The sequence below is a fragment of the Massilia sp. ST3 genome, assembly GCF_018119405.1.
Lineage (GTDB): Bacteria > Pseudomonadota > Gammaproteobacteria > Burkholderiales > Burkholderiaceae_D > Telluria.
Window position 1 is genome coordinate 54,626 of record NZ_JAGPWC010000006.1, and the last position, 57,671, is coordinate 112,296.

Sequence of the window (57,671 nt, forward strand, 5' to 3'; positions counted from 1 at the left end):
CTGCAGCGCGAATTCGTCGAGGAACTCGGCGTGCGGGTGCTGGGCGGCGAGCCCTGGTGCTGCGTCGAACACGTCTACGAGCACGCCCACGTGCGCCTGTATTTCTACATCTGCCGGGAGTGGCAGGGCGAGCCGCAAAGCCTGGAAGGACAGGCCTTTGCCTGGCAGGGCGCCTACAGCGTCAGCCCGCTGCTGCCGGCCACCATCCCGCTGCTCGAGTGGCTCGACCGGGTTCGCTATCCCCAGAACACCTAAGGACCTCGCGTGAAAGTCATCATCCTCGGCAGTGGCGTCATCGGAACCGCATCGGCGTATTTCCTGGCCAGGGCCGGGCATGAGGTGACGGTGGTCGACCGCCAGCCCGGCGCCGGGATGGAGACCAGTTTCGGCAACGCCGGCGAGATCTCGCCCGGCTACGCCACGCCCTGGGCCGGGCCGGGCGTGCCGATGAAGGCCGTCAAATGGCTGGCGATGCAGCACAGCCCCCTGGTGATCCGCCCGCGCATGGACCCGGCCCAGTGGCGCTGGATCCTGCAAATGCTGGGCAACTGCAACCAGCGCAGCTACCAGGTCAACAAGGGGCGCATGGTGCGCCTGGCCGAGTACAGCCGCGACGTGCTGGTCCAGCTGCGCAAGGACACCGGCATCGCCTACGACGAGCGCAGCAAGGGCACCCTGCAGCTGTTCCGCACCGAGAAGCAGTTCGAGGGTTCCAGCACCGACATCGAGGTGCTGGAGCAGTACGGCGTGCCCTACAGGCTGCTCGAGCCGAAGGGTTGCGAGGAATACGAACCGGCCCTGGCGCGCGTACGCGGCCGTTTTGTGGGCGGCCTGCAGCTGCCGAACGACGAGACCGGCGACTGCTTCAAGTTCACCCAGGCCCTGGCCGGCATGGCCAAGGCGCTGGACGTGACCTTCGAGCACGAAGTCAGGATCGAGCGCCTGGTCACGGAAGGCGACCGCATCACCGGCGTGATCACCTCGAAGGGCGAGCTCAAGGCGGACCAGTACGTGCTGGCCCTGGGCAGCTATTCGCCGCTGATGCTCAAGCAGGTCGGCATCCACATTCCCGTGTACCCGGTGAAGGGTTACTCGATCACGGTGCCGATCACGGACGCCTCCGGCGCGCCGGAATCGACGGTGATGGACGAGAGCTTCAAGGTGGCGATCACGCGCCTGGGCGACCGCATCCGCGTCGGCGGCACGGCGGAGCTGTCCGGCTACGACCTGCGCCTGCACCAGGCGCGCCGCGACACCCTGGAGCATTCGGTGACCAGCCTGTTCCCGGACGGCGGCGACGTAAGCAAGGCCTCGTTCTGGTGCGGCCTGCGCCCGATGACGCCGGACGGCACGCCGGTGGTCGGGCCGACGCCTTACCGCAACCTGTTCCTCAACACCGGGCATGGCACCCTGGGCTGGACCATGGCCTGCGGCTCGGGGCGGGTGCTGGCGGACATGCTGTCGGGACGGCAGCCAGAGATCGGGCTGGAAGGCTTGTTCATGGACCGGTATGGGAGGAGGAACCGGCCGGTGGTGGTGCCGCAGGGGATACGGGTCGGGGCGTGATTGCCCCAGCGTTTATTCGGCCTGCTCCTTGGCACGTCGTTCCGGCCTTCGCCGTAACGACGGTTTTTAAGCCGGCGGGAGAAACCAGGGAGGTGGGTGGTTCAGGTATGCAGCAACCTCCCCCCCGCAAACGACCAGTTCTCCCACCCCACCTCCTTGAACACCACCATCACGTTCTCCGGCTCCATCCCCGCATCGCGCAGCTTCGTCACCAGTTCCGTCAGCAGCTTCTTCTTGACCTTCACGCTGCGTCCCACCGACCACAGGATCTCGATCAGCACGAAGTCCTCGTTGCGCGGCGTGTGCAGGTCCGGATAGTCGGCGCCGTAGCGGAAATCGGCGGCGTCGAGTTCGAACACGCGCTGGAACTGGTCGGTGGCCGGCACGCCCACCGCCACCAGGGCGTGGTGGACGCCGTCGAGCACCGTGGCCTTGAAGGCGGCGCTCTTGGGCTTGCGGACGGTGATGGAAACGAGTGGCATGGGAATCCTTTCACTTTGGGTCGGACCAGTGTACTGCGCTTTGTCCCCATGGCCTAGGGCTGGCGGTCGCGCTCCTGGCGTTCGCGTTCGAAGCGCTCGCGCCGCTCGCGTTCGGCCCGCTCGCGCTGCTGCTTGGCGGCCTTGGCCAGCCAGCGCCGTTCACGCCAGCGGCGGCAGGCGCCGCCCCGTTGCCGGCGGTCGGGCCAGTCGCAGGAAAGGCCGTCGCACGGGGAGAAGTCGCAGTCGTTGCCGGGAAGGTCGCAACTCAGACAGTCGCAGTCGCCGCGCTGGTGGTGCAGGACAGGATTGCGCGCGCGTGGCGCACGGTAGGCCGCGCCGCAGCGCTGCAGGCGGCGGTCCAGCAGGGCCAGGCCGGTGAACAGGCCGTGGCGCGCGATGGCGCGGTAGCCATAGGCCGAGCATCCCGCGCCGCCGCGATGAACACGGTAGGCGCAGGAAAATCCTTTTAGCGGGGAGAGATGGCGCTGGTACAGGCGGATCGCCCACAGCGCCAGGCGCGCGGCCAGGGAGGACGCGCCGCGCATGCCGCCGTCAGTCGTCCGACGGCTTGTCTTGCGAGTCGAGCGGGGCGCCGCCGGGGATCGTGTACTTCTCCTCGGCCCAGGCGCCCAGGTCGATCTGCTTGCAGCGTTCGGAGCAGAAGGGGCGGAACTTGTTGGCCGGGGTCCACTCGACCTTCTTGCCGCAGGTGGGACAGGAAACTACCGTCATGAGATCAGAAATTACAAAGGGTGAGATCGAAAGGCACGTCTTCTTCCAGGGGCTTCGGCTTGAGGTCGCCGTCCTGGGTGGTGAAGCGCACCCACAGCATGTACTTGTTGGCCGAGATCTCGGGAATCGCGCCGCTGGACTCGTCCAGGGTCAGGCGCAGCATCTGGTAGACCTTCCCCTGCAGCATTTGCTGGTAGCTGCCGGCGTTGGCGATCATCTTGACCGGGCGGCCGGAGTCGCGCAGCAGGCGCAGCACCAGCGACAGCGCATCGCACAGCGGCGCCAGCGGCGCGAACCAGTTCATGATGTCGGCGCGGCGCTGCTCGGCCGGGCGCTTCTGCCAGGCGTAGTAGGAGGGAAGATCGAATTCGCAGGCGCCGCCCGGAATGATGGTGCGGCCGCGGATGCTCATCAGCCACTCGTTCTCGCGCACGTTCTGGCCGGTCTTGCCCTGGCTGCCCACCAGGGCGCCGCTTACCTGGTCCAGCTCGGCCAGCACGGCGTCGAGCATCTCGGCGGCGACGGCGGGGTTGCTGCGGTAGGCCAGCAGGCTCTGCTTCTGGCGTTCGAGTTCCTGCAGCAGGTCGGACTTGAGGTCGGCGCGGCCCGCGACTTCGAGCATGTCGAAGATGGTTGCCAGCGCCACGTGATGCTGCATCGGGTGTTCCTGATGCACAAAGAACTTGAATTTCTCGTACAGGTCTTCCAGCCGCAACAACGTGCGAATCCGCTCGTTGAAAGGATATTCGTAGACGATCAAAATGACATTCCCTTGAATGTAGGCTGGCTGGCAACCCCGTGATTCTGAACCATGATGCGTAAAATTACAAATCCTGCATTGATCTTGTTACATTATCTTGCTATAGGACAGATATTGCGCGTGTAAACGCGCCACCTGGGGCCGCAGTGCGTCCACTCCCTCGTCATTATTGATGACATCGTCGGCCGCCGCCAGCCGCTGGGCCCGGGTCACCTGGGCCGCCATGATGGCGCGCACCTGTTCCGCCGGCAGGCCGCTGCGGGCCATCACACGCGACACCTGGGTGTCTTCGGTGCAGTCGATCGCCAGCACGCGCGTCACCCGTTCCCGCCAGGTGCCCGATTCGATCAAGAGGGGAACGACGAAGATCGTGTAGGGACCGGTGGCGATGGCCGCCGCCGCCGCGGTGGCTTCGCGGATGCGCGGATGCAGGATGGCTTCCAGGCGCGCGCGCGCGGTGGCGTCGGCAAACACCAGGGCGCGCATCTTCGCGCGGTCCAGGGCCCCGTCCGTGGTGGCGAAGCCGGCGCCGAATTCGGCCAGCAGGGCCGGCATCGCGGCGCCGTGCGGCGCGGTCAGGGAATGCGCGATCTGGTCGGTGTCGATCACCGAGGCGCCCAGCGCGGCGAACATGTCGGCCACGGTGCTCTTGCCGCAGCCGATGCCGCCGGTCAGGCCGACCGAGAAAGCCTGTTCCATCTCAGGCGACCAGGCTCTGGATGAAGCGGCCCAGAGGCTCGCCGTAGAACAGGGCGATCAGGCCGGCCGCCGCCAGGTAGGGTCCGAAGGGAATCGGCTTGTCGCGGCCGCGCTTGGCGAACACGATCAGGCTGATGCCGACGACGGCGCCGACCACCGAGGACAGCAGGATGATGGTCGGCAGCATGGCCCAGCCGAGCCAGGCCCCGAGTGCCGCCAGCAGCTTGAAGTCGCCGTAGCCCATGCCTTCCTTGCCGGTGACCAGCTTGAACAGCCAGTAGACGGCCCACAGCACCAGGTAGCCGGCCGCCGCGCCGATCACGGCGTCCTGCAGCGGCACGAAGGTGCCGTTGATGTTGATGAGCAGGCCGGCCCACAGCAGCGGATAGGTCAGGTCGTCCGGCAGCAGCTGGGTGTCGAAGTCGATGAAGGTCATCGCGATCAGGAGCCAGGCGAACAGCAGGGTTGCCAGGCCCATCGCGCCGCTGCCGAAGGTCCAGACCAGCAGGCCGGAGACGATGGCGGTGAACAGTTCGATGGCCGGGTAGCGCGCCGAGATCGGGGCCTTGCAGGCGCTGCATTTGCCGCGCAGGGCCAGCCAGCTGATGACGGGGATGTTTTCCAGGGCCGTGATCTGGTGGCCGCAGTGGCCGCAGCGCGAACGCGGCACCATCAGGTTGAAGCGCTCGGAGTGGGGCGGCTCCTTGCCGCTTTCCATCGCCACGTAGTTGTCCGACTCCTGCTGCATCATTTTGGGAATCCGGTAGATGACCACGTTCAGGAAGCTGCCGACGAGCAGTCCGAACAGGGCGGCGGCAAGCGCGGCGCCGAGGGTGGCCGGGGGCGCGGAGAGAAGGGATTCCAAAGGCATGGCGGTCGGTCCTAAAAATGATTCCTTACATCAACCTTATTGTAGGGGTTTTCCGCGCTTTGGCGAAGGCGAAAAGCCGGACTTTTCGCGCTCGCGTGCGGATTGCACGCGATTGTGGCGGATCAGGGACTCCGGGCGGCGCGCCGTTAGGCTGGAAGGCTTCACGCTTGTGCTTCCTGCCATGTCCAATCCGACCTTCACTTTCCTGAACCACGCCTGTTTCATGGTGCGCACCGAGAGCGCGCTGCTGCTGGCCGATCCCTGGCTCGAGGGCACGGTGCTGAACGACGCCTGGAGCCTGGTCGACCGCTCCACCAGCAGCGCCGCCCTGATCGCCGCGCTGAACGGCTGCGGCTTGCCGGTGTTTATCTGGTGCTCGCGCGCCGCGCCCGACCGCCTGTCCTTGCCTTTCCTGCAGCGCTTCCAGGCCGAATTCCGCGGCATCGCCACCTTCCTCCACCGCCAGGGCCGCGACTGGCGCCTGGCCGACGAATTGCGCCGCCAGCGCTTCGCCCTGGCCGCGTGCAAGGATGGGCAGCCGGTCGCGCTGGGCAAGGACCTGCGCCTGACGGCCTTCGCCAACGGCGAGGCCGATTCCTGGTGCCTGATCCAGGCCGGGCGGCGCAGCATCCTGCACCTCGGCGAGCGGGCGCTCGGGACGCGGGCGGCCTGCCGCGCCGCCGCCGAGCACCTGCGCCGGCGCGCGCCGCGCATCGATGTGCTCCTGACCGGATTCGCCGATATGGCCTGGTGCGGCAACCCGGACGGCTTCGCGCAGCGCGAGGAAGCGGCCGGGCAGGGGATCGCGCGGCTCGCCATGCAGGCGGAAGTATTCCGGCCGCGGCTGCTGGTGCCGGTGGCCTCGTTCGCGCGCTTCGCACGCGCCGACAATGCCTGGCTCAACCACGGAAGGCGCAGCCCGGCCGGCCTGCTGGACGCGCCACGGCTGGAAACGCTGCGCCCGCTCATCCGCTTCATGGCGCCCTGCGACAGCATCGACCTGGAGCGCGACAGTCCCGCCAGCCTGGCGGCCCGGAGCGAAGCGGCCGTGGCGCGCTGGGTGGCGTGCTGGCGCGAGCCCCCTCCGCCGCTGCCGCGCCCGCCGGAAGCGAGCGTGACGGAGCTGCGCGGCGCCTTCCAGAAATACCGGGAGCGCGCCTGCGCCCGCCTGTACGGCCTGCCGCGCCTGCTCGAGGCGGTGAGGGCGCTGCGCCCGCTGGCCATCCACCTGGCCGACCTGCGCCAGACGGTCGAGCTGTCCTACCGGCACGGCTTCCGGCTGCTGGCGCGCGACGGGCCGGCGGACGTGGCGCTGTGTTCAGGGACCGCGCTCATCCTCCTGAAAGCGGAGGATGGCTACGACACGGTCTACGCGGGCGCCTGCTTCTGGACCCTGCGGCCGGACGGCCTGTCGGCCTTCGCGCGCTTCTTCCTGCCGCAGCGCATGGCGCGGCGCGGATTGGACCGGCGCCGGCCCCTGGTCATGGCCAGGCTGATGCTGCGCACGGCGCTGGCCCGGATGGCGCGCGAGGTGGGGGCGGCGCTGCGCTGAGCCGCCGACGGGGCAGGGTATGATGGCGTCTTTGATGCCCGATCGGATAGCCATGAGCAAGGATGAACAACTTTCCACGGAAGCCGTGGCCGCACTGCGAGCGCGCTTCGAGCAGCAGTCGCACAAGGCCCAGGCGTATTACACGGTCATGCACGAAGTGCGTGGCCGGCTGGGAGGCGACGATGCGGCGAATGCGTGGATGAACCAGCCGCTGGCGGCATTCGACGGCAAGACGCCGGCCCAGCTGGTCGGTGAGGGCCGCGAGCTGGAGCTCCTGGCCCACGTGCGCAAGGCGGGTGCGTAGCGCCCAGACTTCTGTCGGGTGCTCATTACGGCCTCCGATTATCGGCGGTAAACCAATAAAAGCTGATATGTGTCGAAAGAACAACGCAAAAATTCTGTTAGATATTTCGGCCACTATTAGGGGCAAACTCGTCCTATACTAAAACCGCTCTGACGCGCAAACTTGGCTACAGATTACCTGTACGGCCCGCTCTTGCGCACCCGATGAAAGCGGCTGTGACATGACAATCCGGGAGGCGTCATGAACGGGACGGGTCTTACCTTTCGCATTTCGGGCGCCCCCATTGAGGGCACGTCGCGCGACCAGTTAATGGAGAGCCTGGGCGGCGGCGGCATGGACGCCGAGCTCTTCTCGCTGCAGACGCACCGCAGTGCTGGCCGGGCGGTCGACAGGGATGTCCAACCGGGCGAAGACATCGTCGTCCTCAAGCTTGCTTCGGGCCCGGCTCTGTTCCTGCACCCCGATTCAGCCAGGGCGCTGCTCATCGCCGGCATGCCAACAACACGCGATGGCAAGGACTCCGGAGACGCTGCCGTCGTAGGCGTCTCTTCCAGCCTGCCATGGAGCGAGGATGGCCCCACTCGCAGCTTGGGCAGTTGGGCGTCTGGCGTGGCGCTCGAATGGTTCGGCATCCTGCGCCGCAAATCCGGGCAGTCACTGGCTGAGCGTGGCGCCGACTGGATCCGCCAACAATTCGACAAGCCCGAGCGCCAGGGCCTGTACCGCCTGACGTCGAGTGCGCCGCCTGACGAGATGGACCCGGCCGATCGTATACCGGTGCTCAAGTTGCCCGCGCAGCCGGACGCGCCAATCCTTGTGCTCGTGCATGGCACCTTTTCGACCACGGCAGGCACCTTCCGCCACCTGTGGACGAAAGATTCGACAGCCAACACGCTATTGAATGGCTATAAAGACGATGCTTACGGTTTCGAACACCCGACTCTCGGCACCAGCCCGGTACAGAACGCGGTGGACCTGGCCAAGGCGCTGCCACCGAACGCACGGGTTCATTTGCTGACGCATTCCCGCGGCGGTCTAGTGGCCGAAATTCTGGTCCGCGCCGCCAACTCATCGAATGCCGTAGCGCAAATCGAACAATACTTCATTGGTGCGCCGCCCGACGAGTCGAGGCAAGTGCTAGAACTGGTCGACTTAGTGCGAGACAAAAACCTTCGCTTCGATCGCGTGATCCGGGTCGCATGCCCGGTCCGAGGCACCCTGCTGGCTTCCGAACGCCTGGATGCCTACCTGTCAGTTCTCCACTGGCTGATGCAGATGGCGCAGTTGCCGATCGCCAGCGGCGTGCTGGCTGGGCTCAGGGAAATCGCCCGCGCCGGCCTGAAGCCGGAGACCTTCGCGGGACTGGCCTCCATGCACCCACGGAGTCACTTGGTGCGGTGGCTGAATGCGCCGCTGGAGCCGGTCGACAGCCAGCTTTACGTCATCGCTGGAAACAGCGGCGGCAACAGCCTCTTCACCTGGATCAAAACCCTGCTCGCCGACTCTTTCTTCTGGACCGACAACGACCTGGTGGTGCAAACACGCTCCATGTACAGCGGCGTCCCGCGCAAAACGGGCTTGCGCGCTGCACGCTTCATGCTCGGCAACGGCGGGGAGGTGTCGCACTTCAGCTATTTTTCGTTCACGCAGACACGCGAAGCCATCGCCGATGCACTCCTCCCTACGCCTCAGCGCCCATGGGAGCCGATCGGCTTGCTGTCCTGGGCGGGTGCTGACAGCAGTGGCGTTCGCGGTAGCGAGGCCCCGCCGCAGGCAGCTCCGGCACCGGGCGACCGGCAGCGCCGCCGTCCGACCGTGATCGTGGTGCCGGATTTCCTCGGTTCGCACCTGGACGAGCGGCGGGGGCGCTTGTGGCTGTCGCAACTCTCGCTGTCGGCTTTCGCCAGTCTTGGCCTCGACAAGGCCAAGGACCTGGAAAAGGTCAGTTCCACCGGCTTGGTAGAACACTGCTACGGCGCACTCTGCAGCCGTCTCGCCGAGACCCATGACGTGATTCCCCTCCCGTACGACTGGCGCAAGCCGGTCGAAGAGGCGGCCGCGAACCTGGCGACCCGCGTGCGGGAATGGCAGCAGCAACGCGCGGGCGGGCCGCTGCGCATCCTGGCGCATGGTATGGGCGGCTTGGTGGTCAGGGCTTTTCACATGAACCACAAGGACTTGTGGGAAGAGGCGATGGCCTTCGAAGGGGCGCGCGTGCTCATGCTTGGGGTGCCGCATGAGGGCAGTTGGACGCCGCTGCAGGTGCTGTCCGGCGGCGACGCGCTCGCCGGGTTGCTCAGCGCCGGCGCGCCGTTGTTTGCCGATCTGCAAGTCCGCAAGGCGCTCGCTACGATGCCCGGCTTTATCCAGCTGCAAGCCGGGCTGCTTGATCCGGCCCTACAGCTCGACCTGCGCAGCGGCTGGGAAAAGCAAGAAGAGCTGCAGCGCGAGGAACTGGCCAAGCTCACGCAGTGGCATGAAGGGCCGTCCGCCTGGGCGATCCCCGCCCAGCAGCTGTTGACGGATGCCAGGCTGTTTTGGGATCGCATGCGCAAGGACATGGCGACCTTTGAAGGAGAAGCCGAGAAAATCGTTATCGTCGCCGGCAAGGCGAAGCACACAGTGGACCACGCCGCGATGCGCGATGGCAGGCTTTGGCTGAGCGGCAATGGCCGCGGTGACGGCCGGGTCAGCCTGGATAGCGCAAGGATGAACCAGCTTACCGTCTGGAAGATCGACGCCGAGCATGGCGCAATGCCGGCAGCCACGCGCGCCTTTTCCGGCCTGCTGGACTTGCTCAATGCCGGGAAGACGCACCTGCTGGACAGGCAGGAACTGCAACCGACCCAGCAGGTCCGAACCGCCACCGGCAGCAGTGCGCTCATGGACGAGCCCGCGCGGCTGCTGCAGAGGCTGATGACGAACGCCAGGCCGCCAGAACTTGGCCAATTGTTCTCGGTGGCGGAGGCCGAGCAGCGCGAACATGCCGTGAAAGCGCCCCTGTCGGTGGAGGTCCACCATGGCGATCTGCGTTTCCTGCGACAGCCCTTGCTGATCGGCCACTACCAGTCTCTGATCCTGTCCGGCTCCGAAGCGGTCGTCGACAAGCTGGTCGGTCAGCGCATGAGCAAGGCCCTGCGCGCCGGCATGTATCCAGAGTGGGTCGGCAGCCACCAGATATTCGAAAACGGCCAGCGGATCGAAATCCGCCGTCAAAAGCAGCGCCTCATCCCTCGGCCCAGCGCCGCCGTCGTCGTCGGGCTGGGAGAGGAAGGCAAGCTGAACAGCCAGAAGCACGCCTACACGATCCGGGTCGGCGTCCTAGCCTATGCCGAACGGCTTGGCGAGAGCGGATACAACGATGACACTTTCGAAATTGCCGCGACCCTGCTCGGCAGCGGCGGCACCGGCATCTCCGTCGGCGACGCCGCGCTGGCCCTGGTGCAGGGCATCATGGACGCGAACGCCAAGATTGCGGATATCAACCAGAGTGGCGGTGCGCGCTGGCCGACGGTGCGGGCGCTGACGATCGCCGAGGTCTACCTGGACCGCGCCTCCGACGCTTGGCGTGTGCTAAAACTGCACGACCAGACCAACCCCGGGCGGCTGGTAATCGGCCGCTCGGTGACCGAGGCTGAAGGCAACCTGCGCCGGCCAGTGGAGTCCAGCTACCGTGGCGCGACCTACGACTTCATCAGTGTGCTACGAACCCCCTCAGCCAAGGATGCCGAGCCGCAGATTGGCTACAGTCTCGACACCCGCCGCGCACGCACCGAAGTGCGCGCTCAGCGCGCCCAAGGCCCCCTCATCCGGGACCTGATGGAGAAGGCATCAAATTCCACCGTGGTCGATCCGTTGATCGGACGCACCCTATTCAACCTGCTGGTGCCGGTCGAGATCGAACCTTACCTGGCAGGCTCCAATGACATGGTGATGGAGCTGGACCGCGACACCGCGGCCCTGCCTTGGGAGCTGCTGGATACCGACCCCGACCGGAAAATGGCATCGGGCAACGGTCCGCAACCCCCTTGGGCGGTACGCAGCAAGATCATCCGCAAGCTGCAAACCGAGCATTTCCGCGACAAGGTCATTGACGCGGGAAGCGAAGACAACGTCTTGATCGTTGGAGAGCCCCTGACCGATTCGAGCTATCCGCGCCTGCCCGGCGCCAAGCATGAAGCCGAAGCGGTTGCCAAGGTAGCGCGCGCATCGCTGGGAACCGCCAGCGACAGGGTCAAAGAGCTGAACAGCAACGACGACGCCCACACCATCATCAACCAGCTGTTCGCCCGCAATTACAGGCTCGTCCATATAGCCGGACATGGCATGCGCGGCGCGAACGGGGGCGTGGTGCTGTCCGGGCGCCGGACCTTCCTCGGGCCAAACGAGATACGCGCCATGCGGGTGACCCCCGAACTGGTGTTCATCAACTGCTGCCACCTCGGGCAGGGCGACGTTCAGCCCTTCGACAGGCCCGATTTTGCCGCCAGCGTAGCGGAGGAGCTGATCCGGATCGGCGTCCGTTGCGTCGTGGCCGCCGGCTGGATGGTTGAAGACCAGCCTGCCGAGCGCTTTGCCTCCGCCTTCTACGCAGCCATCTTCAACGGCTGCCGTTTCATCGATGCCGTGGGGCAAGCGCGGCTGGCAGCCTGGGAAGCAAAGCGCGAAAGTAACACCTGGGCTGCGTACCAATGCTATGGCGATCCGGATTGGAGCTGGCGTAACGAGGTCAGTACGCGAAAGCCCTCGCCAGAGACGGAATACGCCAACATCGCTTCACCCAGCACGCTCGAAGTGGTGCTGCAGACCATCGCCACCGAAACCTTGTACGCGTCGTCCGACAATGCCATCCGGCATCGCAGGCATTTGTCCTACTTGGAGCAGCAATTCGGGCAGTGGACCCAGCGCGGCGCTATTGCCGAAGCTTTCGGCAATGCCTACGCGGCCTTGCCGGACCGGGGCAAGGCCCTCGAATGGTTCCGGAAGGCGCGCAACGCCTCCGATAGCAAGGCAAGCCTGTCCGCCATCGAACGCTATGCTGAGCAGCTCAGCATGCCGGAAGCGAGCGTCGATGAATTGAACGAGGCGACTGTCGTTCTGACCGTCATGATCGAGCGGTTGGGAGGCACTCTGCGACGTTATAGCCTGCTTGGTCACGCCCACAAACGCCTGAGCATGCGGCTTGCCGAACAGGGGCTCGATTCGAAAGCGGAATCGCTCGCGCACCTGGTCAGCGCCTGCGAGAATTTTACTTTAGCAAGTCAGGCACAGGACGACGAAAAGCGCTATAGCTTTTATCCACCTCGCGCCGTTCTGATGTGCGAATTACGCCATTACTTCCAGAAACAGCAGGCCCGTCCAAGCGCGGACTGGGAGAGTCGGCGCATCTCGGAAGCCACCAGGGCGGTCGACAAGGCGGTGCAGGACGACCCCAATTTCTTTTCGATCGTCGCCCAGTCCGAACTCGATGTCCTGAAGGCGCTGATCCGCGGTGACCTCCGGCAGATCATGCACGACATTGAGCACTCGCTCTGCGACCTGCATCGGCGGATCGATACGAAAATGTTCTGGATTTGGGTTCACGACGACGCGCGCTTCCTGCTGGAGGCTTATGCCGCCTTGCCGCGCAACCGGGCGAATCCAGCGGAGCAGGCCGAAGTGCAGGCAGCCAGCAAACTGCTCGGGATGCTGGCCAGCTACGCAGGCGAGGATGCCGGCCGTCGCGATCCGGAGGCAAGGGCCCCCACTGATGCACGAGAGGAAAGATCGGAGGTAAGCCCAGTCCAGACGGTGGCCTGACAGGCATCAACAGCGGCGCCATACTCGATAGCGCACTCATCTGTGACGCGTCACGAAAAAGCGTCGCAGCTGATCTGTAGATCTCTGCCTTATACCCAGGTGCTGGCGTATCTGACCAAAGTGATGGAGATTTGTGGCGTCGGTAGCTCTGCTGAGCTATTCAACGTCTGGCGTTATGGGTCCCCTTACGGCTGGTTTTTCTGAGCCGAGCGACTCCCCGGCTGAACGTCTTGAACTGCAACGTCCGCTTCGGCGTTGCGGAAGTTCCTCAAGGCTCAGCGTACAGCCCGCATTTCTCTGCTGGCAAGCAGGGGAGGCGGATAGTCGTACTTAGGCAGTAGCTTTACCTCAGACAAAGGTAGAGCTACTGCGAACTACGTGAGAACTACTGCGTCTTCACTGCGAAGTACCTTGAGACGCTGCGCAGTATTCCGAGAACCTACAGCAAGCCCTGATCAGACCACCGACCCCAGCTTGAAGATCGGCAAATACATCGCCACCACCAGGCCGCCGATCAGCACGCCCAGGATCACCATGATCAGGGGTTCCATCAGCGAGGACAGGGCGGCCACCGCCTCGTCGACTTCTTCCTCGAAGAAGTCCGCGACCTTGCCCAGCATGGCGTCGAGCGAACCCGATTCCTCGCCGATCTGGACCATCTGGGTGACCAGGTTGGGGAACACGTCGGCGTTCTGCATCGCCATGGTCAGGCTGGTGCCGGTGCTGACTTCGGTCTGGATCTTGCGCGTCGCGTCCAGGTAGACCGCGTTGCCCGAGGCGCCGCCGACCGAGTCGAGCGCTTCGACCAGCGGCACGCCGGCGGCGAACATGGTCGCCAGGGTGCGGGTCCAGCGCGCGATGGTGGCCTTGCGGATCACCGGGCCGAAGATCGGCAGGCGCAGCAGGATCCGGTCCATGGCCTGCTGCATCTTGAGCGAGCGGCGCCAGGCCTGGAAGAAGAAATAGATGCTGCCGAAGATGCCGCCGAAGATCAGGTACCACCAGGACACGAAGAATTCCGAGATCGCCATCACCATCAGGGTCGGGGCCGGCAGGTCGGCGCCGAAGCTCTGGAACACCTGCTTGAAGGCCGGCACCACCCAGATCATGATCACGGCCGTGACGATGAAGGCGATCGCCAGGATCGCGATCGGGTACATCAGGGCCGACTTGATCTTGCCTTTCAGGGCGAGGGTCTTCTCCTTGTAGATCGCCAGGCGCGTCAGCAGGTCTTCGAGGATACCGGCCTGTTCGCCCGCGCCCACCAGGTTGCAGAACAGCGGGTCGAAATACACCGGGTACTTGCGGAAGGCGTTGTTCAGGCTGGTGCCGGTCTCGACGTCGGCGCGCAGGTCCAGGATCAGCTTGGACATGGACGGGTTGCCGTGGCCCTTGCCGACAATGTCGAAGGACTGCAGCAGCGGCACGCCGGCCTTCATCATGGTCGCCAGCTGGCGCGTGAACATGGTGAGGTCCTTGTCGGTGATCTTCTTGCCGCTGCGGTAGACCTTCTTCTTGACCCTGGTGACCATGATGCCCTGGCGGCGCAGGGTCACGTTGACGATCGCCTCGCCGCCGGCGCGCAGCTCGCCGCGCACCGTCTTGCCGGTCTTGTCCTTGCCTTCCCAGGCATAGACCTGCTCCTTGACCTGGGCGCCGGCGCGGCTGCGGGTGGGTGCGGAAGTTGCCATATCGTTCCTATTCGTTGGTGCAGCCGAGCACTTCCTCGAGGCTGGTCAGTCCTTGTTTCACTTTCATCAGGCCCGAGCGGCGCAGCGAGTTCACGCCTTCCTTCTCGGCCTGCTCGGCGATCTGCATCGCGTTGCCGTGCGCCAGGATCAAGGCTTCGATGGCCGGGGAGATCGGCATGATCTGGTAGATGCCGACCCGGCCCTTGTAGCCGGAACCCAGGCAGCGGTCGCAGCCGACCGGGCCGTAGGGTTTCCAGGCGCCGTCGATGTCGTGCTCGCGGAAGCCCGCCGCCAGCAGGGCGTCGTGACCGATCTCGATCGGCTGCTTGCAGGTGCACAGGCGGCGCGCCAGGCGCTGCGCGGTAATCAGGATCACCGACGAGGCGATGTTGAAGGGCGCCACGCCCATGTTCATCAGGCGTGTCAGGGTCGAAGGGGCATCGTTGGTGTGCAGGGTCGAGAACACCATGTGGCCGGTCTGCGCGGCCTTGATCGCGATGTCGGCGGTCTCCAGGTCGCGGATCTCGCCGACCATGATGATGTCAGGATCCTGGCGCAGGAAGGACTTCAGGGCCACCGGGAAGGTCAGGCCGGCCTTGTCGTTGACGTTGACCTGGTTCACGCCCGGCAGGTTGATCTCGGCCGGGTCTTCCGCGGTCGAGATGTTGATGCCCGGCTTGTTCAGCAGGTTCAGGCAGCTGTACAGCGACACGGTCTTGCCGGAACCGGTCGGGCCGGTGACCAGCACCATGCCGTAGGGGCGCGTAATGGCGTCCAGCAGCAGCGCCTTCTGGTCCGGATCGTAGCCGAGCGAGTCGATGCCCATCTGCGCCTGGGTGGCGTCGAGGATACGCATGACCGTCTTCTCGCCGAACAGGGTGGGCAAGGTGCTGACGCGGAAATCGATGGTGCGGGTCGGCGACAGGATCAGGCGCATGCGGCCGTCCTGGGGCACACGCTTTTCCGCGATGTCCAGGCGCGCCAGCACCTTGATGCGCGACACCAGCTTTTCGCGGATCGACAGGGGCGGGGTGGCGTGGTCGCGCAGCACCCCGTCCACGCGCATGCGGATCCGGTAGAACTTCTCGAAGGGCTCGAAGTGGATGTCCGAGGCGCCGATCTGCACCGCGTCCATCAGGATCTTGTTCAGGAAGCGCACGATCGGCGCGTCCTCGACTTCGTTGGCGGTGTCGACCGCGGCCACCGGCGCGTCTTCTTCCGCGAACTCGATGTCGGCGTCCTCGCCGGCCAGTTCGTTCAGGCTTTGCTCGGCGCTCTTGGACAGGCTGGCGAGCAGGGCCAGCAGGGCGTCGTGGGGAACGATCACCGGCTCGACCGAGGCTTCGCTCTGGAACTTGATCTGGTCCAGGGCCTGGTTGTTGGTCGGGTCGGACAGGGCCACCGACATCTTGTTGCCGCGCTTGGCCAGGGCGATCACGCGCTGCGCCTGCATCAGCTTGCCGTCGATGGCGCTGGCCGGCAGCGATTCAAGCGCGAAAGCCGACAGGTCGAACAGGGGATAGCCGAAGGTCTCGGAACAGAACACGGCCAGCGCGCCGGCGTCGATCGCGCCGCTGGCGAGCAGGGCGTCGATGAAGGCGGTCTTGTCGGCGGCGGATTTCTTCTGCAGCGCATCCGCCTGGGCCATGCTCAGGCGGCCCGCCTGGACCAGCGCGCGCGCCAGCCCGGACAGCGCCGTGCCTGTGGTCGTGTTGGGGAGGACTGCTGCCATAAGGAACCGTGCGGAGCCGTGGTTTTAAGGGATGCAATTAAGGGGTGCGACGAGGCCGCCGGGCGGGCGCGACCCACCGGCGGACCTTCTGGATGATGCCTACAGGCATCAAATTTGTAAAGCATTTGCTGTGCATGAGATGCGTCCGCGCCACGTAGACGAAATGGCACGCCGGGCGGCGCGCCGCGGGCAGGATCGCTCAGAAAGGCAGCAGGCGTCTTGACGCGGCCGGGCGCAGCAGCTTGACGACCTTGATGGCCTGGTTCTGCACCTGCACCACTTCGATCACGCAGGGCCCGATCTTGAGCGAGATCGGCGCTTCGGGAATGTCCTGCAGCTGCTCCAGCAGCAGGCCGTTGATGGTCTTGGGACCATCCAGGGGCAGGGACAGGCCGAGCTGCTTGTTGATGTCGCGCAGCGGGGTGCTGCCTTCGAGCAGGCATTCGCCCTTGGCGTTCCAGCCGACCGCGTCGCGCGCGCCGCCCGGCATCGAGGTAGTGAAGTTGCCGATCATTTCCTCGATGATGTCGTCGAGGGTGACCAGGCCCTGTACTTCGCCGTACTCGTCGACGATGATGCCCATGCGCTCGCGCTGTTCCTGGAACTGCTGCAGCTGGTCGAGGGCGCCGGTGTCCTGCGGGATGAAATAGGGTTCGACCAGCAGCTCGCGCAGGTGGTCCTTGCTCAGTTCGTCGGGTTCGCGCAGCAGGCCGACGGCCTTGCGCACGTGCAGGATGCCGACGATGCGGTTGATCTCGCCCTCGTAGACCGGCAGCTTGTTGTGGTAGCAGGTGGTCAGTTCGTCGAGGATGACGGCGATCGGCGCGGCCAGGTTGAGGGCTTCGATCTGGGGGCGCGGGGTCATGATGTCGTCGACCGTGACCGATTCCAGGTCGAACAGGTTGAGCAGGATGCTGCGGTGCTTCTGCGGCACGAAGTTGCCGCTTTCCAGCACGATCGAGCGCAGCTCCTCGGGCGACAGCCGGTTCTGGGGAGCGTCGAGGCCGGTACGGATGCGGAAGCAGCGCAGCAGGGCGCGCACGAACAGGTTGACGAAGCCCACCGCCGGCTTGGCGAGACGCAGCAGGGCCTGCAGCGGCAGGCTGGTGGCCATGGCAATCGGTTCCGGATAGGTGGCGCCGACGGTCTTGGGCGCCACTTCGGCGAACACGATCAGCAGGAAGGCGATGAGCGCGGCGGCGGCCGCGATCACGCTTTCCTCGTCGCCGTACATGTCGATCGCGACCACCGTCACCAGGGCCGCAGCCAAGGCGTTGAGCAGGATGTTGGCGATCAGGACCAGCGACAGGAAGCGGTCGGTGCGCGCCAGCAGCCAGAGCGCCGTGACGGCGCCGCCGTTGCCGCGTTCGGCCAGGTGGCGCAGGCGATACTTGTTGGACGCCATCAGCGCCGTTTCGGCCATGGCGAAGAAGGCGGACAGCAGGATCAGGAGGGCGAGTGCGAGGACGAGCACCCAGAGGGGGATGGTATCCAAGGCTGGCTGGGGTAGCGGAATGGGGAATTGATTCTAGGGCAAGAGGGGGTGGGGTGCAAGCGGGGGCGCTTCGCGGTTCTGTGCTGGTGGTATGCGACGGACTTGGGCGGAGCAATGCCGGTGGCATTGTTTCGGCCTGCGCGGGGATGACGTGCTTACGTGCGTGTCCGAAATCGCTGACGTGATATTCAGCTTCCGCCTACCAACGTCATCCCCGCGAAGGCGGGGACCCAAGTTTCGTCGAGCAGCTGCAAAACGAAAAAGCCGCCCGAAGGCGGCTTCCACAGAAGACAACCGAACTTAGCGCAATGCCAGCCGCTGCTTCCCCACATTCGACGACAGCACCGGCGTATTGCCCAGCTTGAACACCGACAGCGCCCCGGTCAGCTGCCCGGTTTGCTCGGTCAGCGATTCCGCCGCCGCCGAGGCTTCCTCGACCAGGGCCGAGTTCTGCTGGGTCATCTCGTCGATGCTGGTGATCGCGCGGCCGATGTCCTCGATGCCCGCGCTCTGGCGTGCGCCGGCGGCGCTGATCTCGGCCATGATGGTCTGCACCTTGCGCACCGATTCCACGATCTGGCCCATGGTCACGCCGGCTTCGTCCACCAGCGCGCTGCCAGCGTTCACCTTCGCCACCGAGTCGCCGATCAGTTCCTTGATCTCCTTGGCCGCCGCGGCGCTGCGCTGGGCCAGGTTGCGCACCTCGCCCGCCACCACCGCGAAGCCGCGGCCCTGTTCGCCCGCACGCGCCGCTTCCACGGCGGCGTTCAGCGCCAGGATGTTGGTCTGGAAGGCGATGCCGTCGATGACCGAGATGATCTCGACGATCTTGTTGGCCGAGGTGTTGATGTCGCCCATCGTGCTCACCACGCCGCCGACCACCTTGCCGCCGCGGGTGGCGATGCTGGTCGCCGATTCCACCAGCGAATTCGCTTCGGTCGCGTTCATCGCGTTCTGGCGCACGGCGCCGGTCAGTTCTTCCATCGCACGGGTGGTGCGGTCCAGGCTCGAAGCCTGCGATTCGGTACGGCGCGCCAGGTCGGCGTTGCCGGTCGCGATCTCGCCGCTGGCGCTGGCGATGGTGTCGGCCGAGGTCTTGATCTCCGCCACCAGGGTCGCCAGGCGGGCGCGCATTTCCTTCAGCGCCACCAGCAGGCTGGCGTTGTCGCCGGCGTCCGTGCGGATTTCCATCGACAGGTCGCCCGAGGCGACCGCCTGGGCGATCTCGCGTGCATACTCGGGCTCGCCGCCCAGCTGCTGCCAGATGGTGCGCACCACGAACCACGACACCAGCGCCAGGCAGGCGATCACGATCAGCGCGGTGACGATCATCGCACTCAAGACCTTGTTGACGCTTTCCTTGCTGCTCGCGATGCCGGCCGTGAACTGGCGCTTGGCCGCTTCGTTGACGGCGGCCAGGTCCTTGTTCAGGGTGGCCAGGGCCGCCTGCATCTTGCCGACCGCGGCCTGCGGGTCGCCTTGCTCCATTTCGAGCATGATGCGGGCCGACGACAGGGCGGGTGCGTAATAGGCGTCGAATTCCTTGCCCAGGCGCGTGAAGGTCTCGCGCTGGCCCGGGATCTGGCTGTATTTGTCGAGTTTGCCGCGCAGCTTGGCGGCGTGTTCGCCGACTTCGGCGATCTTTTCCTTGTCGCCCTCGGCGACGGCGTCCTGCAGGCCGTCGGTGACGGCGGCCACGTCCAGGGACAAGGCCTTGGAGGCATCGAGCACCGGATAGTCCACGCTCTCGGTGGTGGTGATCGAATCCAGCGCGCCGGTCGCGATCATGGCGCTGGCGCCGGCCCCAAGGCCGAAGATAATGGCGGAAATGACGGGCAGTGCCCAGATCCTGCGCTTGATGCTCATGCTTGACTCCAGAATGCGTGACCCGCCGCCGGCTCAAACAGGCCGGCGGCGGGCGGTAACAGCCGAATGCTCCCGGCTTATTGGGCGGTGTAGACGACCTTCACGGTCGCATCCACTGCGCTCTTGTCGATATAGCCGATCGCCTTCGGGTTCGCGGCGAGCGCGGCCTTCACGGCGGCGCTGTCGCCGACTTCCTTCGGCATCGTGGCCTTGCCGGTGAACACCAGCTTCGACCACAGGGCCTTGGCCTGGGCCGCGTCCTTGTCCGCCACTTTCTTGTAGAACTCGGCGCGGATCGGCGCGGATTCAGCCTGGTCGATCGGGGTCATCGAGGTCGACTTACCCAGGAAGAACTGGGCGACCTGTTCCTTGCTCATCGTCGATTCCGCCGCCTTGGCGTTCACCACGACCACCACTTCGGCCAGGGCTGGCGCGGCTGCGCCGAAGGCCGTTGCCGCGATTGCGGCCAGCATCAGTTTTTTCATCGTCCGCTCCTTAGAACACGAAGTCGAGGGCGACGGCGCCCACGGTCACCGGGCCGCTGAAGCCAGGCTGGACGTTGACGAACAGGCCGGTGCCGTTCTTCGGCTTGACGCGGTCGATCTGCGCCTTCAGGGCCACCGAGCTGGCGAAGTCCCAGCGGATGCCGATGCTGTCGGTGGTCTGCTCGCCCTGGCCCACGCCGACGTTCGGCAGGCGGCGCACGCCGGCGCCGAGCGCCTGCATGGTCGGGGTGCAGGCCGCCGGGTACCCGGCCGGGCAGGCTGCCGGGACGGTGTTGACGATGGCGCTATCGATCTTCAGGGTCGAGTGGGTGTAATAAGGCAGGAACTTGCCGATGCGGTAGCCACCCATCACGTACCACGAGGTGGTGTCGTTGATGTAGGTCTTGGTCTTGCGCTTGGCGAATTCGGTCTGGACCACGATGTTGTTCCAGTCCATCGACAGGCCCAGCGAGCTGAAGTGGGCTTGCTTTTCCTTGGCTTCGATCTCGGCGGCCAGCGGAGCCAGCGTTGGGAAACGGTAGCCGGCGCCGGCGGCGCGCAGGCCCGCCACCAGGGTGTTCAGGGAGGTCGAGTCTTCGACGCTGACCTTGGCGCGGGCATGGCCGGCGCGCACGATGAACGGACCGTGTTCGGCCGCCACGTTGATCGCGGCGATGCCCTTGCCCTTGGCGTGGATGTCGCCCGACAGCGGCGACTTGACGCTGCCGTAGGCCAGTTGCGAGGTCAGGGTGGTGTCGCCGAAGCTGTGCAGCCAGGTGATGTCGGCGCCGTCGATGCTGTTGAACGGCACCTGCGAGTAGATCTCGGCCGGCGGACGCAGCATGGTGTTGGCGTAGCCGACGTTGCGGTAGTCGGAAATCATGAACACCGGCAGGCCGACACGGCCCACGCGCACGCTCAGGTTGTCGCTGATGCGGGCCTTGGCGAATGCCCAGCCCAGTTCGGCGCCGAAATGCTCTTCGGCGTCCTTGCGGACCAGCACCTGGCCGGTCAGCGACAGCCAGCTGTTGACCGGCATGTCGGCCTGCAGGCCCAGGTTCGAATCGACGCCGGTGCGGACGTTGTCCGCGGCGCCGCTGGCCTGGTTCGGACGCACGAATTCTGCGCGCTCTTCATTGGTCCAGGTCACGGCGCCAGTGCCGAAACCGCTGACTTTGATGGCCGACAGACCGGAGGTCTCCTGTGCGTTCACCGCGGGCATGACCAGCGGGAGTGCCAGCAAGCTGGCGAGAATCTTCTTGTTCATAAAGGCTTCGTTACGTGAGCTGCTCGTTGGGAGGGAGGCGCCGACGGCGGGCAGCGAATTGCCGGCGCTGTGAATCTTGGAATTGATTCTATCCACGCGGCAATTTTAGCGGCAACAGGTTTATGACAATTGGAGAGATTCCTCTACAATTTGATAACAGAGTTGTTGTGCCTTTGAAACAGAGTCTTGTCAGTTTAGTTCCACCAGTGACAAGTCGACCCCGCTGCGGGCAGGCGCGCCTGCCTGGCCTCGTGCACGATCCCTGCCTGCACGGCCTCTTCGGCGGTAAATATGCGGGCGTTGCCCGTGAGGTTGGCGCGGATGTCGGTTTCGTGCCCCGCTTCGCGGGTGGCCTCGACGAAGATGCTGGCGTAGCGCTCGGCGTCGAAATCGAGGCAGTCGCGCCATTCCGACACGCGCGAGTGGTCGGCCGCCACCAGGCTGCCGAAGCCCCAGTGCAGGGGATGGACGAGGAAGCGCGTGCCCGGGCAGGCATAGCGTTTTTGCCCGGCCAGGAAGATCACCACCCCGACCGATTCGACGCTGCCGATGTTGTGGGTGGTGAGCGGCAGCGGCAGCGACTTGAGGAAGAAATACAGCGCGAAGCCGGCCGTCATGTTGCCGCCTTCGGTGGACATGTGCAGTTCGATCTCGGTCGCGCCGTTCTGCAGCGCCTGCAGGCAGCAATTGCGGACGGCGCAGGCGGAACTGTGGTTGATGGGCCCGATGAAATGAACGATGTGCAGCGACATGTGCTCTCCCGACGCGGTGGGATCCAGCATAGCAAGTTTCACTGCCGGGCCGCGTCCTGCTGGGCGCCAGGGGCGGGCGGGCAGGGGGCGGCGCCGCTGCTACTCCGCTGCAGCGGAACCCGCTGGCCGGCGATCTCGAGATCGGCCAGCAGCGGCGGCAGGGTCCGGACCTTGCCTTCGCGCAGGGCCTGGCGCAGGGGTTCGCACAAGGGAGCCGGGGCCAGCTGGGCGGCCACGCGCCATGCGCCGGGCGCCGTCTCGTCCATCAGCGCCGACTTGGGCCAGCGCTCGTCGATCAGCAGTACTTCCGCTCCACCGTCGCTGTCGATGTCGACCAGGAAGGCGTCGCAGCGTACGCCCGGACGGCGCAGGCATTCCGGCATCGCTCCCAGGTCCTTCGCCTTCAGCCAGTCCATGGCCAGGAAGGACGCCGGCAGATGGGCGCCCGCCGGCCAGACGCGCAGGTTGGCGGCCAGACTGACCGGGTCGCGCAGGGCGTCGTGGGCGCTGCGCATCGTGCGCACCGCGGCGATGCGCGCGCGCAGCAGGGCCGCGTCCGGGCCCGCGGCCTGGGCTTCCAGCCGGTCCAGCGCCTCGCGTCCGTAGCGTCCGCCATGGAAGCGCAGGTAGGCGAAGTCGAAGGCCGCCACCGTCACCTTGCCCTCGCGCAGCCGGGCCAGCTGGTCGTTTACCGACAGGCGGCCGGGATCGGCGAGCGGCGAGAACAGCGCCAGCAGCACGGCCAGCACCACGAAGGCGGCGCCGATGTTGACCCCGGCCAGGCTGGGCAGCCAGCCGCGGCGCAGGCTGGCGGCCGCGTAGCCGCCCGCGTAGCAGCTCGCCACCAGCATGCAGGCGGCCGCGATCACGCGCTCGCCCGTCCAGCCGTGGTCCTGCACGCGCAGGGCCAGGGCGTAGATGGCCAGCAGGACCATCGGCACCAGCAGCAGGCCCGCCACCCTGGCCGCCAGCGCGACCGGCCGGGCCGCGATCGCGCCGCCGTCCTGCCAGGCGGCGTTGACCAGGATGACGAAGGCGGCCGCCGCGCCCAGCAGCACGGCGCCGGCGCTCTTGGTCGCCCATAGCGCGTCCAGTCCGGTGAAGGGCAGGCTGCACAGGAAGCCTGCCGCCAGCAGGGTAAGCACCGGCAGGACCCAGGACAGCAGCACCAGCAGCAGGTTGCGGATCCCGCGCACCAGCGCCGGGCGCATGTCGGTCAGGTGCATGGCGCAGGAGAATGCAAAGGCGGTCACGGGAATCGCGAACCAGGCTTTTTGGATGGCCTGCTGCAGGAAGTCGAGCTTCACCAGCATGAACAGCGCGGCGCCCAGCTGCAGCACCAGCCAGGTCGCGCCCACGAACACACCGCAGAAGGCGAGCTGCACGCCCAGCTTCCAGGCCAGCTCGAAATAGGTGGTATAGGAAGCGATCCTGCGCCGCTCCTGCGCGCCCGACAGCACCAGCGCGTGGGCGATGAAGAAGCCCGCGACCATGAACCCGCACAGCTGCCCCGACGGCATCGAGGGTTGCCATTTGCCGTCCAGGTAGGGAGGGGGTGGCGCACCCAGCTGGTCCCAGGCGTCGTAGACGGCCAGCAGCACGATCAGCGCCGCGGCCGCGCCGCACCAGAGCAGGAGCTGGCGCCGGGTCAGCTGGCCCAGGCCGCTGATCAGGATGATGGGAACCAGGGCCGCCGCCAGCAGCAGCGGCGCGAACAGCAGGGGCTGGGTCGCGGGCCAGGCGCGGTCCTGGCCGGCCTGGTAGAGCAGGGCCAGCACCAGGCCCTGGACCAGGCCGGCGCCGATGCGCCAGGCCGCGATGCCGGATGGCTGGACCGGTTCGTAGGGAGGGGATGCGCTGGCGTGCATGGCGGGCTCCGGGATGATTTCCGTAAATACTACGGCGATCCAGGCACGGCCGCCACCGCCAGAATTGCTAGCTGCCCCGGTAGGTCGAGTAGGACCAGGGCGTCACTACCAGCGGCACATGGTAGTTTTGCCCGGTGTCGAACACGCCGAAGGCGATCGTCACCCGGTCGAGGAAGCGCGGACTGGGCAGGTCCACGCCCTGGGCCGCGAAATAGTCGCCCGCATGGAACACCAGTTCGTACTGCCCGCTGCGCAGCTGCTCGCCTTCGAGCAGGGGCCCGTCGCAGCGGCCGTCGCCATTGGTCAGCGCGCTCTTGAGCAGGGTGCGGCCTTCGGGGGCCACGGCGTACAGGTCGACCTTGACCCCGGCGCCGGGACGGCCGTGGGCGGTATCGAGGACGTGGGTGGACAGCTTGCCCATATGGCTCCTATATGTGAACGATGAATTGCCGTATGCGGACTATCATATAACCTTGTGCTTCCTGCAATATATGATCGTCCATATACCCATCTCATTGCGCCTCCTATGGACACCTACGCCAATTATCCGCGCGACCTCGTCGGCTACGGCCGCAATCCGCCCCATGCCCGGTGGCCTGGCGGGGCCCGGATCGCCCTGCAGTTCGTGCTCAACTACGAGGAGGGCGCGGAAAACAGCGTGCTGCACGGCGACCCGGCCTCGGAAACCTTCCTGTCCGAGATCATCGGCGCCAGCGCCTTCCCGATGCGCCACATGAGCATGGAGTCGCTCTACGAATACGGCTCGCGCGCCGGCCTGTGGCGGGTGCTGCGCCTGTTCGAGGAGCGCGGCCTGCCGCTGACCGTGTTCGGGGTGGCGATGGCGCTCAAGCGCAACCCCGAGGCGGTGGCCGCCTTCCGCGAGCTGGGCCACGAGATCGCCTGCCATGGCCTGCGTTGGATTTCCTACCAGAACGTGGACGAGGCCACCGAACGCGCCCACCTGCGCGAAGCGGTCGGCATCATCCGCGAGCTGACCGGCGCGCCGCCGCTGGGCTGGTACACGGGGCGCGACTCGCCCAATACCCGGCGCCTGGTGGTCGAGCATGGCGGCTTCGCCTACGACGCCGACCACTATGGCGACGACCTGCCGTTATGGCAGCGGGTCGAGCACACGGGGCCGGACGGCGCCCTGCGCAGCACGCCGCACCTGGTGGTGCCGTATACGCTCGACACCAACGACATGCGCTTCGCCGCCATGCAGGGCTTCAATTCCGGCACCCAGTTCTTCGACTACCTGAAGGACGCTTTCGATGTGCTCTACGCGGAGGGCGATCCGAACGGGCTGAACCAGCCCAAGATGCTGTCGATCGGCCTGCACTGCCGCCTGGTCGGGCGGCCGGCGCGGGCGGCGGCGCTGGCGCGCTTCCTCGACTACGTGGGGCGCCACCAGCATGTCTGGATCGCGCGCCGCATCGATATCGCGAATCACTGGAAAAGCGTCCACCCTTGCCTAGAATGAAGGAAGGACGCGCCCGCATGATATTGGAAATTAGTGATAAGCAATATCACATTTTGAGTATATAAGGGGCGATCGCGGATGGTAGCCTTCCGCCCTTGGCTTTAGCCCAGTCACTGCGAGACCAGCATGTCAGAACCGATCCGCTTCTTCTACCGCGGCGCCGTCCACGAAGTCCGGGACGCCGCGCCCACGCAAACCATCCTGCAGCACCTGCGGGAGGATCTGCATTGCACGGGCACCAAGGAAGGCTGCGCCGAAGGCGACTGCGGCGCCTGCACCGTGGTGATCGGTTCGCTCGAGGACGGCGAGCTCGCGCTCAAGGCCGTGAATTCCTGCATTCAGTTCACCCCCACCCTGGACGGCAAGGCCTTGTTCACCGTGGAAGACCTGCAGCAGCCGGACGGCGCACTGCATCCCGTCCAGCAGGCCCTGGTCGAGTGCCACGGTTCCCAGTGCGGCTTCTGCACGCCAGGCTTCGCCATGTCGTTGTGGGGCATGTACCTCAAGCAGGAGGGAAAACCGGCTTCGCGCTGCCAGATCGACGATGCCCTGTCGGGCAACCTGTGCCGCTGCACCGGCTACCGGCCCATCATCGACGCCGCGCGCCGCATGGCCGAACTGCCGCCGGTGGCCTTCGACCGCGCTGCCCTGGCCGAGCGCCTGCGCGGCCTGCAGCGCAGCCACGGCTTCTCCTACACCGCCCACGGCCAGCGCTTTCACGTGCCGCGCACGCTCGAGGAGCTCGCCAGCTTGCGCGCCGCGTATCCGGCGGCCGTGCTGCTGGCCGGTTCCACCGACGTCGGCCTGTGGGTCACCAAGCAGATGCGCGAGCTGAACGACGTGATCTACCTGGGCCAGGTCGAGGCCCTGAAGACGGTCGCCGAGCAGGACGGCATGCTGGAAATCGGCGCCGGCCTGAGCCTGGAAGACGCCTACGCCGCCGTCTGCAGGCATTATCCTGACGAACTGGGCGAGCTGTGGCAGCGCTTCGCCTCGCTCCCGATCCGCAATGCCGGCACCCTGGGCGGCAACGTCGCCAACGGCTCGCCCATCGGCGACTCGATGCCCTGGCTGATCGCGCTCGGCGCCCAGGTGGTGCTGGGCAGCGGCGGCAGCCGGCGCGTGCTGGCGCTGGAGGACTTCTACCTCGGCTACCAGCAGAAGGACCTGCGCCCGGGCGAATTCGTGCAGGCGCTGCGGGTGCCGCTGCCGCGCCCCGGCGTGCGCTTCCGCACCTACAAACTGGCCAAGCGCTTCGACCAGGACATCTCGGCGGTGTGCGCCGCCTTTGCCTTCACCCTGATCGGCGACACCATCGCCAGCGCCCGCATCGCCTTCGGCGGCATGGCCGCCACGCCCAAGCGCGCCGCCACGGCCGAGGCCCTGCTGGCGGGCAAGCCCTGGAACGAGACGACCTTGCGCGCCGCCATGGCGGCGCTGGCCCAGGACTATGCGCCCCTGAGCGACATGCGCGCTTCCAGCGGCTACCGCATGCAGGCCGCGCAGAACCTGCTGCGCCGCTTCTGGTTCGAGACGCGCCTCGACAATCCGCTGCCGGCGAGCAGCGTCAACGCCTTCGCGGCGGCAGGGAGTGCAGCATGAACGATTCCGTGGTGCCTGAACTGAAAACCTGGAAGGAAGTGGGGCGCGCGCGCTTCCACGAATCGGCCGAGCTGCACGTGCTCGGCCAGGCCACCTATACCGACGACATCCGCGAACTGGCGGGCACCCTGCACGCGGCCTTGGGCCTGTCGGCGCGCCCGCACGCGCGGATTGGCACCATCGACCTGGCGCCGGTGCGCGCCAGCCGCGGCGTGGTGGCGGTGCTCACGGCCGCCGACATCCCGGGCACCAACGATTGCGGGCCGATCATCCACGACGATCCGATCCTGGCCGACGGACTGGTGCAATACGTCGGCCAGCCGATCTTCATCGTGGTGGCCGATACCCATGACAATGCGCGCCGCGCGGCGCGCCTGGCCCAGGTCGGCTATGAAGACCTGCCGGCCGTGCTGACCCCACAGGAAGCACGCGCCGCCCAGTCCTACGTGCTGCCGCCGATGCGCCTGGCGCGCGGCGACGCGGCCCAGGCATTCGCCGCTGCGCCCCACGTGGTCAAGGGCGAGCTGTACGTGGGCGGGCAGGAGCAGTTCTACCTCGAAGGCCAGATCGCCTACGCGGTGCCGGGCGAGGACCGCGGCATGCACGTCTACTGCTCGACCCAGCATCCGAGCGAGATGCAGCATGTGGTCGCGCACGCGCTCGGCCTGCATTCGCACCACGTGACGGTCGAGTGCCGCCGCATGGGCGGCGGCTTCGGCGGCAAGGAATCGCAGTCGGCCCTGTGGGCCAGCGCCGCGGCGATCGCGGCCGCGCGCCTGCGCCGTCCGGTCAAGCTGCGCGCCGACCGCGACGACGACATGCTGGTCACCGGCAAGCGCCACTGCTTCCACTACCTGTACGAGGTCGGCTACGACGAGTCGGGCCGCATCCTTGCGGCCAAGGTCGACATGGTCACCCGCGCCGGCTACTCGGCCGACCTGTCGGGGCCGGTCGCCACGCGCGCCGTCTGCCACTTCGACAACACCTATTACCTGTCCGACGTCGAGATCCGCGCCGCCTGCGGCAAGACCAATACCCAGTCGAACACCGCCTTCCGCGGCTTCGGCGGGCCGCAGGGTGCGATCGCCATCGAGTACGTGATCGACGAGATCGCGCGCAACCTGGGCCGCGATCCGCTCGACATCCGGCGCCTGAACTTCTACGGCCGCAGCGAGCGCAACGTCACGCCCTATGGCCAGGAAATCGTCGACAACGTGATCCACGAACTGGTGGCCGAACTCGAAAGCAGCAGCGAATACCGCGCGCGCCGCGCCGCCATCGACGAATTCAACAGAGGCAGCCCGGTGCTCAAGAAGGGCCTGGCGCTCACGCCGGTCAAGTTCGGCATCGCCTTCAACGTCACCCACCTGAACCAGGCGGGCGCGCTGGTGCACGTCTACGTGGACGGCTCGATCCTGGTCAACCACGGCGGCACCGAGATGGGGCAGGGCATCAACACCAAGGTGATGCAGGTGGTGGCCCACGAGCTGGGCGTGGACCTGGAACGGGTACGCGCCACCGCCACCCACACCGGCAAGGTCGCCAACACCTCGGCCACCGCGGCTTCCACCGGCGCGGACCTGAACGGCAAGGCCGCCCAGGATGCGGCGCGCACCATCCGCGAGCGCCTGGCGGCATTCGCGGCGCAGCAGTACGGCGGCTCGGCCAGCGAAGTGCGCTTCGCGGCCGACACCGTGTTCGTGAACGGCCTGGCGCTGCCCTTCGCCGAGCTGGTCGCCAAGGCCTACCTGGCGCGGGTGCAGCTGTGGTCGGACGGCTTCTACGCCACCCCCGGCCTGCACTGGGATCCGAAGACCATGACCGGCCATCCCTTCTCCTACTACGCCTACGGCGCGGCGGTGGCCGAAGTGGTGGTCGACACGCTCACCGGCGAATGGAAGCTGGCGCGCGCCGACGCCCTGTACGACGCCGGCCGCTCGCTGAATCCGGCGATCGACATCGGCCAGGTGGAGGGCGCCTTCATCCAGGGCATGGGCTGGCTGACCACCGAGGAGCTGTGGTGGAACGCCTCGGGCAAGCTGATGACGCACGCGCCCTCGACCTACAAGATCCCGGGCGTGTCGGACTGCCCGCAAGACTTTCGCGTCAAGCTGTTCGAGAACGCCAACGTCGAGGACAGCATCCACCGCTCCAAGGCGGTGGGCGAGCCGCCGCTGCTGCTGCCGTTCTCGGTGTTCTTCGCGATCCGCGACGCCATCTCGGCGGTGGGCGGCCACAAGGTCAATCCGCCGCTGAACGCGCCGGCGACGGGCGAGGAAATCCTCAAGGCGATCGCCGCGGTCGAAGCCGCAGCTACCCAGGGCGATTGAATGGAAGACTGGCTGACAGCCGCACCGGGTGTGCCCGCGGTGCTCGTGACCGTCGCGCGCGTGGAAGGCTCCGTGCCGCGCGAGGCGGGCGCGCGCATGCTCGTGCAGACGGACGGCTTCCTCGGCACCATCGGCGGCGGCCATCTGGAACATCGCGCCCTCGAGATCGCGCGCGCCATGCTGCGCGACGGGAGCAAGGCCTGCCTGGAGCGCTTCCCGCTCGGCCCCAGCCTGGGCCAGTGCTGCGGCGGCATCGCTTATCTCGCTTTCGAGAAGCTGGACGCGGACCAGCTGGCGCTGCTGGCCGCGCGCCGCAACGAGCACAGCTGGCGCCTGGTGGCGCTCGACGGCGAAGCCCAGTGGAGCGTGTTCGATGGCCAGGGACGCCTGCTGGCGGGCGAAGCGGGTCCTTCTTTCGCATTCGATGCGGGCACCCATGTCATGGCGGAGGAGGGCGGGCGGCGCTGGCTGGCCGACGCCGTGCGGGCGCCGCGCGCCCACCTGATGCTGTTCGGCGCCGGCCACGTGGGCGCGGCCCTCGTGCGCGCCCTGGCCGAGCTGCCCTGCCGCGTGACCTGGATCGACGAGCGCGAGGAGGCCTTCCCGGCGAACGTGCCGGCCAACGTGACGGTCGAGGCGACCGACACGCCGGAGGTGCTTGTTGAAAAAGCGCCACGCGGAACCACCTTCCTGGTCATGACCCACAGCCATGCACTTGACCTGCGCCTGTCGCACGCGATACTGTCGCGGCCCTGGGGAGATTGGTACGGGCTGATCGGCTCCGAGACCAAGCGTCGCCAGTTCGAGCACCGCTTGCGCGAACGGGGCATTCCCGAACCGCGCCTCGAGTCCATGGTTTGTCCCATCGGCCTGTCCGGCATCGCCGGCAAGGCGCCCGCCGTGATCGCGGCCTCCGTCGCGGCCCAGTTGCTGTCCCTGTGGGAAGCGGCCGCGCACCCTGAACCTTCTTCGGAACCCAACTGATGTCCACCGCACCGCAAAACGTGCAAGCCTACCGTGCGAGCTTGCTGCACTTTCACGCCGATCCGGCCTTCGACGACAAGGCCCATGCCTGGCACGAGGACGGCCTGCTGGTCGTCGAGGACGGCCGCGTCAAGGCGGCCGGCGAATACGCGCAGCTCGTCGCCGGCTTGCCGCCCGGCGTCGAGCCGCTCGACTACCGCGGCAAGCTGATCACGCCCGGCTTCATCGACACCCACCTGCATTACCCGCAGACCGACATGATCGCCTCGCCGGCCCCGGGCCTGCTGCCCTGGCTGGAAACCTATACCTTCCCGACCGAGCGCCGCTTCGAGGACCCGGCGCATGCGCGCGCGACCGCCGAATTCTTCCTCGACGAGCTGCTGCGCTGCGGCACCACCACCGCCGTGGTCTACTGCACCGTGCATCCGGGCTCGGTCGACGCCTTCTTCGAGGCCAGCGAAGCGCGTAAGCTGCGCATGGTGGCCGGCAAGGTGCTGATGGACCGCCACTGCCCGGACTTCCTGCGCGACGTCGAGGGCCAGCTGGGACAAAGCGAGGCCCTGATCAACAAGTGGCACAAGCGCGGCCGCGCGCTGTACGCGATCACCCCGCGCTTCGCCCCGACCTCGACCGAGGCCCAGCTCAAGCTGACCGGCGAGCTGGCGTCCCAGTACCCGGACACCTTCATCCAGACCCACGTGTCGGAGAACAAGGACGAATGCCACTGGGTGGGCGAGCTGTTCCCGCAGGCGCGCAGCTACCTGGACGTCTACGAGCGCTTCGGCCTGATGCGTCCGCGCGCCCTGTTCGGCCACTGCATCTGGCTCGACGACGAGGACTTCGCGCGTATGGCGGCCACGGGTTCGGCGGCGGCGGTGTGCCCGACCTCCAACCTGTTCCTGGGCAGCGGCCTGTTCGACTTCGAGCGCGCCGACGGCGCGCGCGCGCTGCTGTCGCTGGGTACCGACGTGGGGGCGGGGACCTCGTTCTCGATGCTGCAGACCATGAACGAAGCCTACAAGGTGGCGCGCCTGAAGGGCAGCTACCTGCCGGCGCTGCGCATGTTCTACCTGGCCACCCTGGGCGCGGCGCGCAGCATGCGCCTGGAAGGCACCATCGGCAGCTTCGCGCCGGGCTGCGAGGCGGATTTCGTGGTGCTGGATCCGAAGGCGACGCCGCTGATGGCGCGCAGGACCTCGCATTGCGAGTCGCTGGAGGAGCTGCTGTTTGCGCTGGCCTTGCTGGGGGATGATCGGGCGGTGGCGGAGACCTACTCGGGTGGACGCAAGGTGCACGGAAGGGGTGAGTAAACTTGGGTCCCGGCCTTCGCCGGGAGTCATAGGCGCCAGTGGCGCGTATGACGTTGGTTTAGGTGCAGGAGATCCACCGCGGTGGCTTCGGACACGTTTGCAAGCCCCGTCGTTCCGGCGAAGGCCGGAACCCAAGTTCTGCCTGACCAGTGTCAGCCCAAAACCCAGCAATATTGCCAACATTGAACGAAGCAGTTAGAGTTGCCGCGTCCCCGGCGCCGATTGCGCCGCCACCAGAAAGCACCACATGACCATGAAACTGACCGCCGCCGCGTTGCTGGCGCTGGCCGTCGCGGCCCAGCCGGCCCTGGCCAAGGGCCCGGCCTCGAGCGTCAACGAGACCGCCACCTCCAGGCACTACGCCTCCCTGATCGCGGGCGAACCGAAGCTGGCCGAGCTGACCATGTTCTTCACCCAGATGCCCAAGGGCGGCGACCTGCACCACCACTACTCGGGCGCGATCTACGTCGAGCAGTACATCGACTTCGTCGACAAGCAGGGCTTCTGCGTGAACAAGCAGAGCTACCAGATCGAGACGAAGAAGGAAGTCATCGCCGCCGAGCGCGCCAAGCCGGTCGCGGAGCGCAGCTGCCTGACGGGCGCCGAGATCTACGCCGACGACCATACCTGGCGCGAGCTGCTGCAGCGCTGGTCGAACAAGGACTTCGCCAACCATGGCGCCCTGCAGCCGCCGCCGGACCGCCTGTTCTTCCAGACCTTCGGCTATTTCGGCCCGGTGTCGAACTCGAACTTCCGCGAAGGCCTGCAAGAACTCAAGAAGCGCGCCATCGCCGAGAACGTGGGCTATATCGAGACCATGTTCAAGTCCGCGCCCGCGCTGCCGAATCCGGACTTCGACAGGCAGGCCGCGGCCAATGCCGATAACGACGCCGCGCTGGAGGTCCAGCTGGCCGCCGCGTGGGCCGCCCTGGACCAGGACCCCGGCTTCGGCAAGTCGATCGCCAAGTTCGTGGACACGGTCCACGAGTCGTCCGAAGGCATCGACGACGAACGCTTCACCATGCGTTACCAGACCTATGTGTTCCGCCTGATGAGCCCCTCGCTGGTGTTCTCGTCGATGATGGCCGCCTTCAAGTCGGACCTCGCGAGCGACAAGATCGTCGGCGTCAACATCGTCGGCCAGGAAAGCAGCCACGTCGCCATGCGCGACTACGCCCTGCACATGAAGATGTTCCGCTTCCTGCGCGCCAAGTATCCGGACGTGAAGGTGGCGATGCATGCGGGCGAACTGGCCATGGGCGACGTGCCGCCGGAAGGGCTGAAGTTCCACATCGACCAGGCGCTGGTGGTGGCGGGCGCGCAGCGCATCGGCCACGGCCTCGACCTGGTGCACGAGACCAATGCCCCGGCGATCATGAAGAAGATGCGCGACGAGGACATTCCGGTCGAGATCAACCTGACCTCGAATGCCTTCATCAGCGGCATCGAAGGGGCCGAGCACCCGATCAACCTGTACCGCAAATACGGCGTGCCCTACGTGATCTCGACCGACGACGCCGGGGTCACCCGCCACACGCTGTCGAACGAGTACGTGCTGTTCGCCAGCCGCTACAAGCCGAGCTATGCGGAAATGAAGAAGGCTTCGTACGCCAGCATCCGCTATGCCTTCCTTCCAGTGGCGGAAAAGCAACGTTTGACCCGCCAGCTCGACAGCCGATTTGCGGCTTTCGAGGCCCGGATGGCCCAGTTCGCCAAGACCGCCAGGCCAGTGCATTGACCCTTCCTACACGGTCCGGACGCCCGTTCGGACCGCTTTCCGGTTACGCTGATTTAGTGACTTTTTGATTACGTATTGCCATTAAGTCAATTTTTGTGGCCATCTCGCTACAAAAAATCTTGTCATATCTCAGGTTTGATGAATATTTCATCAAAACAATTTCACTCCAGAACGCGATCCGTATAATCCGGCCTTGAGATTTGCTTACAGGCATTGTCAGTTTGTAGCGTAACTACAACGTCTGCTAGGGTATTTATATCTCGAAGATATAAATAGCTAAGCGAAAACGAATTTGCCGGGTTGTTAACACTGATGCATATTGGCTCGCGTGATGCGTGGGAGTCCGTATCGAGGTGTCCGCTACCGCGTCATTCCGTTGACATATGGGCACGCTACAATCGCCGCCGCCAGCCGGCCGGCCCAGATGGGTCACGCGGCGCACCGAGGCAAATAACGGTTGCAGTACTGAAGAGGGACACCCGCCGGGTGTCCATAAATAACTAAAGTTCTTTTTGGGGTTATCGATGATCACTCAACAACAGATCCGGCTCACGAAGTTGGCGCTGGCTTTGTCGGTTGCACTGGCGGCGTCGCCGTCGTTTGCACAGAACACCACCTCGGCCATCGGCGGCCGTATTTCGGCAGCCGACGGCAAGCCGGCAGCCGGCGCCCAGGTGTCGATCGTTCACGCCGAGTCGGGTTCTGTCAGCAATGTCACGACTGACGCGGAAGGCCGCTACGTCGCACGCGGCCTGCGTGTCGGCGGTCCTTACACGATCGTGATCACCAAGGACGGCGTCACCGAGCGCCGCGAAAACGTGTTCGTCGAGCTGGCCGAGACCGCATCGGTCGACGCCACCCTGGGCCAGAAGATGCAGACCGTGACCGTGACCGGTTCGGCAACGCGCTCGGAGATCTTCTCGAAGAACACCATGGGTTCGGTCACCGCGATCAGCAAGGCCGACCTGGAAACCCAGGCCTCGATCAACCGCAACCTGCAGGACTTCGCGCGTCTCGATCCGCGCGTGTCGCAGACCGACAAGGAACGCGGCGAGATGTCGGTGGCGGGCCAGAACTCGCGCTACAACTCGATGACCATCGACGGCGTGGCCGTGAACGACACCTTCGGCCTGGAAGCCAACGGCAGCCCGACCGCCCGCCAGCCGATCTCGATGGAAGCGATCGCCTCGGTGCAGGTGAACGTGGCCAACTATGACGTGACCCAGCGCGGCTACACCGGCGCCAACGTCAACGCCGTCACCAAGTCGGGTACCAACGTGTACCACGGCGGCGCCTACTACATCACCCGCGACGACAACCTGGTCGGCGACCGTTTCAACGCCACCACCGGCGAATACACCGAAGCCCCGGCCTTCAAGGAAAACACCAAGGGCCTGTGGGTCAGCGGCCCGCTGGTCAAGGACAAGCTGTTCTTCTTCGCCCTGGCTGAAAACCACGAAAGCAGCCGCAGCTCGCCGGACTTCGGCGCCATCGGCTCGGGTTCCGGCACCACCGTCGGCATCAGCCCGACCCAGATCGCCGCGGTCAAGGACATCGCTTCGCGCGTCTACAACATCGACCTCGGCAGCACCGAAGTGCCAAGCGGCACCAAGATGAAGTCGGAAGAGCGCATGATCAAGTTCGACTGGAACATCAGCGACGATCACCGCGCCAACCTGCGCTACTCGAAGACCTCGCAGAACGAACCGATCTTCCCGGGCTTCTCGCAGAGCGGCGTGTCGCTGAGCTCGCAGTTCTACAACCAGGACAAGACCATCGAAACCCTGGTCGGCCAGGTGTTCTCGGACTGGACCCAGGACTTCTCGACCGAATTCAAGATCTCGCAGCGCGACTATGATTCGGTGCCAATCAACAACGCCCGCCTGCCGACCATGTCGTTCCAGTTCAGCGGCCCGCTGCCGTCGGACGCGCCGAGCGGCACCCGTACCGGCAACCGTTTCCTGAACACCGGTACCGAAAACAGCCGTCACAACAACGTGCTGGGCACCAAGACCCTGGACCTGTACGCAGGCGCCAACTACCTGTGGGGCGACCACGAGTTCAAGGTCGGCGCGGACTACACCTCGAACGAGGTCTACAACGCCTTCCTGCAGAACGTGTACGGCAACTACACCTTCCAGTGCGATAACAACTTCACCTACTCCTTCGGTTCGGTGAACTGCGCCACCGCGAGCGCGGCCCAGATCGACGCCGCGATCTACGAGAACTTCACCCGTGGCCGTCCGTCGTCGTACACCGTGCAGCTGCCGGTCGCCGGCGGTTCGCTGAGCAACGCGATTGCCCAGTTCACGATGAAGAACACTGGTTTCTTCCTGCAGGATAACTGGACCGTCAGCAAGAACCTGACCGTCAGCGCAGGCGTGCGCGTGGACCTGACCGACGTGGACAACACCCCGCTGGCCAACACCGCCGCCGCCCAGCCTGTCATCGCCGGCAACGCAGCCACCTTCGCCCGCCAGACCGGCGGCTTCGGCTACGACAACACCCGTACCTTCGACGGCAACAAGCTGTGGCAGCCGCGTGTCGGCTTCAACTACAAGTTCGACTCGGCTCGCCAGACCCAGCTGCGCGGCGGCGCCGGCCTGTTCCAGGGCGCGGCGGCCACCGTGTGGATGTCGAACCCGTTCTCGAACCCGGGCGTCGCTACCCGCATCGTCACCTGCAGCAGCACCAGCTCGACCCGCTGCCCGGCAACCGACGGCACCTTCACCCCGGACGTCGATGCACAGAAGTCGGTCGCCGGCGCCACCCCGGCGTCGAACGTCGACATCCTGTCGCCGGACCTGAAGCAGCCGTCGATCTGGAAAGCCAACCTGGCCTTCGAACATGAACTGCCGTGGAACGGCCTGGTGTTCGGCGCCGAGCTGCTGGCGACCCAGAACAAGGACGCGATCTACTACCAGAACCTGAATCTGGGCGCGCCGACCACCATCGGCAAGGACGGCCGCGAACTGTACTGGAACGCGGACGGCCTGCGCGCAAGCTGCTACACCTTCACCAACAACGCCGTCAGCACCGCCAGCACCTGCCGTACCGTCAACAAGGCGCTGTCGAACAACAGCTACGGCAACGTGATGCTGGCCAAGGCGACCGACAAGGGCGACGCCCAGATCGTGACCCTGTCGCTGACCGCACCGACCCGCAAGGGCTTCGGCTGGTCGGTGGCCTACAGCCACACCAATGCGACCGAAGTGTCGCCGCTGACCTCGTCGACCTCGGGTTCCAACTGGAACGGCCGCTCGGTCTTCAACCCGAACGAGGAAGTGGCTGCCAACTCGGCCTACCTGGTGAAGGACCGTATCAACGCCCGCCTGTCGTGGGAGAAGCGTTTCTTCGGCAACTACCGCACCCGTCTCGGCGTGTTCTATGAAGGCCGCGAAGGCAAGCCGTACAGCTGGACCTTCAACAACGACCTGAACGGCGACAGCCTGGCAGGCAACGACCTGATGTACATCCCGTCGGCGATCGGTTCGGGCGAAGTCGTGTTCTACGGCGACACCGCGACCAGCAACGCCAACGAGCGCAAGTTCTGGGACATCGTCAACTCGAACGCGGCAATGCGTAAAGCTGCCGGCGGCGTCGTGAGCCGTAACTCGGCCTTCTCGCCGTGGACCAACAGCTTCGACGTCAAGCTGACCCAGGAGCTGCCGGGCTTCATGAGCAAGCACAAGGCCAGCTTCTCGCTCGACATCCTCAACTTCGGCAATCTGCTGAACAAGAAGTGGGGCCGTATCGAGGAAGTGGGCTTCCAGTCGGCTGGTGGTCTGGCGCGCAGCTTCGTCGACTTCGTCGGCCTGGATGCACAGGGCCGCTACGTCTACGCAGTGCGTAACAACGTGGAAGACCTGAACGTCCGCCAGAACAAGGGCGAGTCGCAGTGGGCAGTCCAGGCAACCCTGAAGTACGAGTTCTAATCGGACTTCCCAGCCTGAGCTAAGCCAGAACGGCCGGTGGAAACACCGGCCGTTTTTTATTTGATAAGAGTGAGTGGACGCGCTGTCTCCTGCGCTCCATGCAGCCGCCCGTAAGGATTTCCGGGCCGGCGGCGGCATGCCATAATGCCGCGCTTCATGCCTGCCACCGGCTGGCGCCCGTTTCACTGAAAGAGGATTCCATGACCGTCTCGACCCGCGCTTGCGCACGCCTTACCATCCTGTCCACGGCGCTGCTGCTGGCCGGCTGCGCCAGCACCGCCAGCCAGGGGCCGGTGACCATCAACCTGGTCGCCATGAACGACTTCCACGGCAACCTCGAGCCGAGCCGCTACGTGCCCACCGGCGCCGACGGCGCCAGGGAAAAGGCGATCCGCGCCGGCGGCCTGGAAGCCGTTGCGGCCGCGCTGCAGGCCTGGCGCAAGGAAGACAAGGACCTGCTGTTCGTCTCGGCAGGAGACCTGGTGGGCGGCAGCCCGGCGATGTCCTCGCTGTTTGCCGACGAACCGACCATCGAGGCGATGAACATGCTGGACCTGCGCGTGAGCGCGGTCGGCAACCATGAATTCGACGCCGGCCGCAAGGAACTGCTGCGCCAGCAGCACGGCGGCTGCGATTCGCCGCGCCCGGGCAGGGCCTGCCAGTGGTCGCCCTCCTGGGGCGGCGCCAGGTTCACCTACCTGGCCGCCAACGTCATCGACAGCGCCACCGGCAAGCCCTTCATTCCCGGCTTCCGGATCGAAGAGGTCAAGGGCGTGAAGGTCGGCCTGGTCGGCGTGGTGCTGCAGGGCGCCGATTCGGTGGTGATGGCCTCGGGCATCGCCGGCCTGAAGTTCGGCGACGAGGCCGAGGCCATCAACAAGGCCATTCCCGCCATGCGCGCGCAAGGCGCCGACGTGATCGTCGCGCTGGTGCACGAGGGCGGCATGACCAAGGACGCACCGCTGCAGCCGGGCTGCACCGGCCTGGAAGGCGCCATCGTCGACATCGTCAAGAAGCTCGACCCGGCCATCAAGCTGGTGATCTCGGGCCACTCGCACCAGGGCTACCTGTGCCAGGTGGAGGGCCGCACCGTCACCCAGGCCGCGACCGCCGGCCACCTCTTGACGCGCATTTCGATGAAGGTCGATGCGCGCACCGACACGGTGAGCGACCTGCAGGTGAACAACGTGGTCATGACGCCCGGCCTGTATCCGGCCGACCCGCGGATGGTCGCCTTCGTGGCCGCGGCGAAGGAACGCAGCCGCACCGCGCTGGCGCGCCCGGTGGCGAAGCTGGGCGCCGCGCCGGTGCTGCGCAAGAACAACGAGGCCGGCGAATCGGCGCTGGGCGGCGTGATCGCCGACGCCGTGCTGGCCGCCACCCGCGCGCAAGGCGCGCAGATCGGCTTCATGAACGAAGGCGGCATCCGCAAGGACCTGGAAGCGGGCGAGGACAAGGTGGCGAGCTTCGGCCAGGTCCAGGCCGTGCTCCCGTTCGGGAACACGCTGGTGGTCATGGACTTGACTGGCGCCCAGCTGCGCGCGCTGCTGGAGCAGCAGTGGGCACGCCCGGCCGCGTCCGGCACCTCGATGCTGCAGGTGTCGCGCGGCTTCAGCTACCAGTGGGACGAGAAGCGCCCGGTGGGCAGCCGCGTGGTCCCGGGCAGCCTCACGCTGGACGGCGTCGCCATCGACGACGGCAAGACCTATCGCGTGGTCGCCAACAACTTCCTTGCCGAAGGCGGCGACCACTTCCCCGAATTCGCCAAGGGAAGCAAACGCCTCGAGACCGGCATGCTGGACCTGGACGCCCTGACCGAGTACCTGAAAAAGCACGAAGGGCAGGGCGCCGCGCTCGCGCCCGCCGCACCGCGCATCATCAAGGCGCACTAACGAACATGGAAAAGATTCACATGAAAAAACTCGCTTGCGTGCTGGCAGTGACCAGCGCCTTCGCCTCCTTCGACGCCATGGCCTGGGGCCGCGACGGCCACCGGGCCGTGGGCGCGATCGCCGACAAGCTGCTCAAGGGCAGCTACGCCCAGAAGCAGATCGCCGCCCTCCTGCAGCCGGGCGAGTCGCTCGAATCGATCGCCAACTGGGCCGATTGCGTGAAGGGCACTTACTGCGGCCCGCAGACCCCGGAAATGCTCGAATACGTGGCCGGCAACCCGAAGCACAGCGAGTACCACTACACCGACGTGCCCTTCCAGCTCGAGAAGTACCACGACCACGGCGTGGGCACCGCGGACGACGACATCGTGCAGACGCTCAAGCAGTGCATCGCCGTCCTGCAGGGCAAGACGGATCCTGCGCTGAACCCGCACAAGTTCACCAAGCGCCAGGCCCTGATCCTGCTGGCCCACTTCGCCGGCGACATCCACCAGCCGCTGCACGTGGGCGCGGCCTTCGTCAGCAAGGACGGCAAGTTCGTGGTGCCGAAGACCCATGCCGAAGTCGACGAGGCCGCCATCTTCGATTCGCGCGGCGGCAACAACCTGCTGCTGGACGACGCGAAGATCGTGGAGCTGGCGGCCGGCCTGATCCCGCCGGGCGATGCGGTGCCGGTCAAGGAAGGCGTGCCGAAGGCGCTGACCAAGCCCTTCCACTCCTACTGGGACAGCACCACGGTGGACTACGCCTTCCGCCGCATCCAGGTCAAGACCCCGGAACAGTTCGCGCAGGCCGCGATCGCGGGCAGCCCGCAGGTCGCCACGGCCAAGGGCGACCCGATGACCTGGCCCTACCAGTGGGCGGACGATGCGCTGGTGGTGTCGAAGCTGGCCTATGCCGGCGTGGCGCCGGGCAAGCTGACCCCGCAGACCAGCAAGAAGGGCGAGACCTATTACACCTTCGCGCTCGACGTGCCGGCCAATTATCCGGTGCCGAGTTCGGCGATCGCGAAGACCCAGCTGATCAAGGGCGGCTACAACCTGGCGGCGCTGCTGCAGGCGATCTTCCCCGAGCAGGGCTGATCGGGCGCCGGCCAAGCCGGCGAAAGGACGGCATCGTTCCTGTTTCCCTCATGCCGGGAGCAGGAAGGATGCCATTTGTCCTGGAGGACCGGGCAGGCGCGCTGGGCATAAAATGTCCTTCAGGCTACAAAATGCCGACCGAACCGGCGCCGCGCTAGAATCCGTGCAGAACAATAACGATTCGTTCGCCCATGCCCGACTTCCCTTCCGATTCGAAGTCCGCCATGCCGCTTCTCGGCCGCATGCTGCTGGCGACCCTCCTGGGTTGCGCCTGCGGCCTGGCCGCGGCGGAAACGGTCACCGAGGCGCTCGACGACCTCGACCAGCACGGCTACGCTTCGCCCCTGCTTGCCATGCGGCGCCTGCAGGCGGCGACCGGCCGCCCCGATGGCGCCGCGCCTGTCGCGCAGCAGCTCCGCTACCAGTCGACCTTGGCGCTGCTCGCCATTCACGGCAAGCACAAGCGCGAGCTCGACGCCGCGCTGGCGCAGGTCCAGCAGCTGGCCGACGGCGGGCGCTGCCAGCCCTGCGGTCCGCATCTGCTGGCGCTGCGGATCGGCCGGGCGGACGTGAACAACGAGCGCGCCGCCGTCAAACCCCTGGTCGACCAGCTGGCCGCGCTGCCGCCGTCGGCCGACCTGCGCCTCGAGGCCGAGCGCCTCGGCTTGCTGTCGCGCGGGAATATGCTGCTCGATGAGGAGGAGCAGGCGCTGGACCTGGGGGTGCGGGCGATCGAGACCGCCAGCCGGGCCGGCCTGCCGGCCGCGGAGGCGCGCCTGATGAACGCGCTGGTGCGCGTGCACTTCGCGCGCGGCGACATGGCCAGCGCCCTGCGCGTGACCCAGGACGGCTACGCGCTCGCCGAGCGCATCGGCTTCCGCTTCGTGATGGCGCAGTCCCGCGTCAACCAGAACTACGCCTACGGAACCCTGGGGCAGGGCGACAAGGAATACCAGGCCTTGCGCGACGTGCTGCGCATCACCAACGGCACGCCGGGCACCGAGGCGCTCGAGGAGATCGCGCAAAGCAACCTCTCCGCCTACCACATCCACCGCGGCGAATACCCGCAGGCGATCCGCGCCACCGTGGCTGCGGAAGCGCTGGCGCGCCGGCTGGGCGACGACATCGGCCTGGCCTTCGCCTTGAGCAACCGCGGCAGCGCACTGGCCCGCAGCGGCCGCGTGGACGAGGGCATGGCCCTGATGAAGCAGGGGATGGCGCAGGCCGAAAAAGCGGGGGGGCGGCGCGAAGTGCTGGACCTGCTCTCGGAACAGGTCAACGTGCTCGAGCGCGCGGGGCGCGACCGCGAAGCCCTGGCCGCCCTGCGCAAGTGGGTCAAGCTGTCCGGCGACATCACTTCCGCCGAGCGCGAGAAGGCCGTGCTCGAGCTGCAGGAGAAATTCTCGGCCGAGCGCAAGACCCGGGAGATCGAACGCCTGTCGCTGCAGAACGCGCGCTCGCAGGCGGAAGTGGCCGCCCACGCCTGGAAGCAGCGCCTGTGGGCCGCGCTGGCCGTGGTGCTGCTGCTGTCCGCGGCGCTGCTGGTGCAGTGGCTGCGCCGGGTGCGCCGGCGCAACCAGGCGCTGGTCGTCGACAATGCCGCGCTGGCCTCGCAGTCGATCCACGACCCGCTCACCGGCGTGTTCAACCGCCGCCATTTCGAACAGCTGATGGGGCAGCAGGAGGCCACGGTCCACGGCCGTTCGCGCGACCGCCACTACCAGGCGGCGGTCGGACTGCTGCTGCTCGACGTCGACCACTTCAAGCGCATCAACGATACCTATGGCCACGCGGCCGGCGACGAGGTGCTGAAGGTCGTGGCCGCGCGCCTGAGCAGCCTGGTGCGCGAGCAGGACGCGGTGGTGCGCTGGGGCGGCGAGGAATTCGTGCTGGTGCTGCCGGGGACCTCGGCCGAAGGGCTGCCGATCATCGCGGCCAAGGCGCTCGGCGCGCTGGGACGCGAGCCGGTGAAGCACGAGGGGCGGGAGATCCCGGTGCGGGCCTCGGCCGGCGCCATCGCCTGGCCGGCCTGGATGGACCAGAAATGGATGGACGCGGTGCACATGGCCGACCTGGCGCTCTACCTGTCGAAGACGGGCGGGCGCAACCGCGCGACCTGTTTCCTGCGCCTGCGCGAGGGCGCCGACCTCAGCCGGGTGCACGCGGATCTCGCGGCCGCTGCGGCGGCCGGCGATGTCGATCTGCAAGTGGTGCCGGGGCCGGCCTGATACTGTGCCGGCTTGATGTGCGCGGCGCGCCCCGGCCATGGTCATGGATAGAATGCGGAACACCATCATTCCCTCTTTCCGCCATGAACGCCATCCTCAAGGCCGCCTGCTGGGCGGCTGCTCTGCTGCCCGTGGCCGCGGCCGCACAGACCGGCGACGGGCGCGATCTCCCGCTGTGGGAGATCGGCATCGGCGCCGCCGCCATTTCCACGCCCGCCTACCCGGGCGCCGATGACCGCTCGGCGCGCGGCCTGGCGCTGCCTTTCATCCTGTACCGGGGCGAGATCCTGCGCGCCGACCAGTCGGGCATCGGGGCGCGCCTGTTCCGTTCCGACCGGGTCGAGTTCGACGTCGGCCTGGCCGGTTCGCTGCCGTCGGAATCAAGCGACGTGGATGCCCGCGCCGGCATGCCCGACCTCGGCACCCTGCTCGAATTTGGTCCGCGCCTGAAAGTGAAGATCGCCGACATCGACCGCGCCAGCCGGCTGCGCGTGGAATTGCCGCTGCGCGCCGTCATCGAAGCCCGCGGCGGCCTGCACCGCCAGGGCTGGACCTTCGAGCCGCGCCTGGTCTATGAACGGGCCGGGGAGGGCGGCGCCTGGACCTTCCAGGGGCAGCTGAGCGCGGTGGTGGGAGACAAGCGCATCCACCGCTATTTCTACGACGTGCAGCCGCAGTACGCGACGGCGCTGCGGCCGGCCTATGCATCGGATGCGGGGCTGGTGCTGACCCGCCTGGGGGTGTTCGGGACACGCAGGATCAATCCGGACCTGCGCCTGTTCGGCTTCCTGCGTGTCGAAAGCTATCGCGGCGCGGCGAACCGGGAAAGTCCGCTGCACCTGCGCGATTCGGGCGTGTCGGGAGGAGTGGGCCTTGCGTGGACCTGGAAGCGATCCAGCCGCCGCGCCGGCGGGGCGGAGTCGATCGATCCGCCCATGTAAAACGCCGTGCGGCGGGGCCGCACGGCGACAGCGACACCCGGCCGGAGGGGACCCGGCCGGATGGAGGGAAGCTTACTTGGCGCCCTTGCTATCCTTGTGCGACTTGGTCTTGTCGTGCTTGTCCTTCTTGGCGTCTGCCTTGTCGTCGGCGGCCGGGGTCGCGGCGGTTGCAGGCGTTGCCGGAGTGGCCGGGGTTGCGGCGGTTGCAGCGGCATCGGTCGCCGGTGCAGCCGGATCGGCCGGGGTAGCTGCGACCGCGGGGGTGGCCGGGGTTGCCGGCGTTGCCGGGGTGGCGGTCTGGGCGAAAGCCGAGGTAGCGGACAGAGCAACGATCAGGGTAGCAATGGTGTGCTTCATGTGAAGATCCTTTACGGTTGAGTTCCGGCGTACGTTTATCGTGTCACCTGACTCTTCAACGGGCCGCCTGGCTGCTGTGTTGACGGTCTTTACAAAGGCTTACGGTAGTCACAATTGCTAACAAACAGTGCAATAGTCGATGAGGAACGGCAAAGTTCCTATTTTCCGCGCCCGTAAAACGTCAATAGCGCCACTGGCGCTATTGACTCCCCGCGGAGGCGGGGATGACGTATTGGAGCTGACGAAGGAAGCGGGCGATACGCCTAGCGCGACTTGACGAACGGCCGTCCCAGCGCCTTCGGCGCCACCGACTTGGCCATCAGGCCGGCCAGCACGATCACGGTCAGCACATACGGGATCATCTGGATCAGCGAGCCCGGGATGCGGCCCACCACCGGCAGGTCCACGCCTTCGATCTGGATCTGCACCGCGCCGAAGAAGCCGAACATCAGGCAGCCCAGCACCGTGTGCAGGGGACGCCAGTTACCGAACACCATGGCCGTCAGCGCCAGGTAGCCGGCGCCGGCCGACATGTCGCGCAGGAAGAAGCCGCTCTGGACGATCGACAGGTAGGCGCCCGAGAACGAGCACAGCACGCCGGCGATCAGCATGGCGGCGTAGCGGGTGCGCTGCACCGACACGCCGGCCGCGTCGGCCGCGTGCGGGTTCTCGCCGCAGGCGCGCAGGCGCAGGCCGAAGCGGCTGTGGTACAGCACCCAGTGCACCAGCGGCAGCAGCAGGAAGGCCAGGTAGACCAGCACCGAGTGGCCGCCGATCACATGGCCGTAGAACCAGCCGAGGAAGGGCACGTCGGCCAGGGCGGTGGTGCCCGGAAGGACCACGTCGGTCAGGCGCGCCTCGCCCAGCTCCGGCGTACGGCCGCCCTGCTGGAAGAAATACTGCGCCACCACGAAGGTCAGGCCGCTCATGGCGATGTTGATCGCCATGCCCGCCACCAGCTGGTTGCCCTTCTGGGTGATCGAAACGAAGGCCTGCACCATGGCCAGCGCCACCGAGGCCAGGATGCCGGCGGCGATGCCGAGCCACGGGTCCTGGTAGGTGTAGGCGACGCCGGCCGACACGAAGGCCGAGGCCAGGATCTTGCCCTCGAGGCCCAGGTCGATCACGCCGCTGCGTTCGGCGAACAGGCCGGCCATCGCCGCGAAGATCAGGACCGGCGCATTGCGGATCGTCGAGACGACGATACTGGCGAGTTGGAAGTCGTCCATGGCTTATCCTTTGCGCGACTTGGTGGAGTTGATCAGTTTCAGGACCGCCGGCGCGTACAGGTTTTCCATCGCGCCGCAGAACAGGATGATCAGGCCCTGGATGAAGATGAAGGTCTCCTGCGGGATGTTCGGTTTTTCCAGCGACAGGTCGAAGCCGCCCTGGATCAGCGCGCCGAACAGTACCGAGGACAGGAAGATGCCGACCGGGTTCTGGCGGCCCATCAGGGCGATCGCGATGCCGATGAAGCCGGCGCCGGCCGGGAAGTTCAGGCTCAGGTAGTGGGTCGAGCCGAGGATCGAGTTCACCGCGGCCAGGCCGGCCAGGGCGCCCGAGATCAGCATGGCCACGATGATGGTGCGGCTGATGCGCACGCCGGCGTAGTGGGCGGCGTGCTGGTTCAGGCCGGTGGCCTGCAGCTTGTAGCCCCAGGGCGAGCGCGAGATCATCACGCCGTAGATCGCCAGCGCGGCGATGGCGAAGAAGAAGCCGATGTTCAGCGGGGTGTCGCCCAGCGCCGGGAACCATTCGCCCAAACGCGGCATCCACGCGGCTTCGGTGAACACGCGGCTGGCCGGGTTCTGGTCGCCCTCAGGGATGAGCTTCAGGATCAGGTAGTTCATCAGGCTGGCGGCGATGAAGTTGAACATGATGGTCGTGACCACCACGTGGCTGCCGCGCTTGGCCTGCAGGTAGCCGGGCAGGAAGGCCCAGCCGGCGCCGAACACGGCGCTTGCGACCATCGCCAGCGGAATCAGGAGCCAGGGCGAGAGGCTGGCGTCGAAGGCCAGCATCGCCAGGGTCAGGCCCAGGCCGCCCAGGTACATCTGGCCTTCGGCGCCGATGTTGAACAGGCCGGCCTTCATCGCCACCGAGACCGCCAGGCCGGTGAACACGAAGGTCGAGGCATAGAACAGCGTGTAGCTCAGGCCTTCCGGATTGATCACGGCGCTGTTGATCAGGATCTGCAGCGATTCGACCGGGCTCTCGCCCAGCAGGTGGATGACGAGCGCCGCAACCAGCAGCGCCGACAGCAGGTTCAGGAGCGGCAGGACGAAGCCCGAGGCCCAGCGTGGGAGTTCAGTGGTTTTCATGATTTGTGCATCCCGCCCATCAGCAGGCCGATGCGGGTGGTGTCGAATTCTTCAACTTTCAGTTCGCCGGTGATGCGTCCGCCCGAGACCACCACGATGCGGTCGGCCAGGGCGCGCACTTCTTCCAGCTCGGTCGAGACCAGCAGGATCGCCACGCCTTCGTCGCGCAGGCGCAGCAGCTGGGTGTGGATGCTCTCGATGGTGCCGATGTCCACGCCGCGGGTCGGCTGGCCGACCAGCATCAGCTTCGGGCAGGCCGAGACTTCGCGTGCGATCACGACCTTCTGCTGGTTGCCGCCCGAGAGCAGGCCGATGCGCAGGTCCGGATTCTTGGGACGCACATCAAAAGCTTCGAGCAGGTGGGCGCAGCGCTGGGCGATGGCCTTGAAGTCGAACAGGCCGGCGCGGTTCTTCACCCGGTCCTGGTAGCCGAACACGGTGTTCTGCATCACCGAGAAATCCTTGATCACGCCATCGCGCAGGCGGTCTTCCGGCACGTGGCCGATGCCCAGCTGGCGGAACACGGCGGGCAGGCCGTCGGCGTTGGCGCGGCCGGCGTAGGGCAGGTCCTTGCCCAGGAAGCTCACCTTGCCGGAAGTCGGCAGGCGCATGCCCGACAGGATTTCCATCAGTTCGCTCTGGCCGTTGCCCGAGACGCCCGCGATGGCGACGATCTCGCCGGCGCGCACCGTGAGGTCGATGTCGGCCAGCAGCCTGACCTTGTTCTTGTCCTGCAGCTGCAGGTTTTCCACCTTCAGCACGGCCTCGCCTGGATTGTAGGGCGCGCGCGGCAGGTTGCCCTCGATCGGGCGGCCGACCATCATGTTGGCCAGCTGTTCCTTCGAGGTCTCGGCGGTCGATACGGCGCCGACCACGCGGCCGGCGCGCATCACCGTCACCTGGTCGGTGATCTCCATGATCTCGCCCAGCTTGTGGGTGATCAGGATGATGGTCTTGCCCTGGTCCTTGAACAGCCGCAGGATCTCGAACAGCGAGGAGGTTTCCTGGGCGGTGAGGACGGCGGTCGGCTCGTCCAGGATCAGGATCTCGGCGCTGCGGTAGATCTGCTTGAGGATCTCGACGCGCTGCTGGGCGCCCACCGACAGGTCGTGGATGGTGGCCAGCGGGTCGACGTCGAGGCGGTAGCGCGCGCAGATCTCGCGCAGCTTGGCCTCGGTCTCGCCGCGCTTGGCAGCCAGCTTGAATCCGCCCTCGGCGCCCAGCATCACGTTGTCGAGCACGGTCATGTTCTCGACCAGCATGAAGTGCTGGTGCACCATGCCGATGCCGAGCGCGATCGCCTCGTGGCTGGTGCGGATGTTGCGCTCTTCGCCATTGATCAGGAGCTGGCCGCTGTCGGCATTGTAGTAGCCGTACAGGATGCTCATGAGGGTGGATTTGCCGGCGCCGTTCTCGCCGATCACGCCATGGATCGAGCCTTTGGCGATCTGGAAGCTGACGTCGGCGTTCGCCTGCACCGGCCCGAAGGCCTTGCTGATATTGCGAAATTCTACGGCTGGCTGCATTGAATCAGTCATTGTTCAGTATTCAAAAGCGCGCCGGACCGGATGACCCGGTGCGGCGCGCTTTTTAATGGGAATGGAAAATCAGACCGGGCAGCTGCTGCCGGCGCGGTAGTCGATGACCTTGATCTTGCCGTTGATGATGTCGGTGCGCACGCCGTTGACGCGCTTCTCGATCTCCGGCGTGACGACCTTGCGGTTGTCCTTGTCCAGCACCCAGTCGACGCCGCCTTCCTTCAGGCCTTTATAGGTGACGCCCGGTTTCCAGGTGCCGTTCTTCATCGCCATGAAGGAGTCGTACACGGCCACGTCCACGCGCTTGACCATCGAGGTCAGCATGGTGCCCGGGTGCAGGTAGTTCTGGTTCGAATCGACGCCGATCGCCAGCTTGCCTTTTTCCTTGGCCATCTGCAGCGTGCCCATGCCGCTGCCGCCGGCCACGGCGAACACCACGTCGACGCCGCGGTCGAACTGCGCGCGCGCCAGCTCGCCGCCCTTGGCCGGGTCGTTCCAGGCCGCGGCGGTGGTGCCGACCATGTTCTGCACGATGTCGATCTTCGGATACTGGGCCTTCGCGCCTTGCGCGTAGCCGCAGGCGAAGGCGCGGATCAGCGGGATGTCCATGCCGCCGACGAAGCCGATCTTCTTCGACTTCGAGGCCATGGCGGCGGCGACGCCGACCAGGTAGGAGCCTTCCTGTTCCTTGAACATCACCGAGTTGATGTTGTTGCCTTGCGCGATGCTGTCGATCAGCACGAAGCGCACGTTCGGGAATTCCTTGGCGACCTTCTGGACGGCCTGGGTCTGCGAGAAACCGATCGCGGCGATCAGGTCCAGCTTCTTGCGGGCGAGGCCGCGCATGACCTGTTCGGCCTGCGTATCGCTGCTGGCTTGCGCTTCGAAGACCTTGATGCCGGTCTCCTTGCTGAAGCGGTTCAGGCCTTCGAACGCCGACTGGTTGAACGACTTGTCGAACTTGCCGCCCGCGTCGTAGACCATGCCCAGTTTCGGTGCGCCCGGCGCCGCGAAGGCGCTGCCGGCGACGCAAAGGGCCGCGATGGTCATGCTGAGATACTTGAATTTCATGTAGTGGCTCCTGGAATAGCGATATTGTACCCGCCGCAACGTTGCCATTGAGACGGGCAGCGCAAGCTGCATCGTCCACGGCGTCCAATGAGGCGGGGTCATCGCGCAGCGCGATTGTGTCAGCCTGAGAACGCTCGTGGGGTTACGATTTGTATCGCGGGGACGATCTCTCCGGTGGAAGCCTTGCCATGTCGCGCCATCGCAACAGGAAATGCGCAGGAAATGCGCAGGAAACTCGGGAGAAATCGGCCGCGTGCCGCGCATGGTTCGCCATACCTGGACCCTCGCAGCTCAGCCTGTCAAATATGCATCATGCGGCATATTGATGACAAATACCATTTTACTTGGCAATTTATTCGAGGGAAATATAAGTGTTGACAACATTCAACAATTATTCGCCTCGGCCGGTTCGGGCAGGGAGGCCGGCGGCAGCACGGGCGTGGCAACCGGCTGGCTGAACTGGCGCGTCAGGAAGCTGGCGATCAGGGCCTGGGTCGCTTCCAGGTAGGGGATGTTCATGTGGTCCGAATTCGGCACGGTGTCGTCCGCGACCAGCTGGGCCAGCTTGGACACGAGTTCGTCGGTGTGCGAGTGCGGCACCACGTCGTCTTCGCTGGCGCGCAGCACATAGGTCGGCGCCTTCAGCGAGGGCGCGTACTTGATCGACTCGAAGCGGTGGCGCAGCATGTACTCGATCGGCATCGCGCGGAAGCGCCGCTTGGCGATCGCCAGGATCGAATCGTAGGGCGTGATCAGGACCACCGAGTGCACCGGGCGCTCCTTGGCCACCTGCACCGCGACGCCCGATCCCAGGCTGCGGCCGACGACCGCGATGCGCTGGGCATCGACCATGCCGCGCGCGGCCAGCCAGTCGTAGAAAGCGCAGCCGTCCTCGACCATGTGGGTTTCCGCCGGATCGCCGTGCGACTCGCCGTAGCCGCGGTAGTTCATGGCCAGCACGGTCATGTTGGGGAACAGCTTGCCGGCGTCGCGCACCACCCAGGACACTTCCTCGGAGCGGCCGCCGAAATAGATCACGGCCGGGCGCGGCCCCTGCACCTGCGGCGTCATCAGCCAGCCGCACAGGCGGGTGCCGTCCTTCGAGCGCAGTACCACCTGGCGGGTGCGGTGGCCGCTGCTGCGCGGGCTGGCCACCTCGCGCTCCACGGTCGGGTTGAACACCAGCCTGCGCTGGCTTGCCGCCACCGCAGCCGTCAGGCCCAGCCACAGGACGCTGGCTACACCCGTGATCCCCGCCGCCATTTTCTTTGGTGTGTACATGCAGCACAGTCTAGCGCTATGGCCAGATTTTGTTCTGTGCGGCACATATCACTGTTCAGCGCAGCGCAGAAGTGCAGCCAAAAAGTTGTTTAGATACAACGTGGCTAGGTGGCGGCGGGGCGTTCCTGGTCCGCGCCGGCTGTCGATGCGTACTGGTCCACGTCGAGCACGGTATGGTCGTAGCGGTCCTCGTTGGGCAGCGCGCCGGCCGGCGGCTTGATGGCAGGGACCGGCATGCCGGGCGAGCCGAGCATGCGGTAGCCCAGCCAGGCCGAACCCAATACGGCGGCCGCGCCCAGCACCGACAGCGCCATCGAACGCGGCGCATGATGCGGCGAGGTGGCGCGCTTGGCCAGGTTGGCGGCGGTGAGGACCAGGGCGGCGCCGTTCAGCATGCCGTGCACGGTGGCGTCGCTCTTGGCCGGGGTGTCGTCGGCGATGCTCTGGTAATCGCGCGCGCCGGCCGCCCCGGCCGCCAGCCCGCCGACCAGGCCGCCGGCCAGGCTGTAGAAGGCGGCGTCGGCATAGCGTGCGTCGCCGGTGGAGCGGTGGGCGGCGTCGAGCAGCAGGCCGAGCGGGATCAGGGTGGCCGGGATCTTGTTCAGGATCGGGTGCAGCAGGTGGCCTGCGATCATGGTCTTGGGCATGGTGTTCTCCTTGCTGGATGCGTGTGGATCAGTGTGGCATACGGGCGGGGAGGGGAGAGCACGGTTGGGTTTGGAGTGAATGGTGTGCATCGAACTTGGATCCCGGCCGAGGGGGACGCCTAGTCCCGGGATGACGTTGTTTGAAGTCGCCACTAAACTCAGGACCGTCGCTCCGGCGAAGGCCGGAACCCAAGTTCCCAGGCAATCCGTTACCATCTCCCTTCACCCGCCAACCATTGGAGCCCCCAGTGCACTACATCCTGATGTACGACCTCGCCCCCGACTACCTCGAACGCCGCGGCGAATTCCGCGACGAACACCTGAAGCTGGCCTGGGAAGCACAGGAACGCGGCGAGCTGGTGCTGGCCGGCGCCATGGCGGAACCGGCCGACCACGCAGTGCTGGTGTTCGACTGTCCCAGCCCCGAACCGGTGCAGCTGTTCGCCGCCCGCGACCCCTACGTCACCCATGGCCTGGTGCGCGCCTTCCATGTGCGCCAGTGGAACACGGTGGTCGGCGACCTGGCTACCACCCCGGTCCGCCCCGCGTAAATACTCATGGACATGGGGTAAGATTGCCCGGCTTTTACACGCCTTTCACAATAAAAAGCTGGAGACCCCCATGCAATCTGCCGTCAACCTGTGGCCGCTGCTCGGCGTAGCGGTCATCGTCGCGGGCTTCCTGCTGCGCGCCAATCCGGTGCTGGTGGTGGTGGCCGCCTGCGGCGTCACCGGCGCCGCGGCCGCGATGCCGGTGACGGCTATCCTCGCCTCGCTCGGCGCCGCCTTCGTCAAGACCCGCAACCTGCCGCTGATCCTGCTGCTGCCGCTGGCCGCCATCGGCCTGCTGGAGCGCTTCGGCCTGCGCGAGCGCGCCCAGACCGCGATCGCGAAAGTGCGCTCGGCCACCGCGGGGCGCCTCTTGATCGTCTACCTGTTCGCGCGCGAGACCACGGCCGCCGCCGGCCTCACCAGCCTGGGCGGCCACGCGCCCATGGTGCGTCCATTGGTGGCGCCAATGGCCGAAGCGGCCGCCGAAGCCAGGTCCGGCCCGCTGCCCGAGCACCTGCGCCACCGTATCCGCGCCATGGCCGCCGCCACCGACAACGTCGGCCTGTTCTTCGGCGAAGACATCTTTGTCGCCTTCGGCGCCATCGTGCTGATGCAGACCATCCTGCAGGCCGAGGGCATCGCCGTCGATCCGCTGCACATGGCGCTGTGGGGCATTCCGACCGCCATCAGCGCCTTCGTCATCCACGCCTGGAACCTGCGCCGCCTCGACGCCCGCATCGTCCGCGAGATGGGCAAGGCGGCCGCATGACCCTCACGCTCGAGCATTTCTACGTCCTGGTCGGCCTGCTGCTGGGCGCCGTGGCCGTGATGAACCTGCTGGACCGCAGCAACCCGCGCCGCGTCACGACGGCCCTGTTCTGGGGCCTGTACGCGCTGCTCTACCTGGCCGGCGAGCGCATGCCGCCCGCGGCGGTCGGCGCGCTGATGATCGCGATGGCCCTGGTGGCCGGCTTCGGCTGGGTGCGTGGCGGCAAGCCGGCCATGCCGGCCGAAGACGAGCGGCGCGCCAGCGCGGCCCGGCTGGGCAACCTTTTGTTCCTGCCGGCGCTGCTGCTGCCCATCGTGACGGTGGTCGGCGCGACCCTGCTCAAGGACGTGCAACTGGCCGGCCTGCCCATGCTCGACCAGAAGCACCTGACCCTGGTCAGCCTGGGCTGCGGCGCGATCATTGCCCTGGGCGCGGCATGCTGGCTGACCCGCTCGACGCCGCTGCAGGGCGTGCGCGAGGCGCGCCGCCTGGTCGATGCGATCAGCTGGGCGGTGGTGCTGCCGCACATGCTGGCAGTCCTCGGCCTGCTGTTCACCGAGGCCGGCGTCGGCAAGGCGGTGGCCCACGTGACGACGTCCTACATCAACATGGATTCGCGCCTGGTCGCGGTCGCGGTATTCTGTATCGGGATGGCGCTGTTCACCATCGTCATGGGCAACGGCTTCGCCGCCTTCCCGGTGATGGCGGGCGGCGTCGGCATCCCGGTGCTGGTTAACATGTACGGCGCGAATCCGGCCGTGATGGCGGCGATCGGCATGTTCAGCGCCTATTGCGGCACCCTGATGACGCCGATGGCGGCCAACTTCAACATCGTGCCGGCGGTGCTGCTCGACCTGCCCGACAAGAACGCGGTGATCCGCGCCCAGGTCCCGACCGCGCTGCCGCTGCTGGGCGCGAACATCCTGCTGCTCTACTTCCTGATGAACCAATGATGAAAACCGTCCTGCTCACCGGCTTCGAACCCTTCAACAAGGCGACCATCAACCCCGCCTGGGAGGCCGTGCGCGCGCTCGAAGGCTGGAGCGGCGAGGGCTTCCGGGTCGAGGTGCGCCAGCTGCCCTGCGTGTTCGGCCAGGCCATCGCCACGATCGCCGAGGCGATCGACGCGCTGCGTCCCGACGTCGTGATCGCGGTGGGGCAGGCCGGCGGACGGGCCGAGATCTCGGTCGAGCGGGTGGCGATCAACGTCGACGACGCCTCCATCCTCGACAATGCCGGCCTGCAGCCGGTGGACAATGCCATCGTGCCGGATGGCCCGGCGGCCTATTTTTCGACCCTGCCGATCAAGGCCATCGTGCGTGCGCTGCGCGAGCAGGGCCTGGTGGCGGGCGTGTCGCAGACCGCCGGCACCTTCGTGTGCAACCACGTGTTCTATGGCATGATGCACCACGTCCACGGCCGCGGCCTGAAGGCGGGCTTCATCCATGTACCTTTCCTGCCCGAGCAGGCGCAGGGACGGCCGGGGAATCCGCCCTCGATGGCCCTGGAGGACATCGTCAGAGGCATCCGCACGGTGGTCGAGGTCACGCTGGCCGTGGACAAGGACCTCAGCGAAACGGGCGGCGCTACGCACTGAGTGTGCCTTTCGCAAGGGATTCGGCAGGGCAAGGCTGCGCCACTCCCGAGGCGATAGCGCTAGCATGCGAGCGCGGCGAGCGGCGGGCGCCATGCCGCCATGTTTCGTCAACGGAGCCTTCCATGCACCTCAAGCCACTTTGCGCCAGCCTCATCCTTGCCGTGCCTGCGCTTGCCTCGGCCGATCCCCAGACCTGGAATTTCACCTATGCCGGATTCCACCGCGTGGAAACCGATAGCTTCATCCCGGAATTCGAGTTGTTGGGCAATTTCACGGGCGAAGACCTGAACGGGAACCAGGTCATCGAACTGCCGGAACTGAGCTCCTTCGTCCTGGTCGGATGGGACCACCTCGCCTGCCCCCCGGCATCGGGGCCCGACCATACGCGCTGCAGCCTGTCCGCGTTTTCGTATTCGGAGGCGGGCGGCCTCGATTTCTCCAGCCAGCTGGAATTCGAACACGAGGCGAGCGCCAACTACGTCTATTACAAGGCGAGCACCGGCCAGTCCTACACCTACATCGACGCCTTCCCGCGCGGCGGCTATGTGTACACGGACGAATACCGCTGGACGCCCCAGACCAGCTTCCGGATCCAGTCGGCGGTGCCGGAACCGGGACAGGCCGCGCTGATGGCCGCCGGCCTGCTCGGCCTGGCCGGCGCGGCGCGCAAGCGGGCCCTCAGCCCGCGCGCGTCTTGGCGATGATGGTCGCGACGTTCTCGAGTTCCTTGACCACGCCGACGATGGTCGGCTCGAAACGCTCGAACATGTATTGCGTCGCCGCCTCGGCGCTGAGGCCTTCCGGCGTTTCATGGACCAGGCGTTTCATGGCCAGTTCGCGCACGTGGTAGGCGAAAAGCAGTTCGTTGTAGTCCATGCGATTCCCGCGAAGTGAAGTGAAAACCTCACGATAGCATGCGACCGCATGCTCCTACGGCGTCTGCCGCTCTTCGGGGAACAGGATCTTCAGGAAAGCCCGCACCACCGGCGCATCGTCCTGCGCCAGGTAGCTGATGTACAGGTTCGCCGACGGCGCATTGGTCCGGATCGGCATGAACTTCACGCCCGGCCAGCCGATGCGGCCCGTGGTCTCGGGCAGCAGGGCCACGCCCAGGCCGGCGCCGACCATGGCCAGCAGGGTTTGCGGCTCGGCCGCCTCCTGGAAGATCGTCGGCTCGAAGCCGGCGTTGACGCAGCACTGGATCAGGTAGCGCGGCTCGGCCGACTGGGTCAGGTGCAGGGTCAGCATCGGCTCGCCCGCGATGTCGCGCAGCTCGATTGCCTCCTGCGCGGCCAGCGGGTGCTGTTCGTTCATGGCCACGCACACGTTCTCGGGGAAGCACAGGTCCTGGCGCAGGTTGGCCTGCTTCAGCACCTCGGGCTCGATGCGCGGCTCGCGCCAGAAGCCGACGTCGATCTGGCGGTTGCGCAGGGCTTCCCACTGGTCGTTCGGTCCCATCTCGTGGATGGTCCAGGTCACGCGCGGGAACTGGCTCTGGAACTGTTCCAGCAGGCGAGGGATCGGGCCCCACATCGCCGAGCCGACGATGCCGACGCGCAGGCGGCCGACTTCGCCGCGGTCGATCTGGCGGATGGTGTCGATCGTCATGCGCATCTTCGTCAGCAGCTCGGCCGCTTCGGCCATCAGGGCCTTGCCGGCCACCGTCAGCTCGAAGCTGCGCGTGGTGCGGGTGAACAGGCGCACTCCCAGCTCGCTTTCCAGCTTCATGATCTGCTGGCTCAGCGGCGGCTGGGAGATGTGCAGGCGCTCGGCGGCGCGGCTGAAGCTTTTTTCTTCGGCGACCGCGAGGAAGTATTTCAGCTGTTTGAGATCGATCGACATGATGGGCAATCAGGCGGCCGTCTGATTCAGCGCCAATGCCAGGCGCGCACCGACCAGGGCGTTGTGCTTGACCAGCGCGATGTTCGTGGCCAGGCTGCGCCCGCCCGTCAACTCCTTGATGCGTCCCAGCAGGAAGGGCGTGACCGCCTTGCCGCTCACGCCGCGCGCATCCGCTTCGCCCAGGGCTTGCTGGATGATGGCGTCGATCTCGTAGGGCTCCATCGCGGCCTCGAGCGGCACCGGATTGCTGACCACGACGCCGCCCGCCATGCCGAGCCGCCACTTGGTGCGGATGAAGTCCGCCTGGTCTTCCGGCGCGTCGATCTGGAAGTCGGCCTTGAAGCCGCTGTCGCGGGTGAAGAAGGCGGGGAAGCCGGGCTGGCCGACGCTCACCACCGGCACGCCGTGGGTTTCCAGGTATTCGAGGGTCAGGCCGATGTCGAGGATCGACTTCACGCCCGCGCACACGACGGCCACGCTGGTGTGGGCCAGCTCCTGCAGGTCGGCCGAGATGTCGAAGCTGGTCTCGGCGCCGCGGTGCACGCCGCCGATGCCGCCGGTGACGAAGACTTCGATGCCGGCCAGCTGGGCGCAGATCATGGTCGCGGCCACGGTGGTGGCGCCCAGCTTGCCCTGGGACAGCACATAGGCCAGGTCGCGGCGGCTGACCTTGATCGCGTCCGGCGAGGAACCCAGCAGTTCAAGCTGATCGTCCGACAGGCCGATGCAGATCTTGCCGCCAATGATGGCGATGGTGGCCGGCACCGCGCCGGCATCGCGGATCACCTGCTCGACGTCGCGCGCGGTGTGCACGTTCTGCGGGTAGGGCATGCCGTGCGAGATGATGGTCGACTCCAGGGCGACGATGGGCTTGCCGGCGGCGCGGGCGCTGGCGACTTCGGGCGAGAAAAGAAGGAAGGAATGCATGATCAGTCCAGGATGAGTTCTTCAAGGAGGCCGTCGAGATGGCCGGGGGCGAGCTGCGGATAGACGGTCTGGGCGCAGCCGATGGTCAGGGCGGCGAGCTGCAGGCCGCGGCGGCAGGCCAGGGCCAGGCCGTTGTCGCCGCTGTGCAGCGACCAGCAGACGGCGGCCGCGAAGGCGTCGCCGGCGCCGGTCACGTCGACCACCTGGGCCGCGGGCGCGGTCAGGTGCGCCAGGCCGCCGGGCCCGGTATAGAACACGCCGGCGCCGCCCTGGGTGACGACCAGGTCCTGCACGCCGTCGCGCTGGACTTCGATGCAGGCGGCGGCGATCTCGTCCTCGCCCTCGAGCGGACGGCCGACCCGGGCCGCCAGTTCGCCGACATTCAGGATCAGGAGGCGCACACCGGCCAGCTTGCGCGGCAGGCGCGCCATCTTGGGTTCCGACACCGCCACCAGCACCAGCGGCACGCGGTCGCGCGCGGCGTCCTCGACCAGGGCGGCGATGCTTTCCCGGGGCAGGTTCAGGTCCGCGACGACCAGCGCCGCGGCGCCGCGCTGCTGGGCGCGCGCGGCCAGGAAGGCGGGCGTCATCTCGTCGTGGATGGCCATGTCGGCCAGCGCCACCGCCATGTCGCCGTCGTGGTCGAGCACCGCCGTGTAGGTGCCGGTGGCATGCCCGTCCAGGCGCAGGGCGGCGCGGGTATCGATGCCGGCGTCTTCCGCATGGGCCAGCAGGGCGCGGCCCGAGGCATCGTTGCCGACAGCCGTGACCAGCGCGACCGGGGTGCCGAGCCGGGCCAGGTTCTCGGCGATGTTGCGCGCCACGCCGCCGAAGGATTCATCCTGGCGCGCGGGGTTCGAGGTGGCCATGGCAAGCTTGGCGAGGGTGCGCAGCTTGCGGTCGAGGTTGGAGGCGCCGACGCAGACGATGGGACGGCGATTCGGCACCACGTAGGCGCGGCCCAGGATGCGGCGCTCGCGCACCAGGGTGGCGATGTAATTGGCGACGGCGGAGCGCGACAGGCCCAGTTGCGCAGCCAGGTCCTGCTGCGAAATGAAGGGGTTGGTACGGATCAGCTCGTACAGCTGTTCTTTCTTGGGCAGGTCGCTCACGATGTTCGATTTAAACAAATGTTTATCGATACTAGATAAATGTTTAGATGCTGTCAATCGGATCTGCGGATCATGGTAGCACCGCGGGCATGATTTATTGCATCATCATATAAATCGGGAAGAAAAATGGTATTTGCCATACATAATCGGCCTCATGCATAGTTATACAATTCGGCTATCCGGCGTCCCCGCAGCAGCAAGCCGCCCAGCCTCTC

47 protein-coding genes (1 of these 47 cut by a window edge) are annotated in these 57,671 nt (G+C 66.5%); 21 read left to right on the plus strand and 26 right to left on the minus strand.

Translation table 11 applies throughout. From position 1 onward, the window contains the following. Together KBW98_RS03425 and KBW98_RS03430 are read left to right on the plus strand one after the other, a co-directional pair. A protein-coding gene (locus tag KBW98_RS03425; RefSeq protein WP_211518692.1) for an NUDIX domain-containing protein crosses the window boundary here: on the plus strand, positions 1–255 show its 3' portion. The gene continues 168 nt to the left of window position 1, outside the view; 255 of the gene's 423 nt are visible here — the last part of the coding sequence; its start codon lies beyond the left edge, outside the window; it ends in the stop codon at positions 253–255. A gap of 9 nt (positions 256–264) precedes the next feature. Further along, the gene (locus KBW98_RS03430; protein WP_211518693.1) at positions 265–1,566 is read left to right on the plus strand and encodes a D-amino acid dehydrogenase; all 1,302 of its coding nucleotides are present in this window, start codon (positions 265–267) and stop codon (positions 1,564–1,566) included. Between the two features lie 101 nt (positions 1,567–1,667). On the opposite strand, the gene KBW98_RS03435 is transcribed toward KBW98_RS03430, so the two are convergent. From KBW98_RS03435 to KBW98_RS03460, 6 genes are all read right to left on the minus strand, one after another. Beyond that, positions 1,668–2,048, minus strand: coding sequence for a tautomerase family protein (locus KBW98_RS03435; RefSeq protein WP_211518694.1), 381 nt, complete (start codon positions 2,046–2,048; stop codon positions 1,668–1,670). Between the two features lie 53 nt (positions 2,049–2,101). Then, positions 2,102–2,593, minus strand: a complete 492-nt coding sequence (gene yidD, locus KBW98_RS03440; RefSeq protein WP_211518695.1) for a membrane protein insertion efficiency factor YidD — start codon at positions 2,591–2,593, stop codon at positions 2,102–2,104. A gap of 7 nt (positions 2,594–2,600) precedes the next feature. After that, positions 2,601–2,780 carry a DNA gyrase inhibitor YacG gene (gene yacG, locus KBW98_RS03445; protein WP_211518696.1) on the minus strand — a complete coding sequence of 60 codons (180 nt, stop codon included), beginning with the start codon at positions 2,778–2,780 and terminating at the stop codon, positions 2,601–2,603. Between the two features lie 4 nt (positions 2,781–2,784). Beyond that, complete coding sequence (gene zapD / locus KBW98_RS03450) at positions 2,785–3,540, minus strand: cell division protein ZapD (RefSeq protein WP_211518697.1); 756 nt, start codon at positions 3,538–3,540, stop codon at positions 2,785–2,787. 87 nt (positions 3,541–3,627) lie between these two features. Continuing rightward, entirely contained in the window at positions 3,628–4,239 is a 612-nt protein-coding gene (gene coaE, locus KBW98_RS03455) for a dephospho-CoA kinase (protein ID WP_211518698.1), read from the minus strand. 1 nt (position 4,240) lies between these two features. Further along, complete coding sequence (locus tag KBW98_RS03460) at positions 4,241–5,110, minus strand: A24 family peptidase (RefSeq protein WP_211518699.1); 870 nt, start codon at positions 5,108–5,110, stop codon at positions 4,241–4,243. A gap of 181 nt (positions 5,111–5,291) precedes the next feature. Here KBW98_RS03460 and KBW98_RS03465 point away from each other — a divergent pair, with 181 nt between their 5' ends. The 3 genes from KBW98_RS03465 (at position 5,292) to KBW98_RS03475 (ending at position 12,765) form a co-directional block, all read left to right on the plus strand. Beyond that, the gene (locus KBW98_RS03465; RefSeq protein WP_211518700.1) at positions 5,292–6,662 is read left to right on the plus strand and encodes a hypothetical protein; all 1,371 of its coding nucleotides are present in this window, start codon (positions 5,292–5,294) and stop codon (positions 6,660–6,662) included. A 52-nt stretch (positions 6,663–6,714) separates the two neighbouring features. Further along, positions 6,715–6,966: an antitoxin Xre/MbcA/ParS toxin-binding domain-containing protein gene (locus tag KBW98_RS03470; protein WP_229428956.1), complete on the plus strand. Its 252-nt coding sequence runs from the start codon at positions 6,715–6,717 to the stop codon at positions 6,964–6,966. Positions 6,967–7,206: 240 nt separating this feature from the next. Further along, positions 7,207–12,765, plus strand: coding sequence for a CHAT domain-containing protein (locus tag KBW98_RS03475; protein ID WP_211518701.1), 5,559 nt, complete (start codon positions 7,207–7,209; stop codon positions 12,763–12,765). 455 nt (positions 12,766–13,220) lie between these two features. On the opposite strand, the gene KBW98_RS03480 is transcribed toward KBW98_RS03475, so the two are convergent. From KBW98_RS03480 to uraH, 9 genes are all read right to left on the minus strand, one after another. Then, positions 13,221–14,456 carry a type II secretion system F family protein gene (locus tag KBW98_RS03480; protein WP_211518702.1) on the minus strand — a complete coding sequence of 412 codons (1,236 nt, stop codon included), beginning with the start codon at positions 14,454–14,456 and terminating at the stop codon, positions 13,221–13,223. Between the two features lie 7 nt (positions 14,457–14,463). Next, positions 14,464–16,188 carry a type IV-A pilus assembly ATPase PilB gene (gene pilB, locus KBW98_RS03485; RefSeq protein WP_211518703.1) on the minus strand — a complete coding sequence of 575 codons (1,725 nt, stop codon included), beginning with the start codon at positions 16,186–16,188 and terminating at the stop codon, positions 14,464–14,466. Positions 16,189–16,387: 199 nt separating this feature from the next. Continuing rightward, positions 16,388–17,683 carry an HlyC/CorC family transporter gene (locus KBW98_RS03490; protein ID WP_211518704.1) on the minus strand — a complete coding sequence of 432 codons (1,296 nt, stop codon included), beginning with the start codon at positions 17,681–17,683 and terminating at the stop codon, positions 16,388–16,390. Positions 17,684–17,983: 300 nt separating this feature from the next. Beyond that, complete coding sequence (locus tag KBW98_RS03495) at positions 17,984–19,549, minus strand: methyl-accepting chemotaxis protein (protein ID WP_211518708.1); 1,566 nt, start codon at positions 19,547–19,549, stop codon at positions 17,984–17,986. Between the two features lie 77 nt (positions 19,550–19,626). Next, the gene (locus KBW98_RS03500; protein WP_211518709.1) at positions 19,627–20,034 is read right to left on the minus strand and encodes a hypothetical protein; all 408 of its coding nucleotides are present in this window, start codon (positions 20,032–20,034) and stop codon (positions 19,627–19,629) included. Positions 20,035–20,044: 10 nt separating this feature from the next. Continuing rightward, positions 20,045–21,301, minus strand: a complete 1,257-nt coding sequence (locus tag KBW98_RS03505) for a hypothetical protein (RefSeq protein ID WP_211518710.1) — start codon at positions 21,299–21,301, stop codon at positions 20,045–20,047. 194 nt (positions 21,302–21,495) lie between these two features. Next, on the minus strand, positions 21,496–22,053 hold the full coding sequence (locus tag KBW98_RS03510) for a ClpP family protease (RefSeq protein ID WP_211518712.1): 558 nt from the start codon (positions 22,051–22,053) through the stop codon (positions 21,496–21,498). A 38-nt stretch (positions 22,054–22,091) separates the two neighbouring features. After that, a complete protein-coding gene (locus KBW98_RS03515) occupies positions 22,092–23,921 on the minus strand; it encodes a DUF4153 domain-containing protein (protein ID WP_211518714.1) in 1,830 nt (609 codons plus the stop codon). 67 nt (positions 23,922–23,988) lie between these two features. Continuing rightward, positions 23,989–24,342: a hydroxyisourate hydrolase gene (gene uraH, locus KBW98_RS03520; protein WP_211518715.1), complete on the minus strand. Its 354-nt coding sequence runs from the start codon at positions 24,340–24,342 to the stop codon at positions 23,989–23,991. Between the two features lie 105 nt (positions 24,343–24,447). On the opposite strand from uraH, the gene puuE reads away from it, so the two are divergent. The 11 genes from puuE (at position 24,448) to KBW98_RS03575 (ending at position 43,443) form a co-directional block, all read left to right on the plus strand. After that, positions 24,448–25,401 carry an allantoinase PuuE gene (gene puuE / locus KBW98_RS03525; RefSeq protein WP_211518716.1) on the plus strand — a complete coding sequence of 318 codons (954 nt, stop codon included), beginning with the start codon at positions 24,448–24,450 and terminating at the stop codon, positions 25,399–25,401. A gap of 126 nt (positions 25,402–25,527) precedes the next feature. Next, positions 25,528–27,003 carry a xanthine dehydrogenase small subunit gene (gene xdhA, locus KBW98_RS03530; RefSeq protein ID WP_211518717.1) on the plus strand — a complete coding sequence of 492 codons (1,476 nt, stop codon included), beginning with the start codon at positions 25,528–25,530 and terminating at the stop codon, positions 27,001–27,003. After that, positions 27,000–29,333, plus strand: a complete 2,334-nt coding sequence (xdhB, locus tag KBW98_RS03535) for a xanthine dehydrogenase molybdopterin binding subunit (protein WP_211518718.1) — start codon at positions 27,000–27,002, stop codon at positions 29,331–29,333. Before xdhA ends, xdhB begins: the two co-directional genes overlap by 4 nt. Continuing rightward, positions 29,334–30,317 (plus strand): xanthine dehydrogenase accessory protein XdhC, encoded by a 984-nt coding sequence (xdhC, locus tag KBW98_RS03540; protein ID WP_211518719.1) that lies wholly within the window; start codon positions 29,334–29,336, stop codon positions 30,315–30,317. Continuing rightward, positions 30,317–31,627, plus strand: coding sequence for a guanine deaminase (guaD, locus tag KBW98_RS03545; RefSeq protein WP_211518720.1), 1,311 nt, complete (start codon positions 30,317–30,319; stop codon positions 31,625–31,627). The genes xdhC and guaD overlap by 1 nt, the downstream gene beginning before the upstream one ends. Positions 31,628–31,874: 247 nt before the next feature. Continuing rightward, entirely contained in the window at positions 31,875–33,365 is a 1,491-nt protein-coding gene (locus KBW98_RS03550; protein ID WP_211518721.1) for an adenosine deaminase, read from the plus strand. A gap of 524 nt (positions 33,366–33,889) precedes the next feature. Further along, positions 33,890–37,300, plus strand: coding sequence for a TonB-dependent receptor (locus KBW98_RS03555; RefSeq protein WP_211518729.1), 3,411 nt, complete (start codon positions 33,890–33,892; stop codon positions 37,298–37,300). 200 nt (positions 37,301–37,500) lie between these two features. Then, entirely contained in the window at positions 37,501–39,192 is a 1,692-nt protein-coding gene (locus tag KBW98_RS03560) for a bifunctional UDP-sugar hydrolase/5'-nucleotidase (RefSeq protein WP_211518731.1), read from the plus strand. Positions 39,193–39,212: 20 nt separating this feature from the next. Next, positions 39,213–40,274 (plus strand): S1/P1 nuclease, encoded by a 1,062-nt coding sequence (locus tag KBW98_RS03565; RefSeq protein ID WP_211518733.1) that lies wholly within the window; start codon positions 39,213–39,215, stop codon positions 40,272–40,274. Between the two features lie 191 nt (positions 40,275–40,465). Then, the gene (locus KBW98_RS03570) at positions 40,466–42,502 is read left to right on the plus strand and encodes a GGDEF domain-containing protein (RefSeq protein WP_211518734.1); all 2,037 of its coding nucleotides are present in this window, start codon (positions 40,466–40,468) and stop codon (positions 42,500–42,502) included. Positions 42,503–42,585: 83 nt separating this feature from the next. Then, positions 42,586–43,443, plus strand: coding sequence for a MipA/OmpV family protein (locus KBW98_RS03575; RefSeq protein WP_211518736.1), 858 nt, complete (start codon positions 42,586–42,588; stop codon positions 43,441–43,443). A gap of 72 nt (positions 43,444–43,515) precedes the next feature. Here the strand turns inward: KBW98_RS03575 and KBW98_RS03580 are convergent, their stop codons facing one another. From KBW98_RS03580 to KBW98_RS03610, 7 genes are all read right to left on the minus strand, one after another. Further along, complete coding sequence (locus KBW98_RS03580; protein WP_211518738.1) at positions 43,516–43,800, minus strand: hypothetical protein; 285 nt, start codon at positions 43,798–43,800, stop codon at positions 43,516–43,518. 263 nt (positions 43,801–44,063) lie between these two features. Then, entirely contained in the window at positions 44,064–45,029 is a 966-nt protein-coding gene (locus KBW98_RS03585; RefSeq protein WP_211518740.1) for an ABC transporter permease, read from the minus strand. A gap of 3 nt (positions 45,030–45,032) precedes the next feature. Continuing rightward, entirely contained in the window at positions 45,033–46,121 is a 1,089-nt protein-coding gene (locus tag KBW98_RS03590; protein ID WP_211518743.1) for an ABC transporter permease, read from the minus strand. Further along, a complete protein-coding gene (locus tag KBW98_RS03595) occupies positions 46,118–47,647 on the minus strand; it encodes an ABC transporter ATP-binding protein (protein WP_211518744.1) in 1,530 nt (509 codons plus the stop codon). Before KBW98_RS03595 ends, KBW98_RS03590 begins: the two co-directional genes overlap by 4 nt. Positions 47,648–47,728: 81 nt before the next feature. Next, entirely contained in the window at positions 47,729–48,730 is a 1,002-nt protein-coding gene (locus tag KBW98_RS03600; protein ID WP_211518746.1) for a BMP family protein, read from the minus strand. A 384-nt stretch (positions 48,731–49,114) separates the two neighbouring features. Beyond that, positions 49,115–50,011 carry an alpha/beta hydrolase gene (locus KBW98_RS03605; protein WP_211518747.1) on the minus strand — a complete coding sequence of 299 codons (897 nt, stop codon included), beginning with the start codon at positions 50,009–50,011 and terminating at the stop codon, positions 49,115–49,117. 104 nt (positions 50,012–50,115) lie between these two features. Next, on the minus strand, positions 50,116–50,658 hold the full coding sequence (locus KBW98_RS03610; protein WP_211518749.1) for a DUF2231 domain-containing protein: 543 nt from the start codon (positions 50,656–50,658) through the stop codon (positions 50,116–50,118). 248 nt (positions 50,659–50,906) lie between these two features. On the opposite strand from KBW98_RS03610, the gene KBW98_RS03615 reads away from it, so the two are divergent. From KBW98_RS03615 to KBW98_RS03635, 5 genes are all read left to right on the plus strand, one after another. Then, positions 50,907–51,209, plus strand: a complete 303-nt coding sequence (locus KBW98_RS03615; RefSeq protein WP_211518751.1) for a YciI-like protein — start codon at positions 50,907–50,909, stop codon at positions 51,207–51,209. 70 nt (positions 51,210–51,279) lie between these two features. Further along, positions 51,280–51,978 carry a DUF969 domain-containing protein gene (locus KBW98_RS03620; protein ID WP_211518752.1) on the plus strand — a complete coding sequence of 233 codons (699 nt, stop codon included), beginning with the start codon at positions 51,280–51,282 and terminating at the stop codon, positions 51,976–51,978. Further along, positions 51,975–52,931: a DUF979 domain-containing protein gene (locus KBW98_RS03625; protein WP_211518754.1), complete on the plus strand. Its 957-nt coding sequence runs from the start codon at positions 51,975–51,977 to the stop codon at positions 52,929–52,931. The genes KBW98_RS03620 and KBW98_RS03625 overlap by 4 nt, the downstream gene beginning before the upstream one ends. Next, positions 52,931–53,575 (plus strand): pyroglutamyl-peptidase I, encoded by a 645-nt coding sequence (gene pcp, locus KBW98_RS03630; RefSeq protein WP_211518783.1) that lies wholly within the window; start codon positions 52,931–52,933, stop codon positions 53,573–53,575. The genes KBW98_RS03625 and pcp overlap by 1 nt, the downstream gene beginning before the upstream one ends. A 122-nt stretch (positions 53,576–53,697) precedes the next feature. Then, on the plus strand, positions 53,698–54,279 hold the full coding sequence (locus tag KBW98_RS03635; protein ID WP_211518756.1) for a PEP-CTERM sorting domain-containing protein: 582 nt from the start codon (positions 53,698–53,700) through the stop codon (positions 54,277–54,279). On the opposite strand, the gene KBW98_RS03640 is transcribed toward KBW98_RS03635, so the two are convergent. The 4 genes from KBW98_RS03640 to KBW98_RS03655 are packed head-to-tail and all read right to left on the minus strand — an operon-like array spanning position 54,254 to position 57,456. After that, a complete protein-coding gene (locus tag KBW98_RS03640; protein WP_211518758.1) occupies positions 54,254–54,451 on the minus strand; it encodes a hypothetical protein in 198 nt (65 codons plus the stop codon). The genes KBW98_RS03635 and KBW98_RS03640 overlap by 26 nt on opposite strands. A gap of 54 nt (positions 54,452–54,505) precedes the next feature. Continuing rightward, entirely contained in the window at positions 54,506–55,417 is a 912-nt protein-coding gene (locus tag KBW98_RS03645; RefSeq protein ID WP_211518759.1) for a LysR family transcriptional regulator, read from the minus strand. 9 nt (positions 55,418–55,426) lie between these two features. Then, positions 55,427–56,344 carry a pseudouridine-5'-phosphate glycosidase gene (locus KBW98_RS03650; RefSeq protein WP_211518761.1) on the minus strand — a complete coding sequence of 306 codons (918 nt, stop codon included), beginning with the start codon at positions 56,342–56,344 and terminating at the stop codon, positions 55,427–55,429. Positions 56,345–56,346: 2 nt separating this feature from the next. Continuing rightward, entirely contained in the window at positions 56,347–57,456 is a 1,110-nt protein-coding gene (locus tag KBW98_RS03655; protein ID WP_211518784.1) for a carbohydrate kinase, read from the minus strand. Positions 57,457–57,671 lie beyond the last annotated feature (215 nt).

What these genes read in the sequence shown, in the direction of transcription:
- KBW98_RS03435 (WP_211518694.1), bottom strand. Translation starts at nt 2,048, where the DNA reads ATGCCACTCGTTTCCATCACCGTCCGCAAGCCCAAGAGCGCCGCCTTC.
- KBW98_RS03600 (WP_211518746.1), bottom strand. Translation starts at nt 48,730, where the DNA reads ATGAAATTCAAGTATCTCAGCATGACCATCGCGGCCCTTTGCGTCGCC.
- KBW98_RS03470 (WP_229428956.1), top strand. Translation starts at nt 6,715, where the DNA reads ATGAGCAAGGATGAACAACTTTCCACGGAAGCCGTGGCCGCACTGCGA.
- KBW98_RS03640 (WP_211518758.1), bottom strand. Translation starts at nt 54,451, where the DNA reads ATGGACTACAACGAACTGCTTTTCGCCTACCACGTGCGCGAACTGGCC.
- yidD (WP_211518695.1), bottom strand. Translation starts at nt 2,593, where the DNA reads ATGCGCGGCGCGTCCTCCCTGGCCGCGCGCCTGGCGCTGTGGGCGATC.
- KBW98_RS03625 (WP_211518754.1), top strand. Translation starts at nt 51,975, where the DNA reads ATGACCCTCACGCTCGAGCATTTCTACGTCCTGGTCGGCCTGCTGCTG.
- KBW98_RS03555 (WP_211518729.1), top strand. Translation starts at nt 33,890, where the DNA reads ATGATCACTCAACAACAGATCCGGCTCACGAAGTTGGCGCTGGCTTTG.
- KBW98_RS03500 (WP_211518709.1), bottom strand. Translation starts at nt 20,034, where the DNA reads ATGAAAAAACTGATGCTGGCCGCAATCGCGGCAACGGCCTTCGGCGCA.
- KBW98_RS03620 (WP_211518752.1), top strand. Translation starts at nt 51,280, where the DNA reads ATGCAATCTGCCGTCAACCTGTGGCCGCTGCTCGGCGTAGCGGTCATC.
- KBW98_RS03505 (WP_211518710.1), bottom strand. Translation starts at nt 21,301, where the DNA reads ATGAACAAGAAGATTCTCGCCAGCTTGCTGGCACTCCCGCTGGTCATG.
- pilB (WP_211518703.1), bottom strand. Translation starts at nt 16,188, where the DNA reads ATGGCAGCAGTCCTCCCCAACACGACCACAGGCACGGCGCTGTCCGGG.
- KBW98_RS03590 (WP_211518743.1), bottom strand. Translation starts at nt 46,121, where the DNA reads ATGAAAACCACTGAACTCCCACGCTGGGCCTCGGGCTTCGTCCTGCCG.
- KBW98_RS03570 (WP_211518734.1), top strand. Translation starts at nt 40,466, where the DNA reads ATGCCCGACTTCCCTTCCGATTCGAAGTCCGCCATGCCGCTTCTCGGC.
- KBW98_RS03480 (WP_211518702.1), bottom strand. Translation starts at nt 14,456, where the DNA reads ATGGCAACTTCCGCACCCACCCGCAGCCGCGCCGGCGCCCAGGTCAAG.
- xdhA (WP_211518717.1), top strand. Translation starts at nt 25,528, where the DNA reads ATGTCAGAACCGATCCGCTTCTTCTACCGCGGCGCCGTCCACGAAGTC.
- KBW98_RS03550 (WP_211518721.1), top strand. Translation starts at nt 31,875, where the DNA reads ATGACCATGAAACTGACCGCCGCCGCGTTGCTGGCGCTGGCCGTCGCG.
- KBW98_RS03605 (WP_211518747.1), bottom strand. Translation starts at nt 50,011, where the DNA reads ATGTACACACCAAAGAAAATGGCGGCGGGGATCACGGGTGTAGCCAGC.
- KBW98_RS03495 (WP_211518708.1), bottom strand. Translation starts at nt 19,549, where the DNA reads ATGAGCATCAAGCGCAGGATCTGGGCACTGCCCGTCATTTCCGCCATT.
- puuE (WP_211518716.1), top strand. Translation starts at nt 24,448, where the DNA reads ATGGACACCTACGCCAATTATCCGCGCGACCTCGTCGGCTACGGCCGC.
- KBW98_RS03585 (WP_211518740.1), bottom strand. Translation starts at nt 45,029, where the DNA reads ATGGACGACTTCCAACTCGCCAGTATCGTCGTCTCGACGATCCGCAAT.
- yacG (WP_211518696.1), bottom strand. Translation starts at nt 2,780, where the DNA reads ATGACGGTAGTTTCCTGTCCCACCTGCGGCAAGAAGGTCGAGTGGACC.
- uraH (WP_211518715.1), bottom strand. Translation starts at nt 24,342, where the DNA reads ATGGGCAAGCTGTCCACCCACGTCCTCGATACCGCCCACGGCCGTCCC.
- pcp (WP_211518783.1), top strand. Translation starts at nt 52,931, where the DNA reads ATGAAAACCGTCCTGCTCACCGGCTTCGAACCCTTCAACAAGGCGACC.
- KBW98_RS03565 (WP_211518733.1), top strand. Translation starts at nt 39,213, where the DNA reads ATGAAAAAACTCGCTTGCGTGCTGGCAGTGACCAGCGCCTTCGCCTCC.
- KBW98_RS03645 (WP_211518759.1), bottom strand. Translation starts at nt 55,417, where the DNA reads ATGTCGATCGATCTCAAACAGCTGAAATACTTCCTCGCGGTCGCCGAA.
- KBW98_RS03560 (WP_211518731.1), top strand. Translation starts at nt 37,501, where the DNA reads ATGACCGTCTCGACCCGCGCTTGCGCACGCCTTACCATCCTGTCCACG.
- KBW98_RS03575 (WP_211518736.1), top strand. Translation starts at nt 42,586, where the DNA reads ATGAACGCCATCCTCAAGGCCGCCTGCTGGGCGGCTGCTCTGCTGCCC.
- xdhC (WP_211518719.1), top strand. Translation starts at nt 29,334, where the DNA reads ATGGAAGACTGGCTGACAGCCGCACCGGGTGTGCCCGCGGTGCTCGTG.
- KBW98_RS03475 (WP_211518701.1), top strand. Translation starts at nt 7,207, where the DNA reads ATGAACGGGACGGGTCTTACCTTTCGCATTTCGGGCGCCCCCATTGAG.
- KBW98_RS03610 (WP_211518749.1), bottom strand. Translation starts at nt 50,658, where the DNA reads ATGCCCAAGACCATGATCGCAGGCCACCTGCTGCACCCGATCCTGAAC.
- xdhB (WP_211518718.1), top strand. Translation starts at nt 27,000, where the DNA reads ATGAACGATTCCGTGGTGCCTGAACTGAAAACCTGGAAGGAAGTGGGG.
- KBW98_RS03510 (WP_211518712.1), bottom strand. Translation starts at nt 22,053, where the DNA reads ATGTCGCTGCACATCGTTCATTTCATCGGGCCCATCAACCACAGTTCC.
- guaD (WP_211518720.1), top strand. Translation starts at nt 30,317, where the DNA reads ATGTCCACCGCACCGCAAAACGTGCAAGCCTACCGTGCGAGCTTGCTG.
- KBW98_RS03595 (WP_211518744.1), bottom strand. Translation starts at nt 47,647, where the DNA reads ATGCAGCCAGCCGTAGAATTTCGCAATATCAGCAAGGCCTTCGGGCCG.
- KBW98_RS03580 (WP_211518738.1), bottom strand. Translation starts at nt 43,800, where the DNA reads ATGAAGCACACCATTGCTACCCTGATCGTTGCTCTGTCCGCTACCTCG.
- KBW98_RS03650 (WP_211518761.1), bottom strand. Translation starts at nt 56,344, where the DNA reads ATGCATTCCTTCCTTCTTTTCTCGCCCGAAGTCGCCAGCGCCCGCGCC.
- KBW98_RS03515 (WP_211518714.1), bottom strand. Translation starts at nt 23,921, where the DNA reads ATGCACGCCAGCGCATCCCCTCCCTACGAACCGGTCCAGCCATCCGGC.
- KBW98_RS03460 (WP_211518699.1), bottom strand. Translation starts at nt 5,110, where the DNA reads ATGCCTTTGGAATCCCTTCTCTCCGCGCCCCCGGCCACCCTCGGCGCC.
- KBW98_RS03465 (WP_211518700.1), top strand. Translation starts at nt 5,292, where the DNA reads ATGTCCAATCCGACCTTCACTTTCCTGAACCACGCCTGTTTCATGGTG.
- KBW98_RS03635 (WP_211518756.1), top strand. Translation starts at nt 53,698, where the DNA reads ATGCACCTCAAGCCACTTTGCGCCAGCCTCATCCTTGCCGTGCCTGCG.
- coaE (WP_211518698.1), bottom strand. Translation starts at nt 4,239, where the DNA reads ATGGAACAGGCTTTCTCGGTCGGCCTGACCGGCGGCATCGGCTGCGGC.